The organism is Streptomyces sp. NPDC090045 (assembly GCF_044747975.1).
In the GTDB taxonomy this organism is placed as follows: domain Bacteria; phylum Actinomycetota; class Actinomycetes; order Streptomycetales; family Streptomycetaceae; genus Streptomyces.
The window spans coordinates 342,733-398,830 of sequence record NZ_JBIVFA010000007.1 but is presented as its reverse complement, the minus strand read 5'-3'; the positions used below and the strand labels follow the sequence as shown (position 1 = coordinate 398,830).

Annotated in this window: 51 protein-coding genes, 2 tRNA genes and 1 riboswitch (2 of these 54 running past the window's edge); of the genes, 33 read left to right on the top strand and 20 right to left on the bottom strand. The window is 71.9% G+C overall.

Annotated features, from left to right (window positions below):
- The 4 genes from ACIPYQ_RS21445 to nudC all read left to right on the top strand — a co-directional run.
- A protein-coding gene (locus ACIPYQ_RS21445) for a UvrD-helicase domain-containing protein (RefSeq protein WP_401253441.1) crosses the window boundary here: on the top strand, positions 1-28 show its final stretch. Its footprint begins 3,869 nt before the window's first position; 28 of the gene's 3,897 nt are visible here — the last part of the coding sequence; its start codon lies beyond the left edge, outside the window; its stop codon occupies positions 26-28.
- A gap of 80 nt (positions 29-108) precedes the next feature.
- Positions 109-3,687 (top strand): UvrD-helicase domain-containing protein, encoded by a 3,579-nt coding sequence (locus tag ACIPYQ_RS21440; protein WP_401253326.1) that lies wholly within the window; start codon positions 109-111, stop codon positions 3,685-3,687.
- Positions 3,688-3,697: 10 nt separating this feature from the next.
- Entirely contained in the window at positions 3,698-5,104 is a 1,407-nt protein-coding gene (locus tag ACIPYQ_RS21435; protein WP_401253323.1) for a dipeptidase, read from the top strand.
- Positions 5,105-5,147: 43 nt separating this feature from the next.
- Complete coding sequence (gene nudC, locus ACIPYQ_RS21430) at positions 5,148-6,104, top strand: NAD(+) diphosphatase (RefSeq protein WP_319732469.1); 957 nt, start codon at positions 5,148-5,150, stop codon at positions 6,102-6,104.
- A gap of 86 nt (positions 6,105-6,190) precedes the next feature.
- On the opposite strand, the gene ACIPYQ_RS21425 is transcribed toward nudC, so the two are convergent.
- Positions 6,191-6,451 (bottom strand): mycoredoxin, encoded by a 261-nt coding sequence (locus ACIPYQ_RS21425; protein ID WP_031151539.1) that lies wholly within the window; start codon positions 6,449-6,451, stop codon positions 6,191-6,193.
- A gap of 169 nt (positions 6,452-6,620) precedes the next feature.
- Between ACIPYQ_RS21425 and ACIPYQ_RS21420 the strand changes: the two genes are divergently transcribed.
- The 5 genes from ACIPYQ_RS21420 to ACIPYQ_RS21400 all read left to right on the top strand — a co-directional run bounded on the left by ACIPYQ_RS21420 (position 6,621) and on the right by ACIPYQ_RS21400 (position 10,478).
- Positions 6,621-8,795, top strand: a complete 2,175-nt coding sequence (locus ACIPYQ_RS21420; protein WP_401253318.1) for an ATP-dependent DNA helicase UvrD2 — start codon at positions 6,621-6,623, stop codon at positions 8,793-8,795.
- Positions 8,796-8,974: 179 nt separating this feature from the next.
- Positions 8,975-9,286: a hypothetical protein gene (locus tag ACIPYQ_RS21415; RefSeq protein WP_319732482.1), complete on the top strand. Its 312-nt coding sequence runs from the start codon at positions 8,975-8,977 to the stop codon at positions 9,284-9,286.
- Between the two features lie 187 nt (positions 9,287-9,473).
- On the top strand, positions 9,474-9,845 hold the full coding sequence (locus tag ACIPYQ_RS21410; protein WP_361752963.1) for a WhiB family transcriptional regulator: 372 nt from the start codon (positions 9,474-9,476) through the stop codon (positions 9,843-9,845).
- On the top strand, positions 9,842-10,171 hold the full coding sequence (locus ACIPYQ_RS21405) for a hypothetical protein (RefSeq protein ID WP_361752965.1): 330 nt from the start codon (positions 9,842-9,844) through the stop codon (positions 10,169-10,171). The genes ACIPYQ_RS21410 and ACIPYQ_RS21405 overlap by 4 nt, the downstream gene beginning before the upstream one ends.
- A gap of 100 nt (positions 10,172-10,271) precedes the next feature.
- Entirely contained in the window at positions 10,272-10,478 is a 207-nt protein-coding gene (locus ACIPYQ_RS21400; RefSeq protein ID WP_361752967.1) for a hypothetical protein, read from the top strand.
- Between the two features lie 19 nt (positions 10,479-10,497).
- On the opposite strand, the gene ACIPYQ_RS21395 is transcribed toward ACIPYQ_RS21400, so the two are convergent.
- The gene (locus ACIPYQ_RS21395) at positions 10,498-11,826 is read right to left on the bottom strand and encodes an AarF/ABC1/UbiB kinase family protein (RefSeq protein WP_362232782.1); all 1,329 of its coding nucleotides are present in this window, start codon (positions 11,824-11,826) and stop codon (positions 10,498-10,500) included.
- A 188-nt stretch (positions 11,827-12,014) separates the two neighbouring features.
- Between ACIPYQ_RS21395 and ACIPYQ_RS21390 the strand changes: the two genes are divergently transcribed.
- On the top strand, positions 12,015-14,918 hold the full coding sequence (locus ACIPYQ_RS21390; RefSeq protein ID WP_401253313.1) for a tetratricopeptide repeat protein: 2,904 nt from the start codon (positions 12,015-12,017) through the stop codon (positions 14,916-14,918).
- On the opposite strand, the gene ACIPYQ_RS21385 is transcribed toward ACIPYQ_RS21390, so the two are convergent.
- Positions 14,912-16,042, bottom strand: a complete 1,131-nt coding sequence (locus ACIPYQ_RS21385) for a TOMM precursor leader peptide-binding protein (RefSeq protein ID WP_361752973.1) — start codon at positions 16,040-16,042, stop codon at positions 14,912-14,914. The two genes, ACIPYQ_RS21390 and ACIPYQ_RS21385, sit on opposite strands and share 7 nt — an antisense overlap.
- 126 nt (positions 16,043-16,168) lie before the next feature.
- Here ACIPYQ_RS21385 and ACIPYQ_RS21380 point away from each other — a divergent pair, with 126 nt between their 5' ends.
- The 4 genes from ACIPYQ_RS21380 (at position 16,169) to ACIPYQ_RS21365 (ending at position 20,053) form a co-directional block, all read left to right on the top strand.
- Positions 16,169-16,807: a M48 family metallopeptidase gene (locus ACIPYQ_RS21380; protein ID WP_401253309.1), complete on the top strand. Its 639-nt coding sequence runs from the start codon at positions 16,169-16,171 to the stop codon at positions 16,805-16,807.
- A 140-nt stretch (positions 16,808-16,947) separates the two neighbouring features.
- The gene (locus ACIPYQ_RS21375; RefSeq protein ID WP_401253306.1) at positions 16,948-18,579 is read left to right on the top strand and encodes a TerD family protein; all 1,632 of its coding nucleotides are present in this window, start codon (positions 16,948-16,950) and stop codon (positions 18,577-18,579) included.
- A 20-nt stretch (positions 18,580-18,599) separates the two neighbouring features.
- Positions 18,600-19,280, top strand: a complete 681-nt coding sequence (locus ACIPYQ_RS21370) for an AIM24 family protein (RefSeq protein WP_401253438.1) — start codon at positions 18,600-18,602, stop codon at positions 19,278-19,280.
- Positions 19,281-19,297: 17 nt separating this feature from the next.
- Positions 19,298-20,053: an AIM24 family protein gene (locus ACIPYQ_RS21365; protein ID WP_361752977.1), complete on the top strand. Its 756-nt coding sequence runs from the start codon at positions 19,298-19,300 to the stop codon at positions 20,051-20,053.
- A 73-nt stretch (positions 20,054-20,126) separates the two neighbouring features.
- Here the strand turns inward: ACIPYQ_RS21365 and ACIPYQ_RS21360 are convergent, their stop codons facing one another.
- Both ACIPYQ_RS21360 and ACIPYQ_RS21355 read right to left on the bottom strand, forming a co-directional pair.
- The gene (locus tag ACIPYQ_RS21360) at positions 20,127-20,657 is read right to left on the bottom strand and encodes an NUDIX hydrolase (RefSeq protein ID WP_401253303.1); all 531 of its coding nucleotides are present in this window, start codon (positions 20,655-20,657) and stop codon (positions 20,127-20,129) included.
- Positions 20,654-22,078: a zinc-dependent metalloprotease gene (locus ACIPYQ_RS21355; RefSeq protein WP_361752981.1), complete on the bottom strand. Its 1,425-nt coding sequence runs from the start codon at positions 22,076-22,078 to the stop codon at positions 20,654-20,656. The genes ACIPYQ_RS21360 and ACIPYQ_RS21355 overlap by 4 nt, the downstream gene beginning before the upstream one ends.
- A 192-nt stretch (positions 22,079-22,270) precedes the next feature.
- Between ACIPYQ_RS21355 and ACIPYQ_RS21350 the strand changes: the two genes are divergently transcribed.
- The 4 genes from ACIPYQ_RS21350 to ACIPYQ_RS21335 all read left to right on the top strand — a co-directional run bounded on the left by ACIPYQ_RS21350 (position 22,271) and on the right by ACIPYQ_RS21335 (position 25,939).
- Positions 22,271-23,428, top strand: coding sequence for an SDR family oxidoreductase (locus ACIPYQ_RS21350; RefSeq protein WP_361752983.1), 1,158 nt, complete (start codon positions 22,271-22,273; stop codon positions 23,426-23,428).
- A gap of 368 nt (positions 23,429-23,796) precedes the next feature.
- A complete protein-coding gene (locus ACIPYQ_RS21345) occupies positions 23,797-24,258 on the top strand; it encodes a molybdenum cofactor biosynthesis protein MoaE (RefSeq protein ID WP_361752985.1) in 462 nt (153 codons plus the stop codon).
- A 292-nt stretch (positions 24,259-24,550) separates the two neighbouring features.
- The gene (locus ACIPYQ_RS21340) at positions 24,551-24,748 is read left to right on the top strand and encodes a hypothetical protein (RefSeq protein ID WP_319723032.1); all 198 of its coding nucleotides are present in this window, start codon (positions 24,551-24,553) and stop codon (positions 24,746-24,748) included.
- A gap of 99 nt (positions 24,749-24,847) precedes the next feature.
- The gene (locus ACIPYQ_RS21335) at positions 24,848-25,939 is read left to right on the top strand and encodes a PDZ domain-containing protein (RefSeq protein ID WP_361752987.1); all 1,092 of its coding nucleotides are present in this window, start codon (positions 24,848-24,850) and stop codon (positions 25,937-25,939) included.
- A gap of 21 nt (positions 25,940-25,960) precedes the next feature.
- Here ACIPYQ_RS21335 and ACIPYQ_RS21330 read toward each other — a convergent pair whose 3' ends face one another.
- Entirely contained in the window at positions 25,961-26,530 is a 570-nt protein-coding gene (locus ACIPYQ_RS21330) for a PPA1309 family protein (RefSeq protein ID WP_361752989.1), read from the bottom strand.
- 131 nt (positions 26,531-26,661) lie between these two features.
- Here ACIPYQ_RS21330 and ACIPYQ_RS21325 point away from each other — a divergent pair, with 131 nt between their 5' ends.
- The 4 genes from ACIPYQ_RS21325 to ACIPYQ_RS21310 all read left to right on the top strand — a co-directional run bounded on the left by ACIPYQ_RS21325 (position 26,662) and on the right by ACIPYQ_RS21310 (position 31,956).
- Entirely contained in the window at positions 26,662-29,565 is a 2,904-nt protein-coding gene (locus tag ACIPYQ_RS21325) for a UPF0182 family protein (protein WP_361753238.1), read from the top strand.
- A 52-nt stretch (positions 29,566-29,617) separates the two neighbouring features.
- Positions 29,618-29,691, top strand: a tRNA-Met gene (locus ACIPYQ_RS21320).
- A 192-nt stretch (positions 29,692-29,883) separates the two neighbouring features.
- Positions 29,884-31,740 carry a tetratricopeptide repeat protein gene (locus ACIPYQ_RS21315; RefSeq protein ID WP_362232793.1) on the top strand — a complete coding sequence of 619 codons (1,857 nt, stop codon included), beginning with the start codon at positions 29,884-29,886 and terminating at the stop codon, positions 31,738-31,740.
- A gap of 142 nt (positions 31,741-31,882) precedes the next feature.
- Positions 31,883-31,956, top strand: a tRNA-Met gene (locus tag ACIPYQ_RS21310).
- A 132-nt stretch (positions 31,957-32,088) separates the two neighbouring features.
- Here the strand turns inward: ACIPYQ_RS21310 and ACIPYQ_RS21305 are convergent.
- Positions 32,089-32,505, bottom strand: a complete 417-nt coding sequence (locus ACIPYQ_RS21305) for a Fur family transcriptional regulator (RefSeq protein WP_031144892.1) — start codon at positions 32,503-32,505, stop codon at positions 32,089-32,091.
- Positions 32,506-32,635: 130 nt separating this feature from the next.
- Between ACIPYQ_RS21305 and ACIPYQ_RS21300 the strand changes: the two genes are divergently transcribed.
- Complete coding sequence (locus ACIPYQ_RS21300) at positions 32,636-34,105, top strand: catalase (RefSeq protein ID WP_361752993.1); 1,470 nt, start codon at positions 32,636-32,638, stop codon at positions 34,103-34,105.
- Between the two features lie 98 nt (positions 34,106-34,203).
- On the opposite strand, the gene ACIPYQ_RS21295 is transcribed toward ACIPYQ_RS21300, so the two are convergent.
- Together ACIPYQ_RS21295 and hisN are read right to left on the bottom strand one after the other, a co-directional pair.
- Positions 34,204-34,596 carry a CBS domain-containing protein gene (locus ACIPYQ_RS21295; RefSeq protein ID WP_362238381.1) on the bottom strand — a complete coding sequence of 131 codons (393 nt, stop codon included), beginning with the start codon at positions 34,594-34,596 and terminating at the stop codon, positions 34,204-34,206.
- 182 nt (positions 34,597-34,778) lie between these two features.
- A complete protein-coding gene (gene hisN, locus ACIPYQ_RS21290) occupies positions 34,779-35,582 on the bottom strand; it encodes a histidinol-phosphatase (protein ID WP_401253295.1) in 804 nt (267 codons plus the stop codon).
- A 124-nt stretch (positions 35,583-35,706) separates the two neighbouring features.
- Here hisN and ACIPYQ_RS21285 point away from each other — a divergent pair, with 124 nt between their 5' ends.
- The gene (locus ACIPYQ_RS21285; protein WP_361752999.1) at positions 35,707-36,258 is read left to right on the top strand and encodes a TetR/AcrR family transcriptional regulator; all 552 of its coding nucleotides are present in this window, start codon (positions 35,707-35,709) and stop codon (positions 36,256-36,258) included.
- On the opposite strand, the gene ACIPYQ_RS21280 is transcribed toward ACIPYQ_RS21285, so the two are convergent.
- From ACIPYQ_RS21280 to ACIPYQ_RS21265, 4 genes are all read right to left on the bottom strand, one after another.
- On the bottom strand, positions 36,224-36,547 hold the full coding sequence (locus ACIPYQ_RS21280) for a multidrug efflux SMR transporter (protein ID WP_030658800.1): 324 nt from the start codon (positions 36,545-36,547) through the stop codon (positions 36,224-36,226). The two genes, ACIPYQ_RS21285 and ACIPYQ_RS21280, sit on opposite strands and share 35 nt — an antisense overlap.
- Positions 36,548-36,648: 101 nt before the next feature.
- Positions 36,649-37,659 (bottom strand): ribosome small subunit-dependent GTPase A, encoded by a 1,011-nt coding sequence (rsgA, locus tag ACIPYQ_RS21275; RefSeq protein ID WP_401253290.1) that lies wholly within the window; start codon positions 37,657-37,659, stop codon positions 36,649-36,651.
- An 8-nt stretch (positions 37,660-37,667) separates the two neighbouring features.
- A complete protein-coding gene (aroA, locus tag ACIPYQ_RS21270) occupies positions 37,668-39,050 on the bottom strand; it encodes a 3-phosphoshikimate 1-carboxyvinyltransferase (RefSeq protein WP_401253287.1) in 1,383 nt (460 codons plus the stop codon).
- Positions 39,051-39,114: 64 nt separating this feature from the next.
- Entirely contained in the window at positions 39,115-39,828 is a 714-nt protein-coding gene (locus ACIPYQ_RS21265) for a M50 family metallopeptidase (RefSeq protein WP_361753005.1), read from the bottom strand.
- Between the two features lie 53 nt (positions 39,829-39,881).
- On the opposite strand from ACIPYQ_RS21265, the gene ACIPYQ_RS21260 reads away from it, so the two are divergent.
- The 8 genes from ACIPYQ_RS21260 to def all read left to right on the top strand — a co-directional run bounded on the left by ACIPYQ_RS21260 (position 39,882) and on the right by def (position 47,526).
- On the top strand, positions 39,882-40,700 hold the full coding sequence (locus tag ACIPYQ_RS21260) for an SOS response-associated peptidase (protein ID WP_401253284.1): 819 nt from the start codon (positions 39,882-39,884) through the stop codon (positions 40,698-40,700).
- Between the two features lie 26 nt (positions 40,701-40,726).
- Complete coding sequence (locus tag ACIPYQ_RS21255; protein WP_401253281.1) at positions 40,727-41,371, top strand: alpha/beta family hydrolase; 645 nt, start codon at positions 40,727-40,729, stop codon at positions 41,369-41,371.
- 286 nt (positions 41,372-41,657) lie between these two features.
- A complete protein-coding gene (locus tag ACIPYQ_RS21250; RefSeq protein ID WP_361753240.1) occupies positions 41,658-42,302 on the top strand; it encodes a sigma-70 family RNA polymerase sigma factor in 645 nt (214 codons plus the stop codon).
- Complete coding sequence (gene rsrA / locus ACIPYQ_RS21245; protein WP_361753011.1) at positions 42,299-42,616, top strand: mycothiol system anti-sigma-R factor; 318 nt, start codon at positions 42,299-42,301, stop codon at positions 42,614-42,616. The genes ACIPYQ_RS21250 and rsrA overlap by 4 nt, the downstream gene beginning before the upstream one ends.
- 191 nt (positions 42,617-42,807) lie before the next feature.
- Complete coding sequence (locus ACIPYQ_RS21240; protein ID WP_401253277.1) at positions 42,808-44,418, top strand: HD-GYP domain-containing protein; 1,611 nt, start codon at positions 42,808-42,810, stop codon at positions 44,416-44,418.
- On the top strand, positions 44,415-45,686 hold the full coding sequence (locus ACIPYQ_RS21235; protein WP_401253274.1) for an HD-GYP domain-containing protein: 1,272 nt from the start codon (positions 44,415-44,417) through the stop codon (positions 45,684-45,686). Before ACIPYQ_RS21240 ends, ACIPYQ_RS21235 begins: the two co-directional genes overlap by 4 nt.
- A 120-nt stretch (positions 45,687-45,806) precedes the next feature.
- On the top strand, positions 45,807-46,808 hold the full coding sequence (locus ACIPYQ_RS21230) for a tetratricopeptide repeat protein (protein ID WP_401253271.1): 1,002 nt from the start codon (positions 45,807-45,809) through the stop codon (positions 46,806-46,808).
- 82 nt (positions 46,809-46,890) lie between these two features.
- The gene (gene def, locus ACIPYQ_RS21225) at positions 46,891-47,526 is read left to right on the top strand and encodes a peptide deformylase (protein ID WP_401253268.1); all 636 of its coding nucleotides are present in this window, start codon (positions 46,891-46,893) and stop codon (positions 47,524-47,526) included.
- A 12-nt stretch (positions 47,527-47,538) separates the two neighbouring features.
- Here def and ACIPYQ_RS21220 read toward each other — a convergent pair whose 3' ends face one another.
- Positions 47,539-48,504, bottom strand: a complete 966-nt coding sequence (locus tag ACIPYQ_RS21220; RefSeq protein ID WP_401253265.1) for a helix-turn-helix domain-containing protein — start codon at positions 48,502-48,504, stop codon at positions 47,539-47,541.
- Between the two features lie 81 nt (positions 48,505-48,585).
- On the opposite strand from ACIPYQ_RS21220, the gene ACIPYQ_RS21215 reads away from it, so the two are divergent.
- On the top strand, positions 48,586-48,810 hold the full coding sequence (locus tag ACIPYQ_RS21215) for a hypothetical protein (RefSeq protein ID WP_361753021.1): 225 nt from the start codon (positions 48,586-48,588) through the stop codon (positions 48,808-48,810).
- Positions 48,811-48,950: 140 nt separating this feature from the next.
- Here the strand turns inward: ACIPYQ_RS21215 and ACIPYQ_RS21210 are convergent, their stop codons facing one another.
- From ACIPYQ_RS21210 to ACIPYQ_RS21185, 6 genes are all read right to left on the bottom strand, one after another.
- On the bottom strand, positions 48,951-49,967 hold the full coding sequence (locus ACIPYQ_RS21210; RefSeq protein WP_361753023.1) for a ribonucleotide-diphosphate reductase subunit beta: 1,017 nt from the start codon (positions 49,965-49,967) through the stop codon (positions 48,951-48,953).
- Complete coding sequence (locus ACIPYQ_RS21205) at positions 49,967-52,354, bottom strand: ribonucleoside-diphosphate reductase subunit alpha (RefSeq protein WP_401253261.1); 2,388 nt, start codon at positions 52,352-52,354, stop codon at positions 49,967-49,969. The genes ACIPYQ_RS21210 and ACIPYQ_RS21205 overlap by 1 nt, the downstream gene beginning before the upstream one ends.
- A gap of 144 nt (positions 52,355-52,498) precedes the next feature.
- A riboswitch (cobalamin riboswitch) is annotated at positions 52,499-52,631 on the bottom strand.
- 41 nt (positions 52,632-52,672) lie between these two features.
- Positions 52,673-53,170: a GNAT family N-acetyltransferase gene (locus tag ACIPYQ_RS21200; RefSeq protein ID WP_401253258.1), complete on the bottom strand. Its 498-nt coding sequence runs from the start codon at positions 53,168-53,170 to the stop codon at positions 52,673-52,675.
- A gap of 133 nt (positions 53,171-53,303) precedes the next feature.
- Entirely contained in the window at positions 53,304-53,501 is a 198-nt protein-coding gene (locus ACIPYQ_RS21195; RefSeq protein WP_030016682.1) for a YbdD/YjiX family protein, read from the bottom strand.
- Complete coding sequence (locus ACIPYQ_RS21190; RefSeq protein ID WP_401253254.1) at positions 53,498-55,720, bottom strand: carbon starvation CstA family protein; 2,223 nt, start codon at positions 55,718-55,720, stop codon at positions 53,498-53,500. The genes ACIPYQ_RS21195 and ACIPYQ_RS21190 overlap by 4 nt, the downstream gene beginning before the upstream one ends.
- Positions 55,721-55,884: 164 nt before the next feature.
- Positions 55,885-56,098 carry the 3' end of a GntR family transcriptional regulator gene (locus ACIPYQ_RS21185; protein WP_030709888.1) on the bottom strand. Its footprint extends 551 nt past the window's final position, so the window shows 214 of its 765 coding nt (coding positions 552-765); its start codon lies off the right edge, out of view — the gene reads right to left on this strand; it ends in the stop codon at positions 55,885-55,887.

Genomic DNA, 56,098 nt, shown 5'->3' with positions numbered 1-56,098 from the left:
TCCCGAGGGCCGCCAGACGGTCGAGTGAGCGGCCTCCCTCCCGGCCAGGGCCGGCTCGGCCGGCCCGGGACGGTCGGGGCTGTCGGTGCGGGCGGCTAGCCTTTTTACGTGTCCGCGCGTGCGTCCGTCCTCTCCGATCCCGAGCAGCTCAAAGAGCTCCTCGGGATCCCCTTCACGCCCGAACAGATGGCCTGCGTCACCGCCCCGCCCGCCCCGCAGGTCGTCGTCGCCGGCGCCGGTTCCGGCAAGACCACCGTCATGGCGGCCCGCGTGGTCTGGCTCGTGGGCACCGGCACGGTCGCCCCCGAGCAGGTCCTCGGCCTCACCTTCACCAACAAGGCCGCCGGCGAACTGTCCGAGCGCGTACGGAAGGCCCTCGCGCGGGCAGGCATCACCGACCCGGACCCCTCCCCGGCCGACGTGGACACGGCCGGCGGCGAGCCCCGCATCTCCACCTACCACGCCTTCGCCGGCCAGCTGCTGAAGGACCACGGCCTGCGCATCGGCCTGGAGCCCAGCTCCCGCCTCCTCGCCGACGCCACCCGCTTCCAGCTCGCCGCGAAGGTGCTGCGCGAGGCCCCCGGCCCGTACCCCTCGCTCACCAAGTCCGTCCCCGACCTGGTCGGGGACCTCCTCGCGCTCGACGGCGAGCTCTCCGAGCACCTGGTCGAGCCGGCGGAGCTGCGCCTGCACGACACCGCGCTCCTGGACGTGCTCGCGGGCACCCGGCTCACCAACGAGGACCTGCGCAAGGTCCCCGAGGCCGTGCGCGGCCGCCTCGAACTGCTCGAGCTCGTCGTCCGCTACCGCGCCGCCAAACGCACCCGCGACCTCTTCGACTTCAGCGACCAGATAGCCCTCTCCGCGCAGCTCGCCACCACCCGCCCCGAGGTCGGCGCACTGCTGCGCGAGGAATTCAAGGTCGTGCTCCTGGACGAGTACCAGGACACCTCGGTCGCCCAGCGCCTCCTGCTCTCCGGGCTCTTCGGCGCGGGCTCCGGCCACGCCGTGACCGCCGTCGGAGATCCCTGCCAGGCCATCTACGGCTGGCGCGGCGCCTCCGTGGCCAACCTCGACGACTTCCCCGAGCACTTCCCGCACGCCGACGGGAGCCCCGCTGCCCGGCTCTCCCTCAGCGAGAACCGGCGCAGCGGCGGCCGGCTCCTGGACCTGGCCAACGGGCTCGCCGCCCCGCTGCGCGCCATGCACGAGGGCGTGGAGGCACTGCGCCCCGCGCCGGGGGCCGAGCACGCGGGCCAGGTCCGCTGCGCCCTGCTGGAGACCCACGCCCAGGAGCTCGACTGGCTCGCCGACTCCGTCGCCCACCTGGTCCGCACGGGCACGGAGCCGCGCGAGATCGCGGTCCTGTGCCGCTCGGCCGGGGACTTCGCGCGGATCCAGGCCGTGCTGGTGGACCGGGACGTGCCGGTGGAGGTCGTCGGCCTCTCCGGGCTGCTGCACCTCCCCGAGGTCGCGGACCTCGTCGCCGTCTGCGAGGTCCTCCAGGACCCGGGCGCCAACGCCTCCCTCGTCCGGCTCCTCATCGGCCCGCGCTGGCGGATCGGCGCGCGCGACCTGGCCCTGCTGGGCCGGCGGGCCCGCCTCATGGTGGGCCGGTCGCCGGCCGGGGCGGACCCGGACGAACGGCTTGCGGCGGCCGTGGAAGGCGTGGACCCGGCGGAGATCGTGTCCCTGGCCGACGCGCTGGAGACCTTCCTCGACGGCGCCGGACAGGCCCCGGACGACCTCCCCTTCTCGGCGGAGGCCCGGGTCCGCTTCGCGCACATCGCCCAGGAACTGCGCGACCTGCGCCGCTCCCTGGCCGATCCCCTCATGGACGTCCTGCACCGCGTGCTGTCCGCGACCGGCCTGGAGGTGGAGCTGTCCGCCTCCCCGCACGCACTGGCGGCCCGCCGCCGCGAGACGCTCTCGAACTTCATGGACGTCGCGGCCGGGTTCGCCGCGCTCGACGGCGAGGCCTCGCTGCTGGCCTTCCTGGCGTTCCTGCGCACCGCCGCCCAGTACGAGAAGGGCCTGGACCACGCCCTGCCGGGCGGGGAGAACACGGTCAAGGTCCTGACGGCCCACAAGTCGAAGGGCCTGGAGTGGGACGTGGTCGTCGTCCCGGACCTGTGCGCGGGGTCCTTCCCGAAGGAGAAGGCGCCGGAGGCCTGGACCTCGTACGCGAAGGTGCTCCCGTACGCGCTGCGCGGCGACGCCCCCACCCTGCCGGCGGACCCGGACTGGACCTCGGCCGGCCTGAAGGCGTTCAAGACGGCCCTGAAGGACCACAAGGCGACCGAAGAGCTCCGCCTGGGCTACGTGACCTTCACCCGCCCCCGCTCCCTCCTCCTGGCCTCGGGCCACTGGTGGGGCCCGACCCAGAAGAAGCGCCGCGGCCCTTCGGCCTTCCTCCGGTCCCTCCACGACCACTGCGCGGCGGGCTTCGGCGAGATCGAGGCCTGGGCGGACGAGCCGGAGCCGGCCGCCGAGAACCCGTCCCTCGCCGACGACTCCACCCCGGACCACTCCTGGCCCCTCCCGCTCGACCCGCACTCCCTCACCCTGCGCCGGGCGGCGGCCGCCCTGGTGGAGTCCTACCTCGCCGCCCCGCCCCCGCCGGAGGACGAGGCCTACCTCTGGCCCCCGGACTGCGAGGAGCCGTGGCCGTCCGAAGACCCCTGGGAACCACCCCCCGCCGAAGACCCCTGGGCAGCCGAGCCCCTACCCGCGCCCGGCGGCGGCGCAGCCGTGCCCGCGGGCACGAACCCCACCGCGCACCAGGACCGGCCCACCGGCCCGCCTGACGACGAGCTGTGGCCGGAGGCGGCCCACTGGGACGTCGCCGAGAGCCCGGGCGGAGCCCGCCGCACCGGCACCGGCGCCCCGGAGGGTGATGGCCCCTGGGCCGGCGAGGCCTGGGCCGCGGCGGCCCGCCCGGGCGGCGGTGCAGCCGGACTCGCGCCCGAGGAGGCGCGCGCCATCGCCTCCTGGGACCGGGACCTCGACGCCCTGGAGGGCGAGCTCCGCCGCGCCCGCGCAGCCGTCCGCGACGTCGAGCTGCCCGCCGCCCTCTCCGCGAGCCAGCTGCTCCGGCTCGCCGCCGACGAGCAGGGCTTCGTACGCGACCTCGCCCGCCCCATGCCCAAGCCCCCACAGCCCGCCGCCCGCCAGGGCACCCGGTTCCACGCCTGGGTCGAGTCCCGCTTCGACGAGCTCCCGCTGCCCTTCCTCGACGTCCTCGACCCCGTCACCGACCTCCCCGGCGCCGGCTCCGACCAGGAGATCGCCGACGAGGCCGACCTCGACTCCCTCAAGGCCGCCTTCGAGCGCAGCCCGTACGCCGACCGGCCGCCCCACCGCATGGAGGCCCCGGTCCAGCTCACCCTCGCCGGCCGCGTCATCCGCGGCCGGATCGACGCCGTCTACCGCAACGACGACGGCTCGTACGAGATCGTCGACTGGAAGACCGGCCGCACCACCGAGGCCGACCCCCTCCAGCTCGCCGTCTACCGCCTGGCCTGGGCCGAGGCCACGAACACCCCGCTCGACCGGGTCACCGCCGCCTTCCTCCACGTCCGCAGCGGCCGCGTGATCCGGCCCCGCAACCTCCCCGACCGGGCCCGCCTTGAGCGGATCCTCCAAGGCAAAACGGACACCGGCGGCGCCCATCAGACGGACGGCTAGGCTCGTGGGCATGAGCGACACCCCGCCGGACAACGTCGTCCGCACGTACATCGACACCCACCGCGCCGCCTTCCTCGACGACCTCGCCGAGTGGCTCCGCATCCCCTCCGTCTCGGCCCAGCCCGAGCACGCGGACGACGTACGCCGCAGCGCCGAATGGCTCGCGGCGAAGCTCAAGGAGACCGGCTTCCCGGTGTCCGAGGTCTGGGAGACCCCCGGCGCCCCCGCCGTCTTCGCGCACTGGCCGAGCGAGGACCCGCAGGCCCCCACCGTCCTGGTGTACGGGCACCACGACGTGCAGCCCGCCGCCCTCGCCGACGGCTGGCACACGGACCCCTTCGAGCCGGTGGTCCGCGACGGCCGCATGTACGGGCGCGGCGCCGCCGACGACAAGGGGCAGGTGTTCTTCCACACCCTCGGGGTGCGCGCGCACCTGGCCGCCACCGGCGCGGCCGCCCCCGCCGTGAACCTCAAGCTGCTCATCGAGGGCGAGGAGGAGTCCGGCTCCGCGAACTTCCGCGCGCTCGTCGAGGCCCGCGCCGCCGAGCTCGCCGCCGACGTCGTGATCGTCTCGGACACCGGCATGTGGTCCGAGACCACCCCCACCGTCTGCACCGGCATGCGCGGCGTCGCCGACTGCGAGATCGACTTCCACGGCCCGGACCAGGACATCCACTCCGGCGCCTTCGGCGGGGCCGTGCCCAATCCGGCCGCCGTCGCCGCCCGCCTGGTCGCCGCCCTGCACGACGACGACGGACGGGTGACGATCCCCGGTTTCTACGACGGGATCGCCGAGCTCACCGAGGCGGAGCGCGCGCTCATCGCCGAGCTGCCCTTCGACGAGTCCGAGTGGCTCCGTACGGCCCGCTCCCACGCGGCCTCCGGGGAGGCCGGCTACTCCACCCTGGAGCGCGTCTGGGCCCGCCCGACGGCCGAGGTCAACGGCATCGGCGGCGGCTACCAGGGCCCCGGCGGCAAGACCATCGTGCCCGCCTCCGCCCACCTGAAGCTGTCGTTCCGCCTGGTGTCCGGCCAGGACCCGTACGAGGTCGAGGCCGCCGTCAGGGACTGGGTCGCGGCCCGGATCCCGGACGGGATCCGCCACTCCATCACCTTCGGCGCCCCGACCCGGCCGTGCCTGACCCCGCTGGACCACCCGGCCCTGCAGTCCGTCGTACGGGCCATGGGCCGCGCCTTCGGCCAGAAGATCCGCTTCACCCGCGAGGGCGGCTCCGGACCCGCGGCGGACCTCCAGGACGTCCTGGACGCGCCCGTCCTCTTCCTCGGCATTTCGGTACCGTCCGACGGCTGGCACTCGCCGAACGAGAAGGTCGAGCTGGACCTGCTCCTCAAGGGCGTCGAGACGACCGCCTACCTCTGGGGAGACCTGGCCGCCACCCACCGCCCCACCGCCTGACACCCGACGCACGCACGCCTGCCTTGTCCCACCACCGGGGGAGTTGGAAGTACCTGTGAGCACCCATACCGAGCGCCCTCTCACCGAGCGCCCTCTCTCGCTCGCCGCGCCCAGCGGAATCGACCGCGCCGCGCACCACCGCCTCGACGAGGCGTGGCTCGCCGCCGCCTGGAGCCACCCCACGACCCGCGTCTTCGTCGTCTCCGGCGGCCAGGTCCTGATCGACGACACCCCCGACGGGGGCACCGGCATCGTGATGACCCCGGCCTTCGAGGCCCCGGTCACCGAGACCCACCGCTACTTCCTGGGCACGGACGAGGACGGCGTACGGTACTTCGCGCTGCAGAAGGACGCCCTGCCGGGCCGCATGGACCAGTCGGCCCGCCCGGCCGGCCTGCGCGAGGCCGGACTGCTGCTCTCCCCGCGCGACGCCGGGCTGATGGTGCACGCGGTGGCCCTGGAGAACTGGCAGCGGATGCACCGCTTCTGCTCCCGCTGCGGCGAGCGCACGGTGGTCGCCGCCGCCGGACACATCCGCCGCTGCCCGGGCTGCGGCGCCGAGCACTACCCGCGCACCGACCCGGCCGTGATCATGCTGGTCACGGACGAGCACGACCGCGCGCTGCTGGGCCGCCAGGTGCACTGGCCGGAGGGCCGCTTCTCGACCCTCGCCGGGTTCGTGGAGCCGGGCGAGTCGATCGAGCAGTCCGTCGTCCGCGAGGTGTGGGAGGAGGCGGGCGTCCGGGTCGGCGAGGTCGAGTACGTGGCCAGCCAGCCGTGGCCCTTCCCGTACAGCCTGATGCTGGGCTTCACGGCCCGCGCCACCACCTCCGAGATCACGGTGGACGGCGAGGAGATCCAGGAGGCCCGCTGGTTCTCCCGTGAGGAGCTGCGCGCCGCGTTCGAGACGGGCGAGGTGCTGCCCCCGTCGGGCATCTCCATCGCCGCCCGGCTGGTCGAGCTCTGGTACGGCGAGCCGCTGCCGAAGATGGCGGCGTAACGTTCGTCACAGCAGAAGGCCCCCGCCTCGGCGGGGGCCTTTCTGGTGCTCGCGGGGACCTGCGGGTGCCCGCGGGTGCGGCTGCCTCAGACGGCGAGGGCCTGCTTGACCTGGGCCAGGCTCGGGTTCGTCATGACGGACTCGTTGCCGGCGGAGGACTTCACGAGCACGGTGGGAACCGTCTGGTTGCCGCCGTTGGCCTTCTCGACGAACGCGGCGGACTCCGGGTCGAGCTCGATGTTGATCTCGTTGTACGCGATGCCTTCCCGGTCCAGCTGGGTCTTCAGCCGACGGCAGTAGCCGCACCAGGTCGTGCTGTACATCGTGACGGTGCCCGTGTCCTGCATGCTGCGCTCTCCTTCGTGAGGGCTCGGTGGTCCGAGTACTCGAACGTACGGGACCCCGCGGCCATTCCCGTACGGCGTCCCCGTGCGGCCGGTGTGACTGATACGACGGATACGTGCCGCCTGTGGACGGTTTTCCCGCCCGCCCCACGAGACCTGGCAGCATGGCGGGGTGACAGCAGCAACGCACTTCCCCTCGTTCCCGGGTGGCCCCGCCTCCGCCGACTCGGCCGACGCGGTGCTCCTGGGCCTGGACCCGGAGCAGCGCGAGGTCGCGACGACCCTGCGCGGGCCGGTGTGCGTGCTGGCGGGCGCCGGTACCGGCAAGACCCGCGCGATCACCCACCGCATCGCCTACGGCGTCCGCTCGGGCCAGCTCATGCCGGCCAGTGTGCTGGCCGTCACCTTCACCAACCGCGCCGCCGGAGAGATGCGCGGCCGCCTGCGCACCCTCGGCGCGGGCGGGGTCCAGGCCCGGACCTTCCACTCCGCCGCCCTGCGCCAGCTCCAGTACTTCTGGCCCAAGGCGGTCGGCGGGGACGTGCCCCGGCTCCTGGAGCGCAAGATCCAGCTCGTCGCGGAGGCCGGCGCGCGCTGCCGCATCCGGCTCGACCGGGGCGAGCTGCGCGACGTCACCGGCGAGATCGAGTGGGCCAAGGTCACGCAGACGGTCCCCGCCGACTACCCGGCCGCCGCCCTCAAGTCGGGCCGCGAGGCGCCCCGGGACATGGCCGAGATCGCCCAGATCTACGGGGCGTACGAGCAGCTCAAGCGCGACCGCGGCATGATCGACTTCGAGGACGTGCTGCTCCTGACCGTCGGCATCCTCCAGGACCGCCACGACATCGCCGAGCAGATCCGCACCCAGTACCAGCACTTCGTCGTCGACGAGTACCAGGACGTCAGCCCCCTCCAGCAGCGGCTGCTGGACCTCTGGCTCGGCGAGCGCGACAGCCTCTGCGTCGTCGGCGACGCCAGCCAGACGATCTACTCCTTCACCGGCGCCACCCCCGACCACCTGCTGAACTTCCGCACCAAGTACCCGCAGGCCACCGTGGTCAAGCTGGTCCGCGACTACCGCTCCACCCCCCAGGTGGTCCACCTCGCCAACGGGCTCCTGAACCAGGCCAAGGGCCGCGCCGCCGAGCACCGGCTGGAGCTGGTCTCCCAGCGCGAGACCGGCCCCGACCCCGTCTACGCCGAGTACGCGGACGAGCCGGCCGAGGCCGAGGGCGTCGCCCACCGGATCCGGGACCTGATCGCCGCGGGCGTCCCGGCCGGCGAGATCGCCGTCCTCTACCGCATCAACGCCCAGTCCGAGGTCTACGAACAGGCCCTGGCCGACGCCGGGGTCCCCTACCAGCTGCGCGGGGCCGAGCGGTTCTTCGAGCGGGCCGAGGTCCAGAAGGCGATCCTCGCGCTGCGCGGAGCCGCCCGTTCCGGCGGGAACGACCCGCTGCTCGACGACGTCGTGGAACTGGGCTCCCAGGTCCGGGCGGTGCTCAGCTCCACCGGCTGGACCCCCGAGCCGCCCGCCGGCTCCGGCGCCGTGCGCGACCAGTGGGAATCCCTGGCCGCGCTGGTCCGGCTCGCCGAGGACTTCGCCCGGACCCGGCCGGGCGTCACCCTGGCCGACCTCACGGTCGAGCTGGACGAGCGCAAGGCCGCCCAGCACGCCCCGACCGTCCAGGGCGTCACCCTGGCCTCGCTGCACGCGGCGAAGGGCCTGGAGTGGGACGCCGTGTTCCTCGTCGGCCTCACCGACGGCATGCTGCCGATCACGTACGCGAAGACCGACGAGCAGGTCGAGGAGGAGCGCCGGCTGCTCTATGTCGGCGTCACCCGGGCGCGGATGCACCTGACCCTCTCCTGGGGCCTCTCCCGGGCTCCGGGCGGCCGGGCCTCCCGGCGGCCCAGCCGCTTCCTGAACGGCCTGCGGCCGGGCTCCGCGGCCCCGGGGAGCCGGCCGGGCTCCCCGGCCGACCGGTTGGCCCGGAGGCGCGACAGGCGGGGCCCCACGCTGTGCCGGGTGTGCCGCAAGACCCTGACCGAGGCCGGCGAGCTCAAGCTGATGCGCTGTGAGGACTGCCCGTCCGACATGGACGAAGGGCTCTACGAGCGGCTGCGGGAGTGGCGCGCGGGCCAGTCGAAGGAGCAGGGCCTGCCCGCCTACTGCGTCTTCACGGACAAGACCCTGATGGCCATCGCGGAGGCCGCGCCCACCGAGCCGGGCGAGCTCTCTATGATCTCCGGAGTGGGCGGCCGCAAGCTCGAGCGGTACGGCGCCGAGGTCCTGGCCATATGTGCAGGTCAGGAGCACGGGTCCGCGGATCCTGCCGACGCGTAGAAACTCGTCGGAAAAATAGTTTGCACATGCCCAGCGAAGACCCATAGGTTCTTAGCAACGGAAACGGTGGCTTCTCCGAAGCCCTGGATCCGTGCTGTACTTATCCGAATACGCATGGGACAGGCCCTCGGGCCGAGTCCCCGAGACGCCGAGAGGAGGCGAGACCAGTGACCAGCTTCATGACCTTCACCAAAATGACCGATCGCTCGGTCGACGCTTCCTGCCTGCTCGGTTCCGTCTCCCTTCTGGGTACCGGTGTGTCCGCGATTTCCGCCGACCGCCCCGCCCTGCTGGCGACCCTTCCGGTCAGTGAGCGCAATGAGCGACCGACCCAGGCACCGGTGGCAGTACTGGCAGCAGAAGCTCAGGCGCATGGCGCCTATGGCTTCGCGGCCGCAGCCGGTGCCGGAGCCAAGACGAAGCAGACGAAGCAGCAGCACCACCTGATGTGGGCCTTCCGTGGGCTCGAACCCTGGAGTGATCCAGTCTGATCGCATGATCAGGCCGGCGCCTTCAGGGCCGCGGAACCCCACCCGGGATCCGCGGCCCTTCTGTTTGTCCCCGAACGGGGGGCGAACGCAGCAAAGGGGCCTCGGGACTGGCAGAAGCAGGTGACAGCCGAACCCGGCCCACCGGCCGGAACGACTAGCCGACCAAGACGACGAGGAAGAAACCACCGTGCAACTCGAAGCGCACGCCCCGTCCGTAACGCAGACCCACACGATCTCCCCGCCCGCAGTCCCGGAGGACCACGCCTTGACCCCGCTCACCGCGCTCACCGCGCTCGACGACGCCATCGAGAACCTCGGCGTACCCGTTCCCTGCCGCACCTTCGACCCCGAGGTCTTCTTCGCCGAGTCCCCGGCCGACGTCGAGTACGCCAAGTCGCTCTGCCGCACCTGCCCGCTGGTCGAGGCCTGCCTCGCCGGAGCGGTCGAGCGCCGCGAGCCCTGGGGCGTCTGGGGTGGCGAGCTCTTCGTCCAGGGCGTCGTCGTCGCCCGCAAGCGGCCCCGTGGCCGTCCGCGCAAGAACCCGGTTGTCGCGGCATGACCGCCATCGGAACCATCGACCGCCCCCTGACGCACGACCCCCTGAAGCAGGCCCTCATGACCGCCTACACCACGAGCGAGCAGCCGCACGGCGCCGCCCACGCAGACTTCATCACCACCGGCGCGATCACCTCGCGTCAGAACAGGACCCGCGAAATGCAACTCATCCCAGAAGCCCTGGCTCGTGCCCATATGGACGAGCTCATGCGTGAGGTGGACGTCGAACGTCACGCCGTACGCCTGGTCACCGCCCGCCGCATGCAGCGGCGTGCCGAGCGCGTCTCGATGCGCGCCCGCCGTGCGCTGGCCATGGCCGTCATGCACTAAGAGCTGAAAACAGCGTCCCCGGGGGGACCGGTCCGAACGGACCGGTCCCCCCGGTGCGTTGCGGACGGCAGTCCACCCCCTGCGGGGATATCGTCTGGAGGTGGACCAGCCGACTCCCCACCCCGCCCCGTCGGGATCCGAGGCCCAGCCCGTCGTCTGCGCGCGCTGTGGCACGGAGTCCCCCAACGGCGCCCCGCCCACCTGGACCTGCTCGGTGGAGAACGGGACCAGACAGTACTTCTGCGTCGACTGCGCGCGGGCCAACCTCCGGGCGATCGAAGGCAGGCTCGACTCCTCCTGGTGGTGACGGAGCGGACCCTACGGAGTCACTCGGCGGAAGCGAACCCGGGCAGCCAGGCGTCCAGTTCGTCCCGCAGCCGCACCGTCGCGCCCAGCTGGCACAGCACCCCGATCGTGCTCAGCGTGACCCGGTGGATCAGCAGGTACGAAGGCGGCAGGTTGATCTGCCGGCCCAACTGGTGCGCGGGGGAGCGGGGATCGGCGATCCGCGCCGCCTGGCCGCGCAGCCACGGCCGGGTGAAGGTGAACTCCTCCGCCTCGGCCGGCTCGATGATCGGCTTGAGGTAGTCCAGCACCGCGTCGGGGTCCAGCTCGATGGACTCCTTCACGAACCCCTCGGCGCGCAGGTGCCCGTAGACCCCCTCGGCGTCACCGTCCAGGGTCATCCGCAGCGACCTGCCGATGGGCTTGGGCCAGCCGCCGGGCAGCCGGTCGACCGTGCCGAAGTCCAGGACGCCCAGCCGCATCCGGCCGTCCGCCCCCGGTATCAGCCGGAAGTTGCCCGGGTGCGGATCCGCGTGCAGCAGACCGGTGCGCGCGGGACCGGAGAAGAGGAACCGGGCCAGCAGCTGCCCGGCGCGGTCGCGCTCCTCCTCGGTGCCGTCGGCTATCACCTCCGACAGCGGGGTCCCCTCCATCCACTCGGTCACCAGCACCTGGTCGCCCTGGTGCACGACGTCCGGCACGACCACGTCCGGATCGTCCTCGAACGCGTCGGCGTGCGTCCGCTGGGCCTCGGCCTCCAGCTCGTAGTCGAGCTCCTCGGAGACCCGGTTGCGCAACTCCTTGATGAGCGGCTTGATCTCCATGCCGGGGATCAGCGGCCCCAGCAGCCCCGCGAACCGGCCCAGCTGCTTCAGGTCCGACAGCAGCGCCTCACCGGCCCCCGGGTACTGGACCTTGACCGCGACCTGCCGGCCGTCGTGCCACACCGCCCGGTGCACCTGCCCGATCGAGGCCGCCGCGGCCGGCTTGTCCTCGAACTCCTCGAACAGCTCCCGCCAGTCCTCGCCGAGACGGTCCGCCAGCACCTGGTGCACCGTCGCCGCGGGCAGGGGCGGAGCCGCCTCCTGAAGCTTGGTCAGCGCCGCCCGATAGGGCCCCGCGACCTCCTCGGGCAGCGCCGACTCGAAGACCGACAGGGCCTGCCCGAACTTCATGGCACCGCCCTTCAGCTCCCCGAGCGTGCGGAACAGCTGCTCGGCTGTGCGCTTCTGGAGCTCGCTCGCCACGATCTCGGCCGACTTGCCCCCGATCCGCTTGCCCAGCCCCCAGGTGGCCCGTCCCGCGATGCCGAGCGGCAGCGCGGCCAGCTTGACGGTGCGGGTGACCGCCTTCCGGGGAAGATCAGACATGCGCCCCTCCATTTCCCAGACAGCTGGGCCGCGAACAGCGGTTCTCCGCATCCTGTCATGGCCTCCTCGCGGCTCGGAGGAGGGCACCTGCCCCAGCCCGTGCGGGATCTCGCCAAAGCCGGACGGCGCCCGGCCCGATGGGCCAGCATGACGGGGCAGGGGGACGGGATGATCGTGAGGAGCAGGGGATGGCGGGGCGGGGTCCCACGAGGCAGGAGCTCATCCGGCGACGGCGTTCCGGCGGCTTCATCGGACGGGAAGGCGAGGTGTCGGCCTTCCGGGACGCGCTCAAGCAGCCCCCGGACGAGGCGGCGCAGTTCCTCTTCCATGTGCGCGGCCCGGCCGGAGTCGGGAAGTCCACCCTCGTACGCCAGTTGGAGACCATCGCCCGCGACGGCCAGGCCGTCACCGCCTACGTGGACGAGTCGGTGGCCGACACCGTGGAGACGATGGAGGTCATCAGCGCCCAGTTCGCCCAGCAGGGGGCGGCCCTGAAGGGCTTCGACAAACTCCTCGCCACCTACCGCCAGCGCCGGCACGAGGCGGACGCCGGGATGGGCGTCGCCGTGACGGGTGGGGACCTGCCCGCAGGCGAGGTCCCGCCCCCGTCGCCGTCCACTGTGATCGCCTCGCAACTGGGCCTGGCCGGACTGGGCATGATCCCCGGAGTCGGCGCCTTCACCGGCGCGGTCGACCCGCACCAGGTCGCAGCCGGCGCGGACCGGATGAAAGCGCTGATCAGCACGCGATTGCGCAACCACGGGGACGTGGAACTCGTCCTGTCCCCGCTGGACGCGCTGACCCCCGTGTTCCTCGAGGAACTCTCCGAGGTCGCTCGTCGTCGGCCATGGATCGTGCTCTTCTTCGACACCTACGAACGCACCGGTCGGCTGCTGGACACCTGGCTGCGCGACGTGCTGGTCAGCGATCGATACGGAGGGCTCCCCTCGAACGTCCTGGTCACCCTGGCAGGCCAGTCCCGGCTGACGGCCGCGTGCTGGCAGGACTGGATGGACCTGGTCACGGACTGGCCCCTGGAGGCCTTCACGGAGACGGAGGCACGACAGCTCCTCACCGGCAAGGGGGTGACGGACGAGCGGGTCGTCGAGGTCATCCTCCAGCTGTCGAAGTGCCTCCCCGTGCTCGTCTCCATCCTCGCCGAGACACAGCCCGGCAGTGTGGAAGAGATCGGGGACCCGAGCGGCACCGCCGTGGAGAGGTTCCTCAAGTGGGAGACCGATCCGGCCCGCCGGGCCGCCGCCCTGGCGTGCGCGTTCCCCCAGGAGCTGGACGAGGACGTGTACCGGGCGGCCGTGGAGGAAGACGCGACCGAACTGTTCGGCTGGCTGCGGTCGATGCCCTTCGTCACCGACCGGTCGGGTCACTGCCGCTACCACGAACTCGTCCGCGGCACCATGCTCCGCCTGCAGCGCAGGCAGTCGCCGGCGCGGTGGGAACAGCTGCACACCCGGCTCGCCGACGCCTTCGGTCAGCGCCGGGCCCGCCTGGAGGAGGCCGCCGCTCCTTCCCGCGGTTGGTGGGCGGACGAGACATGGCGCGCACACCGGCTCCAGGAGACGTATCACCGTCTTTGCGCCGACCCCCGTACCGCCCTCCCCGCAGCCCTGAGCGAGCTCCTCGACGCCTATTGCCACGGCGTCACCAGCCTCCGTCGCTGGATCCAGACCTTGGCCAGGAGCGGTCGTGACGCCGACTCGGAAGCGGTCGCCCAGTGGGGAGAGGACCTCCAGGCGGCGATGGACGGTCCCGGGGGGAGCGGAGCGGTGTTCACCCTCCTCGTCAGCCGTGCCGGTCTCGATGCCGTCGGCCGGGCCCTGGCCTTCGCGTGCCGTGGCCTCGACCACCGCAGCGCCGAGAGGTATCCGCAGGCCCTTGCCGACTACAGCCGTGCCACGGAACTGGACCCCCAGCTCGTCCGCGCGTACTTCGGGCGCGGCCGGACGCACGCGTTGACGGGCAGCCACGACGAGGCGATCGCGGACTTCGAGCGGGCCATCGAGCTCGATCCCGGCCATTTCCGGTCGGTCGTGAGTCGCGGGGCCTCCTACCGGCTCACCGGACGGTACGAAGAGGCTCTCGCCGCCTTCGGCCACGCCATCGAACTGGCGCCGGACTACGACTGGGCCTTCACCAACCGCGGTGTCGTCCACCGCATGCAAGGGCGCTTCGAGGAGGCCCTGGCGGACTTCGACCGCGCCGTCGAACTGCGGGAGGACCCGTGGGCGCTCGTGAACCGAGGCGTCACCTTCAACGCCATGGAGCGCTTCGAAGAGGCGCTGCCGGACTTCGCACGGGCTCTCGCCGCCTCGCCGGACTACGGCTGGGCCTTCATCAACCGTGGCGTCACCTACTGGGAACTCGGGCGCCACGGAGAGGCGATCGCCCAGCTCGACCGAGGAGTCGAGCTCAGCCCCGACCACGTGTGGGGCATTCTTCAGCGTGGCCGGATGCGTGAGTGTCTCGACCGGCTGGTGGAGGCGCATGACGACTTCAGCCGTGTGATCGAGCTGAAGCCCGACAGCATCGTGGCCCTGTGCGGCCGGGGACGGGTGCGCCACCTCATGGGGCTCTATGCGGCGGCCGTGGAGGACTTCTCCCGGGTCATGGAGCTGCGGCGGCCGGATGAATGGACGCTGACCGCCCGGGGGATGGCATACAGGCTCATGGGGCGGTACGAGGAGGCACTGGCCGATCTCACCCGCGCCGTCGCCGCCGGGCCTTCCAGCGCTCATGCCCACTACGAGACCGCCGTGGTCCTGCACGCGCTCGGTCGTCCCGAGCGTGACCACCATCTGTCGCGGGCTGTGGAGCTCCTGGCACCCGAGGGCGCCGGGCTCACCTCCGATCCGGCGGCCAACACCGGCAACCTCGTCCTGGCCCATGTCCTGTCGCTGCGATGGGAGGAGGCCGGCTCCCTGGTCTCGGCCTTCCTGGACGGCGATCCGCAGCCCGGACGGGCGCAGGAGCTGATCCTCGCCCTGCGCAGCCTGATTGTGATCATTCCGTCGGCAGAACCGAGGATCCTCGCTCTCTGCCGCACCGTCGAGGAGCGGTTCGCGGGACATCAGTGACCCCCTGACAACGTGAGTGCGGCCGGTGCCTCCGGGGCCGTCCGCTCCGCGGCCGCGCCGCACGGGCAGTCCGGGTGCGGGTGGACCGGGGCGGGCTGCCAGTGGAGGGTGGGGAGGGCGGCCTCCCAGCGGGTGGCGGTGGACGCGGGCAGTTCACCGTCGAGGAAGGAGAGCGCGTGGGCCGCGGCCAGGCCGGCCACCGCCGTGGACAGCCCCAGGTCGCAGGCTGCGCCCGCGCGCCGGCGGTGGGCCGAACGCCACTGGACCAGCATCCGGGGCCAGGCCGCGTCCCGGTCCACGCGGTCGCGCTCCATGCACCCCGCGCAGGCCGTCACCCCCGGCAGGACCAGCGGACCCACCAGCCCCGTCCCCTCCAACACCCCCGCGTACAGGTGCGGGATGCCCGTAGCGACCCAGTCGGCCGCGGTGCCCGGATCGGGGGCCCAGGCGTGCAGCCCGTCCCGGGGCGCGACCACCACCAACGCCAGCCGGGGCTCCGCGCCCTCCTCCTCCCCGGCCCGCGGGGTGCGTCCCGGGGCCGATGTGCGCACCAGCCTCCCCGCGGCCTCCGCCCGCAGCCGGCCCACGCTCCCGGGATCCAGACCGCCCGGCGCCACGTCGGCCGGCTCCACCCGGCCCCCGTCGAGCACCTCGACCCGGCCCACACCGGCGCCCGCCAGGACCGCCGCGATGACGGCGCCCACCCGGCCGCTCCCGCGCACCCGGACCCGTACCGCCCGGCGCGCGGCGACACCCCGTAAGTCCCCGCCCGGCTCCCGGTGCACCAGGGAGAGAGAGCCCAGATCGGGCCCCAGCCGCTCCAGGGACTCCGGATGCCTGCGCACGGCCTGGGCCCGCGGACCTCCCGCGGTGGCGTCGTCGAGCAGACCGGCTCCCGCCAACTGCCTGACGAGTGCGTCGGCCCGGCCGTCCGGGAGTCCCATCCCCCTGGCCTCGGCCCGCAGCAGATCCATCCCCCGCGTGCCGTCGATCCGGTCGATGAGCGTGCCGGTGGCCGTGTCCACCGGCCCGAGCACCACCGCGTGGGCGGGGGTCACCCCGAACTGCACCGTCTCCCGGTCCCGCCAGGCCCGCGCCAGCGCGGGCTTCACCTTCGGATACATGTCCGGTCCCCCTCGATTTCCGGTGCGGACTCGCGCCGCCCCTTTTCCCGTTCTTCCGCAACAGTGCCCGTCCGCCGGAATCCGTGCGGGAATTTGTCCACAGGCGAGGGGTATTAGGCATATGAGATGAAGGGAAATGCCGTTCCTGATATCGGCTGCGCATCGCTCGCGTTCGAACCGCGGACGGGCGGGACTTCGGCCACCGCTACCGGGTACCGTCGTGGCGTGTCCGCCGACCCATCGCCGCGCGCCGTCGAAGTCCGCCGGAGTGCGCGCCGCCGCAGGACCGTATCCGCCTATCGCGAGGGTGACCGTACGGTCGTCCTCATCCCTGCCCGGATGTCCGAGGCGGAAGAACAGCGCTGGGTGGGCGTCATGCTCGACAAGCTGGCCGCCCAGGAGAGCAAACGCACCCTCGGGGACGCGGAACTCACCGAGCGCGCAGAGCGTCTGTCCGAGCAGTACTTCGGCGGCCGCGCACGCCCCCGCTCGGTCCGCTGGGTCACCAACCAGAACACCCGCTGGGGCTCCTGCACGCCGGCCGAAGGCAGCATCCGGCTCTCGCACCGCATCCAGGGCATGCCGGAGTACGTCGTCGACTACGTGCTCCTGCACGAGCTGGCCCACCTCCTCGTGCCCGGCCACGGGCCCCGCTTCTGGGAGCTGCTGGAGGCGTACCCGCGCACCGAGCGGGCCCGCGGGTACCTGGAGGGAGTGGTGGCGGCCGAGCGCCTCCCGAAGGTCCCGGCCGCCCGCGAGGAATGAGCAGGAAGGCCTTGTACCCACCCGTCATGTCACACAGCGTGATATGTACCGGGTCGGTACCGACTTGGCCGGATGTCGGCAGTTGCCGTTAGCCTGAGCGGCACGCATTTCACAGTCGGGATGGGGGACGGTCGTTACGTATGGCCAGGGAATTCCAACGCGGCCACAAGGCCAAGATCAGTGATCTCACGGCGGGCACCGATCTGTACGTAGGCGTCCAGATCGCCGGGCCCGGACTCACCTTCGACATCAGCTGTTTCGGGCTCGACGCCAATGAGCAGCTCTCGGACGACCGCTACTTCGTCTTCTTCAACCAGCCGAAGTCGCCGGAAGAGTCCATTCAGCAACTCGGCGCACAGTCCGGTGACACCGAATCCTTCCGGGTGACCCTGGATCGCATTCCGGCGTCCATCCACAAGCTCTCCTTCACCGCCACCATCGACGGCGCCGGCCAGATGTCGCAGGTCGGCCCGGGCTACATCCGGATCGTGGCCGGCGGCGAAGAGGTCGTCCGGTACGCCTTCACCGGCTCGGAGTTCACCACCGAGCGGGCCGTGATGCTCGGCGACTTCTACCTCAAGGACGTGTGGCGTTTCGCCGCCGTCGGCCAGGGCTTCGACGGCGGGCTCGACGCGCTGCTGAGGAACTTCGGCGGCGAGGTCGCCGAGGAGGCACCGCCGCAGCAGCAGGCGCCGGCCGCCGCCGCGCCCGGCTTCGCCCCGCCGCCGCAGGGAGCCGCGCCGGCCCCGGCCTTCGGCGCCCCGGCGCCCGCCCAGGCCGCTGCTCCCGCGCCCGCGCCGTCCTTCGGTGCGCCCGCGCCCGCCGCGGCCCCGCAGCCGCAGTACCAGCAGCCCGCCGCGCCGGCCCCGGTGCACACCGCGCCCACCATGGCCGCGCCGCTCGCCCCGCAGGCCCCCGCTCCGTACGGGCAGCCGCAGCAGCCCTCGTACGGCCAGGTCCCCGGGCAGGTCCCGGGCCAGTACCCCGGCCAGGTCCCGCCGCCCGCCCCGGCCCCCGCGCCCTACGGGCAGCAGCCGGGCTACGGCCAGGTCCCCGGCCAGGTCCCGGGCCAGCAGCCCGGCTACGCGCCCCAGGCCGCGGCCCCCGTCGCGGCCGGGCTCGCCGCGGCGCTCCAGCCGTACAAGGAAGCCCCCACGGGCACCCGCTGGACCCCGCAGAACGCGCAGCTCATGCGCGTCGACCTGGCGATGGGCGGCCAGGCCGTCCTCGCCCGCCAGGGCAGCATGGTCCTGTACCAGGGCAAGGTCGACTTCAGCTACAAGGGCGCGGGCTTCGCCGGCCGCATCGTCGGCAACGCCACCGGCCAGGAGATGCAGCTCATGCGCTGCACCGGCCGCGGCCAGGTCTTCCTCGCCGAGAACGGCGCCCACCTGCACGCCATCGAGCTCCAGGGCGACGGGATCTGCGTCTCCGCCGAGGCCGTCCTCGCCTTCGACGAGTCGCTCCAGCACGAGGTCCGCCGCATCGAGGGCCACGGCATCCCGGGCGGCGCCCTGTTCACCATGCAGTTCCAGGGCACCGGCACGGTGATCGTCAAGACGCACGGCGTCCCGGTGGTCCTGCCCGTCACGCCGACCACCTTCGCGGACAGCAACGCCATCGTCGCGTGGTCCTCCGCCTCGCAGGTGATCCTGTCCAGCCAGGTCCGGCTGCGGCGCAACGCCTACCCCGGCCACAGCGGGGAGACCGTGAACCTCCAGTTCCGCGGCGCTCCCGGCAACTTCATCGTCGTCCAGCCGTACGAGGTCTGAGGGAGCCCGACATGAACGCAATGAACCAGCAGCTCGCGGGCTTCGCCCCGACCCCCGTCACGGCCCGCATGGAGAACCACGGCCGGGCCATGCTCAAGGTCGCCATGCAGAGCGGCCAGGACCTCTTCGCCCGCACCGGCTCGATGGTCGCCTACGAGGGCTTCGTGCAGTACGAGCCCAACCCGCCGGCCGTCCGCCAGATGGCCTCGCAGTGGGTCACCGGCGAGGGCGCACCGCTGATGAAGTGCACCGGCGACGGCCTGCTCTACCTCGCCGACTACGGCGCGGAAGTCGTCGTCATCAACCTCAACAACGACTCGCTCTCGGTCAACGGCACCAACCTGCTCGCCTTCGACGCGCACCTCCAGTGGGGCGTCGAGCGGGTCAAGGGTCTCGCCAAGTTCGCCGGCCAGGGCCTGTTCAACGTGCAGATCGCGGGCACCGGGTGGGTCGCCCTGACCTCCCGCGGCACCCCGATCGTCGTCGACTGCGGACGCGGCGAGGACGAGACCTACGTCGACCCGGACGCGCTCGTCGCCTGGTCGCCGAATCTCAAGGTCAAGGGCAAGCGCAGCTTCAAGGCCTCGTCGATGATCGGCCGGGGCAGCGGGGAGGCCTACCAGATGGCCTTCTCCGGCCAGGGCATCGTCGTCGTACAGCCCAGCGAGGACAGCACCGACCGGCTCCGGGTCCGGGGCTGAGGGGGAGCGGACACATCATGCAGAGCGCACTTTTCGCCCACGCCGAGGCCCAGTCCCAGGACCGGTACGCCATCCAGAACCCGCAGCTGCTGCGGGTCTCGCTGACCGGCTCCGACGACGTACTCGCCCGCAAGGGCGCGATGGTCGCCTACCAGGGCCTCATCGACTTCGACGGCGAGTACCAGAGCACCGGACAGCGCAACGCCCGCCGCCGCACCGGCGAGGGCCTCGACCTCATGCGCTGCTCCGGGCAGGGCACGGTCTACCTGGCCAATCTGGCCCAGTACGTGCACGTCGTGGACGTGGACCAGGAAGGCCTCACGGTCGACAGCAGCTACGTCCTGGCCCTGGACTCCACCCTGCACACCGAGGTCATCGCGGTGGACAGCCAGTACGGAATCTCCGGATCCGGCAAGTACCAGCTCAACATCACCGGCCGCGGCAAGGTCGCGCTGATGACCTCCGGGCAGCCGCTGATGATGCACGTCACGCCCGACAAGTACGTCAACGTCGACGCGGACGCGATCGTCGCCTGGTCGACCTCGCTCCGGGTGCAGATGCAGGCCCAGACGCACTCCAGCGGAGTCTGGCGGCGGCGCGGCAACACCGGCGAGGGCTGGGAGCTCAGCTTCCTCGGCACCGGCTTCGCGCTGGTGCAGCCCAGCGAGGTGCTGCCGCCGCAGAACGCCCAGCTCGGCCAGGGCGTCGCCGCGCAGTTCGGCGTGGGCCAGCACGGCTCCCACGCGCAGAACCAGAACAACGCCTGGAACTGATCCCGGGCACTGATCGCAGGCAGGCGAAAGGGGCGGCCCCGCGAGGGACCGCCCCTTTCCGCCGTACCCGGGCTCAGCCCCCGAGGCGAGCCAAGGTCGCCTCCAGCAGCCGTACCACCGAGGTGTCGGCCACCGCCGCCACCTCCTCGTACGGGAACCAGCGCAGGTCCAGCGATTCCTCGCTGATCTCCGCCACCGCACCGGCCGGAGCCAGCGCCGCGTACTGCACGTCCAGGTGCCAGTGGCACGGCGCCGGGATCGGATGCCGGTCCAGGCGGACCGGGCCGCCGGGCAGCAGGCTCAGCCCGGACGCGATGCCCGACTCCTCCCGGGCCTCGCGCAGCGCCGCCTCCTCCAGGGTGGCGTCGCCGGGCTCGCAGTGGCCGCCCATCTGCAGCCACAGGCCCAGCTTCTTGTGCAGGGTCAGCAGGACGCGCTCCCCGACCGGGTCGATCACCAGGGCGCTGCCGGTGATGTGCCCGGCCGTGCACGGCTTGTACACCCCGTCCGGATGGGCGGCGAGGTGCTCCAGATAGACGTCACGCAGCTCGGGCTGGTCCTCGTAGCCCTTCAGGACGAGGACCGCGTCTTCGTGCAGGCTCACTTCTTCTCGTCGCCGTCCTCGTCGCTCTTGTCACGCCGGTCGCGCTGCTCGGCGGCCTCGCCGAGCATCTTGTCGATCTCGGAGAAGTCCAGCTGCTCGCGGTGCACGAAGCCGTCCGGGTCGTCCAGGTCGGAGGCCGTCGGCAGCATGTCCGGGTGCTCCCACAGCCCGTCGCGGCCGTCCACACCGCGCGCGTCCGTGAGCGAGGCCCACAGCCGGGAGGCGTCGCGCAGCCGGCGCGGACGCAGCTCCAGGCCGATCAGCGTCGCGAAGGTCTGCTCCGCCGGGCCGCCCGAGGCGCGCCGCCGGCGCATGGTCTCGCGCATCGCGTCCGCCGAGGTCAGCCGCGGCTTGGCGGCCTCGTGCACCACCGCGTCGACCCAGCCCTCGACCAGCGCGAGCGCCGTCTCCAGGCGGGCCAGGGCGGCCTTCTGCTCGGGGGTGTCCTGCGGCTGGAACATGCCGCCCTGCAGCGCTTCCTGCAGCTGCTCCGGGTTGGACGGGTCCAGCTGGCCGACCACGTCCTCCAGCTTCGAGGTGTCGACCTTGATGCCGCGGGCGTAGCCCTCGACCGCGCCGAACAGGTGCGAGCGCAGCCACGGCACGTGCGCGAAGAGCCGGGCGTGCGCCGCCTCGCGCAGCGCCAGATACAGCCGCACCTCGTCCGGGGCGACGCTCAGGTCCTTGCCGAAGGCCTCGATGTTCAGCGGCAGCAGCGCGGCCTTGCCGGCCGGGCCCAGCGGCAGGCCGATGTCGGTCGAGCCGACGACCTCGCCCGCGAGCGTGCCCACGGCCTGGCCGATCTGCTGGCCGAACATGGCCCCGCCCATGGAGCGCATCATCCCGAGCAGCGGGCCCGCCATGGCCTGCATCTCCTCGGGCAGGACGCTGCCCATGGCCGCGCCGACGCGCTCGGCGACCGGGTCCACGAGCTCCTTCCACACCGGAAGGGTCGCCTCGACCCACTCGGCCCGGCTCCAGGCCACGGAGGTGGTGGCACCCGAGGGCAGCGAGGTCACCCCGTCCAGCCAGTGGTCGGCGAGGCGCACGGCCTCCTCGACGGCCGACTTCTCGGCGATGCCGACGCTCGTGTCCTTCACGCCGTCCGCGGTGCCCTGCGCGACGGTCTGGCGGGCGATGTCCTTGGCCATGTCCCAGTTCACGGGACCGCCCTCGTAGCTCAGCATCTGGCCGAGCTGCTGGAAGGCCGCACCCAGGTCGTTCGGGTTCATCGAACCGAACATCGCGGCGAACGGATTGTCCGCGCCACCGGGACCGCCGGCGCCGCCCGGCAGGCCCATGCCCGGGAACCCGAACGGATTCGGGCCGCCCTGACCGCCCTGACTGCCCTTCTTCTTGCCCTCGTCGCCGTTCTCCGGCTCCTCCGGCGGAAGGCCGAATCCGAATGGGGTGTCGCTCACGGGTTTCCTCGGCTCGTAGGGCCGCCGGCGGGTGCCGACGGGCAATGGTCCGACAACACCACCCAGCGTAGACACCCGGCCCGCATGCGGGCTCGGTGCTCCGCCGACTCCTGGGCTGCGGCAGGATGGACATCACCTGGTGGGTACGCGTCACGGCGCGTCCCTACTGAAGACAACCGCTGGAGACGCCCGGTGAGTTCCCCAGATCCGCAGTTTCGCGCGATGAACGACGACGAAGACCGCCCTGAGCACGGCGACAGCGCCCAGGGCGTTCGCCAGCCGCGAAACCCGGCCGTGCGAGGTCCCGTGATCGCCGTGACCGGCGCCGCGTCGGGGGTCGGCGCGGCCCTGGTGAGCCGGCTGGCCGCCTCAGACGAGGTCAAGCAGGTCGTCGCCATCGACGAGCGGCGGGGCGACTGCGCGGCCGCGCAGTGGCACATCCTGGACGTACGCGACCCCGCGATCGCCGAGAAGCTGCGCGGCGCGGACGTCGTCGTCCACCTCGCCCTCGACCTCGACCTGGAGACGGACCCCGCGGCCCGTACGGCGTACAACGTGCGCGGGACCCAGACCGTCCTCACCGCGGCCGCCGCGGCCGGCGTGCACCGGGTCGTGCTCTGCACCTCGGCGATGGTCTACGGGGCCCTGCCGGACAACGACATCCCGCTGTCGGAGGACTCCGAGCTGCGGGCGACCGCGGAGGCCACCGGCGTCGGCGACCTGCTGGAGATCGAGCGCCTCGGCCGCCGGGCCCCCCGCGCGCACCCGGGCCTGAACGTCACCGTGATCCGCCCGGCGGTCCTGGTCGGCGGCACCGACACCGCCCTGACCCGCTACTTCGAGTCCCCGCGGCTGCTCGTGGTGGCGGGATCCCGCCCGACGTGGCAGTTCTGCCACGTGGAGGACCTGGTCAGCGCCCTGGAGTACGCGGCCCTGGAAAAGGTCGAGGGCGAGCTGGCCGTGGGCTGCGAGGGGTGGCTGGAGCAGGAGGAGGTCGAGGAGCTGAGCGGCATCCGCCGCATGGAGCTCCCCTCGGCGGTCGCGCTCGGCGCGGCGGCCCGGCTGCACCGGATCGGCCTCACCCCGTCCCCGGCCGGCGACCTCGCGTACACGATGCACCCGTGGGTGGTCAGCGTCAGCGGGCTGCACGCGGCGGGGTGGCGGCCGCGCTGGACCAACGAGGAGGTGCTCGCCGAGCTCCTCCAGGAGGTCTCGGGGCGCCACACGGTCGCGGGCCGCCGGCTGGGCCGCAGGGACGCCGCCACGGCCGCGGGTGCGGCGGGTGCGACGGTGGCGCTGCTGGGTGCGGCCGCCGCGGTCCGCTTGGCGCGGAAGCGGCGCGGGATCTGACCCTGCGGGCCGGGCCGCCTGCCCGACCCGCCGGGGCGCTGCCCCGCGCCCCGGGCCCCCGCGCCTCAAAGATTCGGGGCTCCGCCCCGGACCCCGCGCCTCAAACGCCGGCGAGGCTGAAACAGCGCCTCAAACGCCGGCGGGGCTGAAAGAGCGCCTCAAACGCCGGCGGGGCTGAAAGAGCGCCTCAAACGCCGGCGGGGCTGAAAGAGCGCCTCAAACGCCGGCGGGGCTGGGTTTGGCGGGGCTGGAGTGGGCGGGCCTGGATGGTGCCCGGGGCTGGATTGGTAGGAGGCTCCCAAGGGGGGCGGGCCGGGACGGGCGAAAGTGCTATTTCGCCTCGTCAGCCACTAGGGCACGATGAAGGCATGGCACCGCACTTCGACCACCCCGGCGAGCAGGCCGCTCAGGACCCGATCCGGCTGCTCGAGATCCGTGAAACCCCGCTCTCGATCGACGAGGTCTTCCAGGCCGTCGGCGACGACGCGACGGGAGGGACGACGCTCTTCGTCGGCACGGTGCGCAACCACGACAGCGGGGCGGACGTCGATTCGCTCGGCTACTCCTGCCACCCGACGGCCGAGGCCGAGATGCGCCGGGTCGCCGAGCGCGTCGTGGCCAAGTTCCCCGTCCGCGCGCTGGCCGCCGTGCACCGCGTCGGCGACCTCGCCGTAGGCGACCTGGCCGTCGTCGTGGCCGTCTCCTGCCCGCACCGCGGCGAGGCCTTCGAGGCCTGCCGGATGCTCATAGACGACCTCAAGCACGAGGTCCCGATCTGGAAGCACCAAACCTTCGCCGACGGCAGCGAGGAGTGGGTCGGCGCCTGCTAGAAGGGAGTGCGCCGGGACGGTACGACGGACGGAGTCCGGCGCAGGCGTCCGAAGCCTGTGAGGCGCTCCGGCGCCGAGGAGTGCGAGGGCGGCAGTGAAGGAGGGGCCCTTCGCCGACGGCAGCGAGGAGTGGGTCGGCGCCTGCTGAACCCCGGTCGCGGAGCGGCCCCCGCGAGGGGGTAGCCTCGCACCCGTTCGGCCGCGCAACACGCCCTCGATTTGCGTAACCCCCCCACGGGCACGAGCGTTGAAGCCACCAACGAAACGTAGTTCGGGGTAGGGAGGCACGCCCATGGCGTCTTTGGCGTGGTTGCTGATTCCGCTGTTCGCCGCGATAGGTGCGGCGATATGGGGCAGCTGGGCGGCACGCGACCGCACGCAAGGTGACATATCCGAGCTCGCCGGCTACGCGCGGTTCCGCGAGGCCATGGGGAACGCCGATCAGGCCAGGGCGAAGGCAGAGGCCCATTCCGGTTCCGACGCCGTCTGACGGGACTCCGCTGAGAATCCCCTGAGAGTTTCGCGTACGGACCCCGTACGGACCGGCCCCGAGGGCCGCCCGCCGGGGCCGTCCCGTACTGTCGGATCCATGCCACGCCGCACTGCGACGATGCTCGCTTCCACCCTCGTGCTGTTCGCGCTGCTCTGCGCAGGGGTGTTCATCAAGGTCCCGTATTCCGAGATGAGCCCCGGCCCGACCGTGAACACGCTCGGCGACTCGCACGGTGCGCCCGTACTCAACATCTCGGGGCGCAAGACGTACCCGACCAGCGGGCACCTGAACATGACGACGGTCCGCGTCACCGGCGCGGACTACGACATGAACCTGGTGGAAGCGGTGTACGGGTGGCTGTCCGGCGACAACATCGTCGTGCCGCACGAGAACCTCTACCCGGACGGCAAGACGGACGCGGAATCCACTCAGGAGAACGCCGAGGAGTTCAGCCAGTCCCAGCAGAGCGCCAAGGTGGCGGCCCTGAAGGAGCTCGGCATCCCGGTCACCGCCCGCGTGATCGTCGCCTCCGTCGTCAAGGGCAGCCCCTCCGAGGGCAAGCTGCACGCCGGTGACGTGATCAAGGCCGTCGACGGCGCCCCCGTCACCGCCCCCGAGGACGTGGCCAAGCTCGTCACCAAGCACAAGCCCGGCGAGCCGGTCGAGTTCACGATCGTGCCCGCCGCGGAGGCGGCCGAGGCGGCGAAGGCGAACCACGAGCCCGCCGGTTCCTCGAAGCTGACGATCAACGCGGGCAAGGCGGAGGGCGACGGTCACGCCATCGTCGGCATCCGGGCCGGATCCGACCACACCTTCCCGTTCACGATCGACATCAAGCTCGCGGACGTCGGCGGCCCGAGCGCCGGCCTGATGTTCGCCCTCGGCATCGTCGACAAGCTGACCCCGGAGGACCTGACCGGCGGCAAGTTCGTCGCGGGCACCGGCACCATCGACGACGCGGGCAAGGTCGGCCCGATCGGCGGCATCCAGATGAAGACCATCGGCGCCCGCCAGGCCGGCGCCGAGTACTTCCTGACGCCCGCCGACAACTGCGCCTCCGCGGCCACGAACGTGCCCGACGGCCTGACCCTGGTGAAGGTCTCCACGATCGGCGACGCCACCAAGGCACTGGAGAAGATCAGCAAGGGGGACACGGCCGGGCTGACGCAGTGCAGCGCCAAGCCCTGACCGGTCCTCCCCCCTGCGGTCCTACGAGAAGGTCGCGGCCAGCGCCTCCGCCAGCCCGGGCACCAGGCCCCCGCCGGTGAGCACCTCGGTCGAGGAGTCCTTCTCGCGCAGGCGCACGGCCGACTCGCGCGAGCCGTCGCGCAGCACGGCCACCGTGAGGCGGACCTCCTGCCGCTCCGGGTGACCGGCGACCCACTTCGCCAGCTGCTTGTCGCTCAGCCCCTCCGGTACGGAGGCCTCCGCGGACGGCGGCAGCATCAGCCGCTCCACCGTCAGCGCGCAGCCGACGACGGCATCGGGCCAGGCGATGGTGCCCAGGAACTTGTCGAGGGGGGTCCCGGCCGGGACCTCGTCCTGCTCGATCGGGGTGAGGGAGGCCTTGCCGGCGTCGTCCTGGTCGAGGCCGAGCTGGCTCGCGAGCCGGGGCTCCTGCTTCTTCAGCCGGGCGGTGTCGACCAGGGCGAACAGCCGCGCGGGCTTGTCCCAGCCGAGGCCGGCCGCGTACTCGTCGATCTCGAGACAGGCGCGGGTGAGCGGGCCGGCCGCCATGGGGGTGCCGGGGGAAGGCGAAACGTTGGACATGGACAACATCCTGCCTCCTTTCCGCTCCATACCGGGAACTGACCGGGGCCTCAGTAAGTTGCATGAATGGGCTCTACGATCGGGGGTCCGTTCAATACCAGTACTCAGCGACTTTCGAGGTGCGCACCTTGGCTTTCCAGATGCCGGACCGCGGCGGAGGCCCGTCCGGGCCACGGATGAGAGTCGGCCGACCTTCCCGGCGGGCCCGCACTCTCCTCATGACCTTGGGCGTGCTGGCCGTCCTCGCCATGCTCTTCATCATGTTCGCGGGGTTCTGGACGGACTGGCTCTGGTTCCGCTCCGTGAAGTACTCCACCGTCTTCACCACCACCCTGTGGACGAAGATCGGCCTCTTCGCCGTGTTCGGGCTGCTGATGGCAGGCGCCGTCGGATTCAACATCTGGCTGGCCCACCGGCTGCGGCCGCCGCTCAGCGCCATGTCGATGGAACAGCAGAGCCTCGACCGCTACCGGATGAGCATCGCCCCTTACAAGAAGTGGCTGCTCCTCGGCATCGCCGTGCTCGTCGGGCTGATCGCGGGCGCCTCGGCGGCCGGTCAGTGGAAGACCTGGCTCATGTACGTGAACGGGGTGACCTTCGGAACGAAGGACCCCCAGTTCCACATGGACGTGTCCTTCTACACCTTCGACCTGCCCTGGTACCGCTTCCTGCTCGGCTTCGGCTTCGCCGCGGTCGTGCTGTCGGTGATCGCCGCGGCCGTCGTGCACTACCTCTACGGCGGACTGCGCGTGACCAGCCCGGGCGCCCGGGCCACGGCCGCCGCCACCGGGCACCTGTCGGTGCTGCTCGGCCTCTTCGTCACGCTCAAGGCGATCGCGTACTGGCTCGACCGGTACGGGCTCGCCGTGAAGTCCAGCGACTTCAAGGCCGCGGACAACTGGACGGGCCTGCGGTACGTCGACGCCAACGCCTACCTGCCGGCGAAGACGATCCTCGTCGCCATCGCCGCGATCTGCGCCGTGCTGTTCTTCGCGACGCTGTGGCGCCGCACCTGGCAGCTGCCGGTGATCGGCTTCGGCCTGATGGTGCTCTCGGCGATCCTGATCGGCGGGCTGTACCCGGCGATCGTGCAGAAGTTCCAGGTCCAGCCCAATGAGCAGGCCAAGGAATCGCCGTACGTCCAGAAGAACATCAAGGCCACGCGCGACGCCTACGGGATCGCCGGCTCCGAGGTCACGGACTACCCGGGATCCCCGCAGACGGCCGACCGGACCAAGCTGCGGACGCAGGCCGACACCACGGCCAGCATCCGGCTCCTGGACCCGAACATCGTCTCGCCCGCCTTCCAGCAGCTCCAGCAGGTCAAGGGCTACTACGCCTTCCCGTCCACGCTCGCCGTGGACCGGTACACCGGCCAGGACACGGTCATCGGGCTGCGCGAGCTGAACATCGGCGGCATCCCGAAGAACAACTGGATCAACGACCACTTCAAGTACACGCACGGCTACGGCGTGGTCGCGGCCAAGGGCACCACGGTCGGCGCCGAGGGGGCCCCGGACTTCACCCAGTCCGACCTGCCCTCCAAGGGGATGTTCGGCACGGACTTCGAGCAGCGCATCTACTACGGCGAGCAGACGAAGCAGTACTCGATCGTCGGCGGGCCGCAGAAGGAGCTCGACTACTCGGACGACAAGGGCGAGAAGGAGACGAGCTACAAGGGCGACTCCGGCGTCAGCCTCGACAACCCGGTCAACCGGGCCGCCTACGCGCTCTCCTTCAGCGAGCCGCAGATCCTCTACTCGGGCGCCATCGGCGACGGCTCGCGGATCCTCTACAACCGCACGCCCAAGCAGCGCGTCGAGGCGGTCGCCCCGTGGCTGACCATCGACGGCGCCCCGTACCCGGCCGTGATCGGCAAGCGGGTCGTGTGGATCGTCGACGCCTACACGACGACCAACGGGTACCCGTACGCCTCGCGCACCACGCTGGGCCAGAGCACCGCCGACTCGCTGACCAACAGCCAGCGCGCGGTGGTGGCCCAGGAGAACCAGGTCAACTACATCCGCAACTCGGTGAAGGCCACCGTCGACGCGTACGACGGCTCGGTCAACCTGTACCAGTGGGACACCGAGGACCCGGTCCTGAAGACCTGGATGAAGGCGTTCCCCGGCACGGTGAAGCCCAAGGCCGACATCGCCAAGCCGCTCATGGACCACCTCCGCTACCCGCAGGACCTCTTCAAGGTCCAGCGCGAGCTGCTGACCCGGTACCACGTCACGGACCCGCAGACCTTCCTCAGCGGCAGTGAGGCCTGGGCGGTCCCGGACGACCCGACGACCAAGGCCGGCACGGCGGTTCCGCCGTACTACCTGTCGATGAAGATGCCGGGCCAGAAGGAGAAGGACCAGGTCTTCTCGCTCACCACGACGTTCACGCCGAACGAGCGGCCGAACCTGAGCGCCTTCATGGCGGTCAACGCCGATCCCGGAACCCCGGACTACGGCAAGATCAGAATCCTGAAGATGCCGACCAGCAAGCCGCCGGACGGCCCGGGTCAGGTGCAGAGCAAGTTCCAGTCCGAGCCGAAGATCGCCGAGTCGATCCGCCTGCTGCGCGGTGGTGACTCGGAGATCGAGTACGGCAACCTGCTCGCGGTGCCGCTCGACGGCGGAATGCTCTACGTGGAGCCGGTCTACGTCCGCAGCTCCGGGCTGAAGTACCCGCTGCTGCGCAAGGTGCTGGTGACCTACGGCGGCCAGACGGCCTTCGAGGACACGCTGGAGAAGGCGCTGAACGTGGTCTTCGGGGCCGAGGCCCCGACCACACCGGTGCCCCCGGTCCAGCCTCCGGGCGAGGGCACAGTCAATCCCCCGGTCAGCCAGGACCCGACGGTCAAGGCGGCCCTCGCCGACGCGCAGAAGGCCATCGAGGACGCCGAGAAGGCCAGGCAGTCCGGCGACTGGGCGGCCTTCGGCAAGGCCCAGGACGAGATCAAGGCGGCGCTGAAGCGGGCGATCGACGCGGAGGCGAAGGCGACGCCGCCTCCGTCGGGCGCGGCGACTCCGCCCCCGTCGGGCGGCTGATCATCCGTGGGTAATGGCTCCGTCCCGTGTCGTGATACTGTGGTTTCACCGACGCGGGGTGGAGCAGCTCGGTAGCTCGCTGGGCTCATAACCCAGAGGTCGCAGGTTCAAATCCTGTCCCCGCTACTGAAGATGAAGGCCCGGATCCATGGGATCCGGGCCTTCGTCATGTCCGGGGCGGACACGCGTTAGCTGGGGCGGGTGAGTTGGGGTGGGAGCGTGTTTGACTTACCTCACTGTGGGCATGTCGACAAAACGCTGTAGTGACCTCACTGGCTGCGACATACCAGGTGTACGCGGGTAGCAGGTGATGCGACGATGGGATTTATGGGGGACAGGTCAACTCTGCTGGAGACAGGGCGGTTTGTGAGGGCGGAGACCGAATCGGGCGCAGAGGCCCAGGGGGCGGTTCCGGTAGCCGACGCGCAGACCGCGCTGACCGATGCGGATTTCGCGCAGGAACTGTTCGCCGAGACCGACGCGGCGAGCGACGCCGAGCTGGAGGCCCGGCACCGGGTGGCCGCTGACAAGGGCGACCCCGGCGCCATGAGCGTGCTCGGTGCGCTGCTGCTGCGCCGCGGTGACCTCGACGGGGCCGAGCCGTACCTGCGCGGGGCCACCGGCGAAGGGGACCGGGCCGCCGCGAACAACCTCGGCGTGCTCCTGCACCAGCGCGGCTACCCCGAAGAGGCCGCCGGCTGGTGGCGGGTCGCCGCCGTGGCCGGATCCGCGCCGGCCGCGCACGCCCTCGGCCGCCACTTCCGCGAGCGCGGGGACGAGCCCGCGGCCGAGTACTGGATGCGGCAGGCGGCGGAATCCGGCCATGCGCTGGGCGCGTACGGGCTGGCCGACCTGCTGGAGCACCGCGGGGACAAGGGCGTCGAGCGGTGGTTCCGCGCCGCCGCCGAACAGGGGCACCGCGAAGCCGCGTACCGGCTGGCGAGGCACCTGCGCAAGGGCGACCCCGCCGAGGCCGAGCAGTGGTACCGGCAGGCCGCCGCGCGCGGGCACCGGCGCGCCGCCCTGCACCTGGGCGCGCTGCTGGAGGCGCGCGGGGAGCTCAAGGAGGCCGGGCGCTGGTACCTGACCTCCGCCAAGCAGGGGGAGGCCCGCGCCGCGTGCGCGCTCGGCTTCCTGCTGCGCGACGCCGGGGACGAGGAGAGTGCGGCGACCTGGTGGCACCGTGCCGCCCAGGACGGCGACGGCAACGCCGCGAACGCGCTGGGCGCCCTGCACGCCGCGCGCGGGGAGACCCAGACCGCGGAGCGCTGGTACCGGACCGCCATGGACGCGGGCGACCAGAACGGGGCGTACAACCTTGCTCTGCTGTGCGCCGCACAGGACCGGACCGCGCAGGCCGAGCAGTGGTACCGGCGGGCGGCCTACGCGGGACACCGCGAGGCGGCCAACGCGCTGGCCATCATGCTGCTGCAGGTCGGGGACGCGGCGGGCGCGGAGCCGTGGTTCTCCAAGGCGGCCGAGGCGGGCAGCGTCGACGCGGCCTTCAACCTCGGGATCCTCTTCGCCAGCCGGGACGAGGACCGCACGGCGCTGAAGTGGTACGAGCGGGCCGCGTCGGCCGGACACACGGACGCGGCGCTGCAGGTCGGCATCGCGCTGGTCCGCGACGGCGAGGAGCGAGCGGCCGAGCGGCACCTGCGGTGCGCGGCGGGCGGCGGCAGCGCGGAGGCCGCCTTCCGGCTGGCCGCGCTGCTGGAGTCGCTGGCCCCGCCGCCGGAGCCGGTCGCGCTGGGCGAGCCGGTGGGCGGCGCCCCGCGCACCGAGAGCGAGGAGTGGTACGAGCGGGCCGCCGAGCTGGGGCACCGCCGGGCGCAGGTGCGGGTCGGCATGCTGGCCGCCGCCCGCGGTGACCTGGCGGTGGCGGCGCGGTGGTACCGGGAGGCGGCCGAGGCCGGGTCCCGCAACGGGGCCTTCAACCTGGGTCTGCTGCTCGCCCGCGAGGGGAGCGAGCCGGAGGCCGCACTGTGGTGGACGCGGGCGGCGGTGGCGGGCCATGGCCGTGCGGCGCTGCGGCTGGGGTTGCTGGCGGCCCGGCACGGGGACCTCGCGGAGGGGCAGAAGTGGTGCGTGCGGGCCATGGAGCTGGGGCCGGCGGAGGTTTCGGAGCGGGCGGCTCGGCTGCGGGACGCGCTCGCGGAGGAGCTCTCGGCCTGACCCTGGCCGGGGGCTCGGCTGTGTCTGTGGCTGAGGCGCCGCCTCCTGGGCTCCGCCCCGGACCCCGCCCCTCAAACGCAAACGGGGCCGGTTAACCGATTTGCATCTGCCGGGGGGCCTCACGTAACGTTGGGTTTACCGACGCGGGGTGGAGCAGCTCGGTAGCTCGCTGGGCTCATAACCCAGAGGTCGCAGGTTCAAATCCTGTCCCCGCTACTGAAGGCCCAGGGCCCGGATCCAATGGATCCGGGCCCTGAGTCGTTTCCGGGCGTGAAGCGGAAACGCGAAGCGGTACGCAGAAGGGCCCGGACCCCCGTGGGGTCCGGGCCCTTCCGGCGTTCTCCGGGGTCAGGCGGCCGCGCAGTTCGGGCAGACCCCGCGGTAGGTCACCTCGACCGCGGACACGACGAAGCCGAAGCGCTCCGTGTCCGGCAGGTCGGCCAGCGGGTTGCCCGCCGGATGGACGTCGCGGATCGCGCCGCACTGGGCGCAGACCAGGTGCTGGTGGGGCCGGTGGGCGTTCGGGTCGTACCGCTTGGCGCGTCGGTCCGTGGAGACCTCGAGGACCTCGCCGAGGGTGACGAGCTCGCCCAGCGTGTTGTAGACGGTCGCGCGCGAGATCTCGGGCAGTTTGGCCACGGCGCGCGCGTGCACCTCGTCGGCCGTCAGGTGCACGTGGTCACCGTCGAGCACCTCGGCCACGACACGCCGCTGCGCCGTCATGCGCCAGCCGCGTCCGCGGAGTCGTTCCAGCAGGTCACTCATGGGCACCAGCCTAACAGCGAGGGGACTCGGTGTAACTCCCGAACCAGTGCGGACTTGGATGCTTACTTGACTTAGACAAAGTCCATCGTAGGATCGGGTACGGCGAACGCCAAGGACAGGACATCCAGGAATGACGCAGGAGGCGCACGTGACGCAGGGACCGCTCACCACGGAGGCCGGGGCTCCGGTCGCCGACAACCAGAACAGCGAGACCGCCGGCGTCGGAGGCCCCGTTCTGGTCCAGGACCAGCTGCTGCTGGAGAAGCTCGCGCACTTCAACCGCGAGCGCATCCCGGAGCGCGTGGTGCACGCCCGCGGCGCCGGCGCCTACGGCACCTTCACGCTGACCCGCGACGTCTCGCAGTGGACCCGTGCCAAGTTCCTGTCCGAGGTCGGCAAGGAGACCGAGACCTTCCTGCGCTTCTCCACCGTCGCGGGCAACCTCGGCTCGGCCGACGCGGTGCGCGACCCCCGCGGCTGGGCGCTGAAGTTCTACACCGAAGAGGGCAACTACGACCTCGTCGGCAACAACACCCCGGTGTTCTTCATCAAGGACGCCATCAAGTTCCCCGACTTCATCCACACCCAGAAGCGCGACCCGTACACCGGCTCGCAGGAGGCGGACAACGTCTGGGACTTCTGGGGTCTGTCGCCCGAGTCGACCCACCAGGTGACCTGGCTGTTCGGCGACCGCGGCATCCCGGCGTCCTACCGCCACATGAACGGCTACGGCTCGCACACGTTCCAGTGGAACAACGAGGCCGGCGAGGTCTTCTGGGTCAAGTACCACTTCAAGACCGACCAGGGCATCAAGAACCTCACCCAGGCCGAGGCCAACCAGCTCGCCGGCGAGGACCCCGACTCCCACCAGCGCGACCTGCGCGAGTCCATCGAGCGCGGCGACTTCCCGACCTGGACCGTGCAGGTCCAGATCATGCCCGCGGCCGATGCGGCGGCCTACCGCTTCAACCCGTTCGACCTCACCAAGGTGTGGCCGCACGAGGACTACCCGCCGATCGAGATCGGCAAGCTGGAGCTCAACCGCAACCCGGAGAACGTCTTCGCCGAGGTCGAGCAGTCGATCTTCTCCCCGGCGCACTTCGTCCCCGGCATCGGTCCCTCCCCGGACAAGATGCTCCAGGGCCGCCTCTTCGGCTACGGCGACGCCCACCGCTACCGCGTCGGCATCAACGCCGACCACCTGCCGGTGAACCGCCCGCACGCCACCGAGGCGCGCACCAACTCCCGCGACGGCTACCTGTACGACGGCCGCCACAAGGGTGCGAAGAACTACGAGCCCAACAGCTTCGGCGGCCCGCACCAGACCGACCGCCCGCTGTGGCAGCCCATCGACGTGACCGGTGGCACCGGCAACCACGCCGCCGCCGTGCACAGCGAGGACAACGACTTCGTCCAGGCCGGCAACCTCTACCGCCTCTACTCGGAGGACGAGAAGGCCCGTCTGGTCGAGAACCTGTCCGGCTTCATCGCCAAGGTCTCGCGCGACGACATCGTCGAGCGCGCGATCAACAACTTCCGCCAGGCGGACGGCGACTTCGGCAAGCGGCTGGAGGCCGCGGTCCAGGCCCTTCGCGGCTGAAACGGATCGCTTGCCGTTGCGTGACGCCGGGCCGGAACCCTCCTCGGAGGGTTCCGGCCCGGCGCCGTTCGTGACGAGGTGCCCGCGCGCCCGATTGCCTACGCGGAGACCGTGCGCCGTGCCGGTACCCAGCAGCGGATGACGTCGCGCACGGACACGATGCCCACCGGGCCGCCGTTCTCCAGCACGATCAGGTGCCGGAAACCGCCGTGCGCCATCGCCTCGGCAGCCTCCTGCACGGTGGCGTCCGGAGTGCAGAAGACGACGTTGTTGGTGGTGTGCGCACCCACGGACTCCCGGTCGGGATCGTGGCCCGCGCCGATCGAGTTGAGGATGTCGCGCTCGGTCAGGATGCCGATTCCGCTGTGGTCGGGGTCGAGGACGACGGCCGCGCCGACGCGCCGGCCGGACATCAGGCAGGCCGCCTGCCGGAGGGTGTGTGCGGGTCCGAGGGTGAGGATCACGGTGCTCATTGCGTCACGGACGAGCATGAAGAGAGCCACCTCCTGGGGTGAGCCCCCCGCTTGGGCGGGTGTGCCGGTGAAGCCTTTAGAGAAAGGCTTCACAAGCGCACAAGCGTGGGGAGTCTCAGATTCCCACGGACACGGAGGGCCAGCAAGAAGGCGCGCAAAGGAGCGTGCCGGCGCACAAATGCCCTCAGGAGCGCGGAGTTTCAGGCGCGCGGGCGCAGCAGGCCGAGCATCTCCTCGTGGAGCAGCCCGTTCGAGGCCGCCGCGTTCCCGCCGTCCACACCGTCCACCCCGTCGAGGCTGGTGAACCGGCCGCCCGCCTCCTGGACGACGACCGCGATGGCGGCCATGTCCCAGAGGTTCAGCTCGGGCTCGGCGCACAGGTCCAGCGAGCCCTCCGCGACCATCATGTAGGGCCAGAAGTCCCCGTACCCACGGGTACGCCAGCACGCGCGGGTCAGGTCCAGGAACCCGGCGAGCCGGCCCTGCTCCTCCCAGCCGCTCAGCGAGGAGTACGCGAACGAGGCGTCGCCCAGTCCCGCCACCTTCGAGACGCCGATCGCGGTGGTCTCGCCGAGCGCGCCGCCCGCGTACGCCCCCTGCCCCTCGGCCGCCCACCAGCGGCGGCCCAGCGCCGGCGCGGACACCACGCCGACCACCGGCCGGAAGACGCCGTCGGCGCCCTCGGCCATCAGGGAGATCAGCGTCGCCCAGACGGGCACCCCGCGCACGTAGTTCTTCGTGCCGTCGATCGGGTCCACGACCCAGCGGCGCGGGCCGCCGCCCTGCAGGCCGTACTCCTCGCCCAGGATGGCGTCGCCGGGCCGCGCGGCCGCGATGCCCGCCCGGATGATCTCCTCGGCGGCCTGGTCCGCCTCGCTCACCGGGGTCATGTCCGGCTTCGTCTCGACCTTCAGGTCGAGGGCGCGGAACCGCTCCATCGTGGCGGCGTCCGCCGCGTCGGCGAGTTCGAGGGCAAGGCGCAGGTCATCGTCATACTCGGGCATGCCCGAACAGTATCGAGACTCCCGGACCCGGGCGAACGTCGTCCACAGTGCGGCCCCGACGCGCCCTTGACAGGATCTGTCGACCCGTCAACTCTGGCCGGAGAGCCGATCGGGGAGGCGAGGGATGCCGGCAGCCCGGGAGTCCTTACTGGAGGCGGCGGGAGCGGCGCTCTCCGCGCGCCCCTGGCCGTCCGTGCGCATGGTCGACGTGGCCGCGGCCGCCGGGGTGTCCCGGCAGACCCTCTACAACGAGTTCGGCGGCAAGGCGGGCCTGGGCAGCGCCTTGGTCCGGCGCGAGGCCGACCGGTACCTCGACGGTGTGGACCGGGCCCTGTCCGCCCCGGTGCAGGCCGCCGAACGGCTCGCCGCCGTCGCGGAGTGGACCGTACGCGCGGCCCGCGCACATCCCCTCGTACGGGCCCTGCTCACCGGCAGCTGGGACGCTGGCCTGCCCGCCGCGGGACGCCGGGCGCCCGGGCCCGGTGAGCTGGCCCGGGCCGTACGCGACCGGGCGGCCGCCGCGCTCACGCCGGGGGAGGGCCCGCAGCGGTGCGAGCTCGCCGTGCGCCTCGCCCTGTCCTACGTGGTCGCCCCGGGGGAGGAGCCGGGGGCGGCCGAACTGCTCGGGCTGCTCCGGCAGCTCAGTGCGCCGACCCGGACAGCTGGAGCCCGATGACCCCCAGGATGACCAGCGTGATCGAGACGAGCTTGAGGGTGGAGACCAGGTCGCCGAGGAAGACCATGCCGTAGATCGCGGTCCCGGCCGCGCCGATGCCCGTCCAGACCGCGTACGCCGGTCCCACGTCCAGCTTCTTGAGGGCCAGCGTCAGCAGACCGAAGCTGCCGAGCGCGAAGCACGCGAAGGCGACGGTCGGCCACAGCCGGGTGAATCCGTGGGAGAGCTTGAGGCAGACCGCGAAACCGGTCTCCAGGAGTCCCGCGACCACGACCAGCAGCCACGCCATGTCGAATGCCTCCCCGCGTCACATGACATCACGTCACTTGGTGGGATTATGCATTTATCCAGACCCGCCCCTCGACAAACACAGCAAACCCCGCCGGGCGGTCAGTCGCCTTCGCGACGCTCCCGCGTCTGCAGCAGCCGCCGCAGCGAATACAGCCGCGCCGGGTCCGCGTGTCCGTCCTCCACCCACGTGTCGAGCGCGCAGTCCGGCTCGTCGTGGCTGCACGCGCGCGGGCACCCCTCCGTCCCCGGCACCAGCTCCGGGAAGGCCAGGATCACCCGTGACGGGTCCACGTGGTGCAGGCCGAAGGAGCGCACGCCCGGGGTGTCGATGACCCAGCCGTCGCCGCCCGGCAGCGGCAGCGCGAGCGCCGAGGTGGTGGTGTGCCGGCCGCGGCCGGTCACCGAGTTGACCACTCCGGTGGCGCGCTGGCGGCCCTCGGCGACCAGCGAGTTCACCAGCGTGGTCTTGCCGACGCCCGAGTGGCCGACGAAGGCGGTGATCCGGCCGTTGAGGTGCTCGCGCACCCGGTCGGCCGCGTCGCCCGCCGCCAGCTCCTCTCGGTTGGTCACGACGTACTTCAGCCCGAAGGTCGAGTAGATCTCCAGGATCTTGTCCGCGGAGGTCAGATCGGACTTGGTGAGCACCAGCAGCGGCTCCAGCCCGGCGTCGTACGCCGCCACCAGGCAGCGGTCGATCATCCGGGGCCGCGGCTCCGGGTCGGCCAGCGCCGTGACGATGGCCAGCTGGTCGGCGTTGGCGACGACCACCCGCTCGTAGGGGTCGTCGTCGTCGGCCGTGCGCCGCAGGACGGACTTGCGCTCCTCGATCCGCACGATGCGGGCCAGGGTGTCCTTCTTGCCGGACAGGTCACCGACGATCCAGACCCTGTCGCCGACCACCGCCGCCTTGCGGCCGAGCTCGCGGGCCTTCATCGCGTGCACGGAACGGCCCTCGACCAGGCAGGTCAGCCGGCCGCGGTCGACGGTCAGGACGAAGCCCTCGGCCGCGTCCTCGTGCTTGGGCCGGATGCTCGTACGCGGCCGGTTGCCCTTGGGGTTCGGGCGCTGCCGGATGTCGTCCTCGTCGGTGTGCTTGCCGTACCTGCGCATGACGGGCCCTACGCTCCCGCACCCGCTCCGGGCGTACCGGAACCCCCTGCGTCCCCGGCGAGCATGTCCGTCCACATCTGCGGGAAGTCCGGCAGGGTCTTCGCGGTCGTCGCCACGTTCTCGATCTGTACGCCCTCCACCGCCAGGCCGATCACCGCGCCCGCGGTGGCCATCCGGTGGTCGTCGTACGTGTGGAACACGCCGCCGTGCATCCGGCGCGGCCGGATGCGCAGGCCGTCCTCGGTCTCGGTGACGTCGCCGCCGAGCGCGTTGATCTCCTTGGTCAGCGCGGCCAGCCGGTCCGTCTCGTGCAGCCGCAGGTGCGCGACCCCGCGCAGCACCGACTCGGAGTCGGCCAGGGCCGCCACCGCCGCGATGCCCGGGGTGAGCTCGCCGACCTCGCTCAGGTCCACGTCGATGCCGTGGATCTTGCCCGAGCCGGTGAACACCAGGCCCGCGTCGGTCAGCTCACAGGAGCCGCCCATCTCCGTGAAGATCCGGCGCAGCGCGTCACCGGGCTGGGTGGTGCGGCGCGGCCAGTCCGGGACGGTGACCGTGCCGCCGGTGATCAGGGCCGCGGCCAGGAAGGGCTGGGCGTTGGACAGGTCCGGCTCCACGACCATGTCGCGGCCGAGCAGGGCGCCGGGGGAGACCCGCCACACGTTCTTCTCGCCGCCGGCCTCGGGAGTGTCGACCTGGGCGCCCGCGGCGCGCAGCATCTCCACGGTCATCCGGATGTGCGGCATCGACGGCAGGGTGGCACCCACGTGCCGGACCTCGACGCCCTGGTTGAAGCGCGGGGCGGAGAGCAGCAGCGCGGAGACGAACTGCGAGGAGTTGCTGGCGTCGATCTCGACCGTGCCGCCCTCCAGGGCCCCGCCGCCCTGGACGGTCATGGGCAGCGCACCCCGGCCGTCGTCGTCGATCCGGGCGCCGAGCGTGCGCAGGGCGCTGATGACCTGGCCGAGCGGGCGTTCGTAGGAGCGCGGGTCGCCGTCGAAGCGGACGTCCCCGTCGGCGAGGGTGGCGACGGGCGGCAGGAAGCGCATGACGGTGCCGGCGTTGCCGACGTCCACGGTCGTCGGGCCGTGCAGGGCCGCCGGGATGATCCGCCAGGCCTCGCCGCCCACTGCGCCGTCGGTGGAACCGGCGGAGCTGGAGGAGACGGTCTCCTCGATGCCGACGCCCAGCGCGCGCAGCGCGTCGGACATCAGCTGGGAGTCGCGCGAGCGCAGCGGGCGGCGCACCCAGCCCGGCTCGGCGGCGAGCGCGGCGAGCACGAGGGCGCGGTTGGTGACCGATTTGGACCCCGGCACCGTGACGGTGGCGTGGACGGTCCCATCGGCGAGCGGAGCGGGCCAGAGGGCAGGGAGCGCGGGGGTCTCGGTCATGGCCCCCACTTTAGTGGCTTCCCCAGGCCCCAGATCTTGATCCGCGTCCGGTCTCACGGGGTGGTCACAGGGCGAGCAGCCAGCGGCCGCCGCCGACCAGCGAGCACAGCGCGACGACGTGGAAGAACATCAGCCACACCACCGGGTGCAGGTGGGTGAGGCGGCCCAGCTGGTCGGCGTCGGAATCCGGGGCTCCGCCATGCCTGCGCTTGGCCCCCAGCTCGAAGACCGGCCGGACCCCGCCGAGCAGCAGGAACCACACCACCAGGTAGGCGAAGGCGGCCTGCACCTCGGCCGGAGCCAGCCAGGACACCAGCAGGAAGGCCCCGCCCGTCAGCACCACGGTCAGCGCCCCGTACGCGTTCCGGATCATCACCAGCATCGCCACCAGCAGGACGGTGGCCGCCCACAGCAGCAGCGTGATCCGGTGCGCGGACAGCAGGGCCGCCCCGCCGAGCCCGAGCAGCGAGGGCGCCGTGTACCCGCCGGCGGCGGTCAGGATCATGCCGAGCCCGGTCGGCTTGCCCCGGCTGACGGTGACCCCGCTCGTGTCCGAGTGCAGCCGTATCCCGCTCAGGCGCCGCCCGGTCAGCAGCGCCAGCAGGCCGTGCCCGCCCTCGTGCGCGATGGTGATGGCGTTGCGCGAGAGCCGCCACAGCGGCCGGGGCCCCACGGCGGCCAGCGCGACCAGGCCGGTCACGATCACCAGCCACCGGTCGGGCGCGGCCTGTATGCCCGTGAGCCGGTCCCACAGACCGGCCGTCGTGCTGCTGTCCATAAGGTGGCGGACTCCTTGCGGTGGTGTACGGGTGGCATGGCAGTGTGACAGCCATGTGCGGACGGTATGCGGCGAGTCGTAAGCCCGAGGATCTCGTGGAGGCCTTCGGCATCGAGAAGTGGGAGCCCGAGGAGGCCCTGGCCCCCGATTTCAACGTGGCGCCGACGAAGGAGGTCCACGTGGTCCTCGACCGTCCCCTCAAAGACGCCTCGCACCCGCGTCCGGTTCGCCAGCTGCGCACCCTGAAATGGGGTCTGGTCCCCTCCTGGGCGCAGAACCCCGACGGCGCCGCCCGGATGATCAACGCCCGGTCCGAGACCCTGCACGAGAAGCCGTCCTTCCGCCGCCCCTTCGCGCAGCGCCGCTGCATCGTCCCCGCCGACGGCTACTACGAGTGGGTCACCGCCCACGACGAGCGGCAGCTGGAGGTGGAGGGGAAGAAGAAGAGGGCCCGCAAGCAGCCCTACTTCGTGCTCCCCTCCGACGGCTCCGTCTTCGCCATGGCCGGGATATACGAGTTCTGGCGCGACCGGACCCTGCCCGACGAGCACCCGCTGGCCTGGTGGGTCACCTGCTCGGTGATCACCACCGAGGCCGAGACGACGCCCCTGGGCGTGCCCCCGGCCGAAGGACCGCGCTCGCTGTCCGAGATCCACCCGCGCATGCCGCTGATGCTGACCCCGGACCGCTGGGACGCCTGGCTGGACCCCGCGAACACCGACACCGAGGGCTCCCTGAGGGAGCTGCTGACGCCGCCGCCGGGCGGGCTGATGCGGGCCTACCCGGTGTCCACCGCCGTGAGCAACGTGCGCAACAACGGGCCGGAGCTGCTGGAAGAGCTGGCCGCGCCGGAGGAGGCGACCCTCTTCTAGCCCCCGCCCCGGGCAGGATGGGGCGCATGACCACGCGTACCGAGAGCGTAGACACCCCGGCGGGCGAGGCCCGCATCACCTGGCACACCGCCCGCGCGGCGAAGCTCGTGCTCGCCGTCAGCCACGGCGCCGGCGGCGGCATCGAGGCCCGCGACCTCCAGGCGCTGGCCGTCGCCCTGCCCGCCCGCGGCATCACGGTCGCGCTGGTCGAACAGCCCTGGCGGGTCGCCGGGAAGAAGGTCGCCGCCGCGCCCAAGGTGCTGGACGAGGGATGGCGCGCGCTGTGGCCGGCGCTCGCGAAGCCCGGACTGCCGGTGGTCGCGGGCGGCCGCAGCGCCGGGGCCCGGGTGGCCTGCCGGACCGCCGCCGAGCTCGGCGCCGCCGGCGTGCTGGCGCTGGCCTTCCCGCTGCACCCGCCGGGCCGGCCCGAGAAGTCCCGGGCCGCGGAGCTCACCGGGGCCGGCCGGCCCACGCTCGTGGTCCAGGGCGCCAGGGACCCCTTCGGGCGCCCCGGGGAGTTCCCCGAGGGAGAGCACGCGCTGGTGGAGATCCCGTACGGCGATCACGGTTTCGCCGTCCCGAAGAAGGCGGACCTCACCCAGGACGAGGCCCTCGGGAAGATCACCGCGGCGGTCGCCGCATGGCTCCTGGAGCTCCCGGCCGGGACGTAGCGGGAGCGGGGAGGAAGCGGAAGGCCCGAAAACCCGGCCGGTACGCGGGAATGCGCCGCCCGGCCCTTCTGTTGTCTCGGATGTCGGTACGTACGGGAACTTGTCGGAGGAGAGGGAGCGCATGACCCAGGTCATCAGTCAGAACCGTCGGCAGGCCGCTGACCTGGACTGGACTGTTCTTCCTGCCCCCAAGCGCAGCACGCTTCGGGCGGCGGAGGGCCGGGAAGGTCGACTATTCTCCGATTCGAGCGGGTCCGCTTTCGGAGCCGCCACGCAGTCGGAGGAGGTGGGTCCTGTCGCTGGGACCGACGAAGGCCACGCGGAGGAGACGACCCCGGAGCGCAATGCGCGCTTCGAGCGGGACGCCCTCGGCTACCTCGACCAGATGTACTCGGCCGCGCTGCGCATGACGCGCAACCCGGCCGACGCCGAGGACCTGGTCCAGGAGACGTACGCGAAGGCATACGCGTCCTTCCACCAGTTCCGCGAGGGCACCAACCTGAAGGCGTGGCTGTACCGCATCCTGACCAACACGTTCATCAACTCCTACCGCAAGAAGCAGCGCGAGCCCCAGCGCAGCGCCGCGGAGGAGATCGAGGACTGGCAGCTGGCGCGCGCCGAGTCGCACATGTCGACGGGACTGCGCTCCGCCGAGTCGCAGGCGCTCGACCACCTGCCCGATTCGGACGTGAAGGAAGCGCTCCAGGCCATCCCCGAGGAGTTCCGCATCGCGGTCTACCTTGCCGACGTAGAGGGCTTTGCGTACAAGGAGATCGCGGACATCATGGGTACACCCATCGGTACGGTCATGTCGCGACTGCACCGTGGCCGCCGTCAACTCCGCGGAATGCTGGAGGACTATGCCCGCGAGCGCGGGCTGGTTCCCGCGGGCGCGGGAGATGCGAACGACCGGAAAGGCTCGGGCTCATGAGTTGCGGAGAGCCGCACGAGACAGAGTGCTCTGAGGTCCTGGACCACCTGTACGAGTTCCTCGACCATGAGATGCCCGACAGCGACTGCACGAAGTTCGAGACCCACTTCGGCGAGTGCAATCCCTGTCTGGAGAAGTACGGCCTGGAGCAGGCCGTGAAGAAGCTGGTCAAGCGCTGCTGCGGGTCGGACGACGTGCCGACCGACCTGCGGTCGAAGGTGATGGGCCGGATCGAGCTGATCCGGTCGGGGCAGGCCGTGCCCGATCACGACGTCACCGCCGACGTCACCGCCGAGAACCCGGCCCCCGGCTGACCTGATCGGCGCAGCACGGAACAACCGCCCCCGGAAGAGCATTTCGTTCACCCGAATGTGCTAATCCGGGGGCGTCCACATGGCGCAATACGAAAATGTGGCCCACCCCGCGCGGGGCCCCACCTATTCTCCCCATTCGGTACCGGTGCGACGCGGTACCCGGCTTGAACGGCCCAGGGGAGGAGGGTGTCATGCGGGCACTTCCGCCGATGGCGCGCGGATACGTCCTGGGCGCCGTCCTCGCGGCCGCGGCGTGCGTCGCCCCCGCCCTCACGGATTCCGGTACGCCCTGGGCGGCCGTCGTCCTGCTCGCCCTGCTCTACCTCGCCTGTGAACTCGTGAAGGTCTGCCGGCTGCTGGGCAGCCGGGTGCCCGAGGGCATCGGCTCCTTCTTCCCCGTGGTGCTCGCCGCCGTCTTCCTCCTGCCGCCCGCCGCCGCCGCGCTCGTGGCGCTGCCCGGCGGATTCGCGGGGGCCGTCGCCGAGCGGCCCGCCCGGGTGCGCCGGGTGTGGCACGGCGCGCAGCAGGCCATCGCCGCCTGGGCCGCCGGCCGGGCGTACGGGCTGCTGCGCGGTCCGGACGCCCTCGGCGGAGGCCCTTCCGCGGGGTCCGGTCCCCCCGGGTGGGTGGCGGACTTCCCCTACGTGATGTTTCCCGCAGCGGCCGCGGCCGCCGTCTTCTGCCTGGTGCTCACCGCCCTCGACGGCGGCATCCTGGCCACCGCCGAACGCCGCCCCGCCGCCACCGCCTGGAGCGGACTGCTCACCCTCTCCCTCGCCCCGCACTGCGTCCACGGCCTCGCCGGACTGATGATGGCCGTCATGTGGCGCAGCCCGTACGGGCTCCCGGCCGCGCTGCTCGTCCTGCTGCCGATGTACATCTCCTGCTGGGTCTTCGCCCAGTACCACCGCGAGCGCGCCGCCCACCGAGCCACCATCCGCGCCCTCGTCCAGGCCGTCGACATCAAGGACCGCTACACCCGCGGCCACAGCGAACGGGTCGGCCAGGCCTCCGCGATGATCGCCCGCGAGCTGGGCATGGCCGACGACCGGATGGAAGTCGTCCGGATCGCCGGGATCCTCCACGACGTGGGCAAACTGGGCGTCCCCACCCGGCTGCTGCGCAAGGACGGGCCGCTCACCCCGGAGGAACGCCGGATCATCGAGCTGCACCCCGAGTACGGGCACGAGATGGTGCGCGGCATCGGCTTCCTCGGCGAGGCCCGGTCCGCGATCCTGCACCACCACGAACGGGTCGACGGCTCCGGCTACCCGTACGGGCTGACCGGCGAGCAGATCCCGGTACTGGCCCGGGTGGTGGCGGTGGCCGACGCCTTCGACGCGATGACCTCGACCCGCTCCTACAGCCGGGCCCGGCCGGTGCCGGTGGCCCTGGCCGAGCTGGACCGGTGTGCCGGGGCCCAGTTCGACCCGGCGATGGTGCGGGCCCTGACCGGGGCCATCGGCCGGCACGGCTGGCACCCGGTGGTCACCTCGGACGAGGACCTCCAGGTGATCAGAGCCGGCGCTCCCACCGGGGCCGCGGGTACCGGGGCGCCGCCTCCGCCGGCCCTGCCGGGTCTGCCGGCGCAGGGCTCCGGTCCTGCCGACGAGACGGCCGGGCCCCCCGGGAGCGCCCGCACGGCCGGGTCCCCCGCGAGGGCGGCCCTGGGCGTCCTTCCCGCGCAGGAGGCGACGCCCGCCGGCGCGGACGGCCCCGGGAAGGCGGCTCCGCCCGCCGCCGGGACGCCCCCGGCCGCGCGGCCCGGCCGCGACGCGGACGGTGCCGGGGCGGGCGGATGAGGGCCGCGGCCGTGTGGACGGTGCGGGGGGCCGCGGCCGTGCTCACCGTCGTCGCCCTCGGGCACACCCTGTGGAACGGAGTCGTCGAGCCCGGTGCGGCCCTGGCCTTCGGCGCGCTGATCGCCGTCGGCGAGCTCGCCCGCCGGGACCGGCAGGACGGCTCCGTCGACCGGCTGCCCGCACCCCTCGGCTCCGCCGGCGCCCTCGCCTACGCCCTGCTCGGCCAGAACGCCGGCCAGCCCACCCGGCACGGGGTCCTCCAGATCGTCGCGGTCGTCGTCGCGGCGGCCCTCGCCGGGATCGTCCCGCACATCGCCCGGGGCCGCGGCCCGGCCCTCGACCACCTGTCCCGCCGGGTGCTCACCGCCGGATTCGCCGCCGTCTGTTTCCAGCCGCTCTACAACTCCGGCCGGCTGGAGGAGCGGGTGGGCCAGGGCCCGTACCTCGTCGTCTTCCTGCTCGGCCTCCTCGGCCTCACCGCCCTGTGCGACGCCGTCCTCGCCGCCGCGCTGGCCGGGGCCCGCACCGGCTGGCCGTACGGACCGCTGCTGCGCGACGAGCTGCGCGCCCAGCTCGGGATCGGCGCGGCGATCTGCGCCACCGGGGTCGTGATGGCGCTCGGCGCGGCCGTGGCGGGCCTGTGGGCCATACCGGTCTTCAGCGTGCCACTGCTGCTGACCCAGCTGTCCTTCCACCGGATCACCGCGATCCGCACCACCTACCGCCAGACCATCACCTCCCTGGCCCGCGCCACCGAGATCGCCGGCTGCACCCGGCCGGGCCACGCCCGCCGGGTCGCCGCCCTGAGCTGCGCCGTCGGCCGGGAGCTGGGCCTGTCGGAGCGGGAGCTCACGGTGCTGGAATACGCCGCTCTGATGCACGACATCGGCCAGCTCTCCCTCGTCGACCCGGTCCCGGACGGGGCCACGGCCGGGCTGCCCGCCGCCGAGGCCCGCCGGATCGCCGGGCTCGGCGGGGAGGTGGCCCGGCAGACCGGGGTGCCCGCCGAGGTCGCCGTGGTGGTGGAGCGGCAGGCGGAGCCGTACCGGCAGCAGCCCGTCTTGGCCCGCATCGTGCGCACCGTGAACGCGTACGAGGACCTCACCGGCGCCGCCGGCGGGAGCCGTCACCCGGGCGGCTCACTGGCCGCCCTGGAACAGCTCCGCCTGGGCACCGGGCACGATTACCAGCCGGAGGTCGTGGAGTGTCTTGCGAGGGTTCTGGCCAGGGGTGGACGTGACAGAGTTGTTCCTGTCCGACCGGGGTAACCCATGGGTAATGAGCGGCCGTCCGAGTGGGCATGGTTGGATGCCAGTAAGAGTGTCCGCAAGGCTGCACCGTTGTCCCCCAGCCACCGCTGGGAGGGTGCCCCCAGGCAGGCGGGAATCGTGAGGATCTTCGGGAAGGTACGGCATCGGCCCTCCGCCTCGTGGCGGCAGGCCACCGACCGCGCGTTCACGCTGATCGGCGACGGGCGGTACGAGGACGCGGGCGCGCTCCTGACGAGAGCGGCGGACCTGGAGCCCTGGCTGTCCGAGTCCTGGTTCAATCTGGCCCTGCTGCACAAGTTCCGGCACGACTGGGAGCAGGCACGGGCCGCCGGACTGCGCGCCGTGGCCCTGCTGGACCGGGAGACCGGCGCCCCGGACTGGTGGAACGTCGGCATCGCCGCGACCGCGCTGCAGGACTGGCCGCTGGCCCGGCGGGCCTGGCAGGCGTACGGGCTGAAGGTGCCCGGCGACGCGCACGGCGCGGGCGGCAAGGGCAGCGGCGAACCGGTCGGCATGGAGCTCGGCAGCGCCGCCGTGCGGCTCTCGCCGGAGGGCGAGGCCGAGGTGGTCTGGGGGCGCCGGCTGGACCCGGCCCGGCTGGAGGTCCTGTCGATCCCGCTGCCGTCCTCCGGGCGGCGCTGGGGCGAGGTCGTGCTCCACGACGGGGTCCCGCACGGCGAGCGGGTCACCGCGGCCGGCCCCTCGTACCCCGTCTTCGACGAGATCGAGCTGTGGGCGCCGTCGCCGGTGCCGACCTGGGTGGTGCTGCTGGAGGCGGCCACCGAGGCGGACCGTGACGCGCTGGAGCAGCTGGCCTCGGACGCGGGCTTCGCCGCCGAGGACTGGTCCTCGTCGGTGCGGCTGCTGTGCCGGACCTGCTCGGAGAGCGAGATGCCGAGCGACGAGGGCGACGGCGAGCACCTGGATCCGCACGACCACAGCGAGCCGGGGCACCCCGGACCGCTGGGGCACCGTACGGCCGGCTCCGGCTCCCTGTGGGTGCCCGAGCGCGAATGCGGCATCGCGGCGCCGGCCGGGCTGGTGCGCGGACTGCTCGACGGCTGGGTCGCGGACAGCCCGGAGACCCGTGAGTGGCGGGATCTCGAAGAAGTCTGCTGAGCCGGGCCGTAGGCTGTACGGGCACATCGGTGGCCATTGGCGACCACCGGTGACTTGGACTTACGGAAGGCGTACGGCGGACATGTCGCAGCAGGAGAACGAGGTTGTCGAGGTCGTGAACGACGGGTACGTCGTGGACACGGAGGACTGTGCGGAGCGCGAGCTCGCCCACCGTGAGCGCGGCACCGCCCGCCCGATCACCGTCGTCGGCAACCCGGTCCTGCACAGCGAGTGCAAGGACGTCACCGAGTTCGGCGGCGAGCTGGCGCAGCTGATCGACGACATGTTCGCCAGCCAGAAGGCCGCCGAGGGCGTGGGCCTCGCCGCGAACCAGATCGGCGTGGACGCGAAGGTCTTCGTCTACGACTGCCCGGACGACGACGGGGTGCGCCACACCGGCGTCGTCGTCAACCCGAAGCTCGTCGAGCTGCCCGCGGGCACCCGGGTGCTGGACGACTCGAACGAGGGCTGCCTGTCGGTCCCGACGGCGTACGCCTCGCTGGCCCGCCCGGACTACGCCGAGGTCGAGGGCCAGGACGCCCAGGGCAACCCGATCAAGGTGCGCGGCACCGGCTACTTCGCCCGCTGCCTCCAGCACGAGACGGACCACCTGTACGGCTACCTCTACATCGACCGCCTCTCGAAGCGGGACCGCAAGGACGCCCTGCGGCAGATGGAAGAGGGCACCCCGCGCTACGAGACCGTCCCCAACGCGTAGCCCCTCGGCCGGCTAGGCGGCCTGCGGGCCCCGGAAGGCGCGCCGGAAGGAATTCGGCGTGGTGCCCAGGGTCCGCAGGAAGTGGTGGCGCAGGGCGGCCGCGTTGCCGAAGCCGGAACGGCCGGCGATGGCGTCCACCGTCTCGTCGGTCGACTCCAGCAGTTCCTGGGCCAGCAGGACCCGCTGCCGCAGCACCCACTTGTACGGGGTGGTGCCGGTCTCCTGGAGGAAGCGGCGGGCGAAGGTGCGCGGTGACATGTGCGCGCGCTCCGCGAGCTGCTCGACGGTGATCTCCTCCTCCAGGTGGCGGGCCATCCACTCGATCACCTCGCCCACGGTGTCGCAGGAGGTGCGCGGCAGCGGCCGCTCGATGTACTGGGCCTGCCCGCCGTCCCGGTGGGGCGGTACGACCATCCGCCGCGCGATGGTGTTGGCCACCTCGGCCCCGTGCTCCTGGCGGACGAGGTGCAGGCAGGCGTCGATGCCGGAGGCGGTGCCGGCGGACGTGATCACCGGGCCCGCGTCCACGTAGAGCACGTCCGGGTCGACCAGCGCCCGCGGGAAGCGCCCGGCCAGCGTCGCGGCGTGCATCCAGTGCGTGGTGCAGTGCCGGCCGTCCAGCAGCCCCGCCGCCCCGAGCACGTAGGCGCCGCTGCACACGCTGAGCACCCGCGCTCCCCGGTCCACCCCGCGGCGCAGCGCCTCCAGCAGCGGTTCCGGGAACGTACGGTTGCCCGCGTCGCGGAAGGCGGGCACGCAGATCAGGTCGGCGCTCTCCAGCCGCTCCAGCCCGTGTTCGGGCGAGACCGTGAAGCCGGTGCCGGACATGGCCAGCGGACCTTCCTGCGCCGCGCACACGGCGAAGTCGTACACGGGCAGTCCGTGATCGCTGCGGTCGATTCCGAAGACTTCGCAGAAGATCCCGAACTCGAAGGGGGCGATCTCGTCGAGGAGGGCCACGGCCACGTTGGTCAGCATGACTCCAGTGTGGCAGTAATTCGCTCTTTCATGACAGTCCTGCCACTGTGCGAGTTTTCCCGGCGGGAGGACAGTAGAGACATGAACACGTTCCTGAGCTACCTCACCGTCCTTGCCTTCGCCACGCTGCTGCTCGCCCCCAGCCTGTACGGGATCCTGCGCGACCGCCGGATCGACCGGCAGCTGCGGGCCGTCGAGACCCGGCTCGTGTGGCTGCCGCGCCAGAAGGCGGGCGGCATGCCGCCCACCGTCCGCCGGCCCCGCGCCCGGCACGCCGGGATGCACTGGGGCCCGGTCGCCCACTGAGCCGGGGCGACCGTGCACACGGGCAGCAGCCGGACGATCGGGCGCCGGAAACGCGAGAAGCCGGGACGCGGTGGTGATACCGCATCCCGGCTTCGCGGCGTTACCGCGTCCAGGCCGGGGACCCCGGAGGACCGGGGACCCTAGAAGTCCTCGTCCAGGTCGACCGTGCCCTCGACCGCGACCTGGTAGGCCGACGGACGGCGCTCGAAGAAGTTGGTCAGCTCCTGGACGCCCTGCAGCTCCATGAAGGAGAACGGGTTCTGCGAGCCGTACACGGGGGCGAAGCCGAGGCGGACCAGACGCTGGTCCGCGACGCACTCCAGGTACTCGCGCATCGACTCGGTGTTCATGCCCGGCAGACCGTCGCCGCACAGGTCGCGGCCGAACTGCAGCTCCGCCTCCACGGCCTCCTTGAGCATGTCGGTGACCTGCTGCTGGAGGGCGTCGTCGAAGAGCTCCGGCTCCTCCTTGCGGACCGTGTCCACGACCTCGAAGGCGAAGTTCATGTGCATGGTCTCGTCACGGAACACCCAGTTGGTGCCGGTGGCCAGGCCGTGCAGCAGGCCGCGCGAGCGGAACCAGTACACGTACGCGAAGGCGCCGTAGAAGAACAGGCCCTCGATGCACGCGGCGAAGCAGATCAGGTTCAGCAGGAAGCGGCGGCGGTCGGCCTTCGACTCCAGCCGGTCGATCTTCTCGACCGAGTCCATCCACTTGAAGCAGAACTGCGCCTTCTCGCGGATGGACGGGATCTCCTCGACCGCGTCGAACGCGGCCGCCCGGTCGTCCGGATCGGGCAGGTAGGTGTCGAGCAGCGTCAGGTAGAACTGGACGTGCACGGCCTCCTCGAACAGCTGGCGCGACAGGTACAGGCGCGCCTCCGGGGAGTTGATGTGCTTGTAGAGCGTCAGCACCAGGTTGTTCGAGACGATCGAGTCACCCGTCGCGAAGAACGCGACCAGGCGGCCGATCATGTGCTGCTCGGCCGGCGTGAGCTTCGCGAGGTCCGCGACGTCCGAGTGGAGGTCGACCTCCTCCACCGTCCACGTGTTCTTGATCGCGTCCCGGTAGCGCTCGTAGAAGTCCGGGTAGCGCATCGGGCGCAGCGTGAGCTCGAAGCCCGGGTCCAGGAGGTTCTTGTTGTCGGTGGAGCTCATTACTGGCAGGCCTCGCAGGACTCGGGGTTCTCAAGGGAGCAGGCCAGGGCGTCGGCGTCGACGGCCTGCGGAAGCGGGGTGGCGGCGGCCGGAACGGCGGACGCGGACGCGGCGCGGGCGATCTTCGTCGCGGGGCGCGAGCGCAGGTAGTACGTGGTCTTCAGACCCTGCTTCCAGGCGTACGCGTACATCGAGCTGAGCTTGCCGATGGTGGGCGTCTCCAGGAACAGGTTCAGCGACTGCGACTGGTCCAGGAACGGCGTACGGGCCGCCGCCATGTCGATCAGACCGCGCTGCGGGATCTCCCACGCCGTGCGGTACAGCTCGCGGACCTCGGCCGGGATCCAGCCGAAGCCCTGGACGGAGCCGGAGGATTCGCGCAGCGCCTCGCGGGTCTGGGCGTCCCACACGCCGAGCGCCTTCAGCTCCTCCACCAGGTAGCCGTTCACCTGGAGGAACTCACCGCTGAGCGTCTCGCGCTTGAAGAGGTTGGAGACCTGCGGCTCGATGCACTCGTACACGCCGGCGATCGAGGCGATGGTGGCCGTCGGGGCGATGGCGAGGAGCAGGGAGTTGCGCATGCCGGACTTCGCGACCCGGGCGCGCAGCGCGTCCCAGCGCTCCGGCCAGTTCAGCTCCACGTCGTAGTGGTCCGGGTGCAGGACGCCGCGCGCGGTGCGGGTCTGCTCCCAGGCCGGCAGCGGGCCGCTGCGCTCGGCCAGGTCGCACGAGGCCTCGTACGCCGCGAGCATGATGCGCTCGGAGAGCTTGGTGGAGAGGGCCTTCGCCTCGGGGGAGTCGAAGGGCAGCTTCAGCTTGAAGAAGACGTCCTGGAGGCCCATCGCGCCCAGGCCCACCGGGCGCCAGCGGGCGTTGGAGCGGCCGGCCTGCTCGGTCGGGTAGAAGTTGATGTCCACCACGCGGTCGAGGAAGGTCACGGCGGTGCGGACGGTCTCGTCCATCCGCTCCCAGTCGATCTCGCCGTCGACGACGAAGGCGCCGAGGTTGACCGAGCCGAGGTTGCAGACGGCCGTCTCGCCGTCGTTGGTGACCTCGATGATCTCGGTGCACAGGTTCGAGGAGTGCACGACCGTGCCCGGCTCGGCGGTCTGGTTCGCCGTGCGGTTGGAGGCGTCCTTGAAGGTCATCCAGCCCTGACCGGTCTGCGCGAGGGTGCGCATCATCCGGCCGTACAGGTCGCGGGCGGGCATGGTCTTGCGGGCCAGGCCGTCCGCCTCGGCCTTGCGGTAGGCGGCGTCGAACTCGTCGCCCCACAGGTCGACGAGCTCGGGCACGTCGGCCGGGGAGAACAGCGACCACTCGGCGTCCGCGTTCACGCGGCGCATGAACTCGTCCGGGACCCAGTGGGCGAGGTTCAGGTTGTGCGTACGGCGCTGGTCCTCACCGGTGTTGTCGCGGAGCTCCAGGAACTCCTCGATGTCCGCGTGCCAGGTCTCCAGGTAGACGGCGGCGGCGCCCTTGCGGCGGCCGCCCTGGTTCACGGCGGCGACGGAGGCGTCGAGGGTCTTCAGGAACGGCACGATGCCGTTGGAGTGGCCGTTGGTGCCGCGGATCAGGGAACCCCGGGCGCGGATGCGGGAGTACGACAGGCCGATGCCGCCCGCGTGCTTCGACAGGCGCGCCACCTGGTGGTAGCGGTCGTAGATCGAGTCGAGCTCGTCCAGCGGGGAGTCCAGCAGGTAGCAGGAGGACATCTGCGGGTGCCGGGTGCCGGAGTTGAAGAGGGTGGGGGAGGAGGGCAGGTAGTCGAGGCGGCTCATCAGCCGGTACAGCGAGGCCACTTCCTCGAGGGCCTGGACGCTCTCGTCCGCGGCGAGGCCACAGGCCACGCGCAGCATGAAGTACTGCGGGGTCTCGATGACCTGACGGGTGATCGGGTGGCGCAGCAGGTAGCGGCTGTGCAGGGTGCGCAGGCCGAAGAAGCCGAAGCGGTCGTCGGCGCCCTCGGCGAGGGTCAGCTCGACGAGCGAGTCGAGCCGGCTCGCGTGCGTACGGACGAACTCGGCCGTGCGGTCGGCGATGAGGCCCTCGCGGTGGCCGACCTCGACGGAGGCCGAGAAGGAGGTGGAGCCCTGGCTCGCGGCCTCGTCGCGCACGGCCAGCGTCAGCAGCCGGGCGGCGAGCTTCGAGTACGCGGGGTCCTCGGAGATCAGACCGGCGGCGGCCTCGGTGGCCAGCCCGCGGAGTTCGGCCTCGTCGGCGGCGGAGCTGCGGCCGCGGAGCGCGGCGGCGGCGACGCGCCCGGGGTCGGTGTCGGGGAGGTCCGCCGTCAGTTCGGTGAGGGTACGCAGCAGCGTGGCCCCCGGGCCCTCGGTGTTGTCGCCAGAAACGGACTCGGCGCGCGGTGCGGAAGGCGCGATGGTCACGGCGGGAGCTCTCCCTCGCTCGGCCCGGTCATCGGCGGAGCGGGGCGCGAGCGGGCGCATGCGGGCGTGGCGGGAACGCGTTCACACCGCATGGCGTCCACCGGCCCAACCGCGAGGCCCGGACGTGTCGGCACCCGGATCGGTCGAGCCGGGCGCGCTGTCGGCAGGTCATCGGACTTGGTGTCCGGTAGCCGGACACTTCATACCGTTGCGGGACAGTTCCGGATTCACACCGGATTCCCCTGCGGCGACAGCAGCCTTGAGCATACATGTGGGGGCGGCCGTATGCGGCAACCCCCACATGTAGTGTCGGCGTGGCTACAGCTTGAGTCGATACGCGAGGAGTGTCAGCCCCGGGATGGGCGCCCAGTCCCGCTCGGGAACGCGTACGAAGCCCAGTCGCGCGTAGATCCGGTGGGCGCCGGCCATGCTGTGCTGGGTCGAGAGCACGAGGCCCGTGACCCCCTCGATGGCCCGCGCCCGCTCGATGCACGCCCGCACCAACGCCTCGCCGGCGCCCTGTCCGCGCCCCTCGTGGGCGACGGCGAGCATCCGGAACTCCGCCTCGTCCGGGGCGGCGATGTCGGCGAGCGGACTGCCGGGCGCGGCGAAGGTCACCCCGCCCAGCACCCGCCCGTCCCGCTCGGCGACGAGCACCTCGGCCAGGGCGGCCCGGCCGGCGACGTCGCGCAGCACGTTCAGGTACGCGTCGTCCTCGTTGAAGTCCAGGTGCCCGTCGGCGAGGTAGGCCCGGGCGGTGATCTCACCCAGCTCCGCGAACTCGGCGGGCAGCGCCGTTCTGATGACCATGTCCATGCGGTCGAGTGTGCAGGACGGTGCCGGTGCCCGGCGCCATCGCTGATCGACCGCGCCAGGTCCGAGGTCTCGGTCCGCGCTGAGGAACGACGAAGGGCCCCGCCGTTTTGCACGGCGGGGCCCTTCGTTCCCGTCAGCAGCAGCGGAAGCCCTCGCGGGGGTCCGCCTCGCGGGCGTCCGTACGGGCGCGTTCGAAGGCGCGGCGGGTGAGGACCTCCGCGTCCGGGTCGTGGGAGCGGGCGTGGGCCACGTACCGGTCGTACGCGGCCTCCCCCGAGAACTCCCGTACGTAGAACCGGGCCCTGGCCAGCACGCTCCGTACGGTGCTCACGCCACCGGCTCCTTGACCTGCCCGCCGCCGGAATCGCGGTCCGCCGCGGCGAGCTCCGCCCGCTCCTCGGCCGTCGCGATCAGTCCGGCCGGGGCGACGATCTTCGACTCGGTCCACGGGACCTCGGAGAGGGTCGCCGACCCCGGGTCGCGGACGGCCTTCAGGCAGGTCCGGGCGGCGTCCGCGAGGACCACGATGATCAGGACGGCGAAGAAGGCGCACAGCACGCCGTCGACCGTGGCGTTGGTGACCACGGTGTGCATGTCGTCCATGTTCTTCGCCGGCGCCAGGACCTTGTCGGCGTCGATCCCGGCCTGGTACTTGTCGCGCTGGGCGAAGAAGCCGACCTTCACGTCCTCGGAGAAGATCTTCTGGTAGCTCGCGGTGAGGGTCACCGTGGCGTCCCAGACCAGCGGGACACCCGTCACCCAGGCCCACTTGAGCCGCCCGGACTTGACCAGCAGCGTGGTGCAGACGGCCAGCGCGACCGCGGCGAGCAGCTGGTTCGCGATGCCGAAGAGCGGGAAGAGCTGGTTGATGCCGCCGAGCGGGTCCTTGATGCCGACCCACAGGAAGTAGCCCCAGCCGCCGACGACGATCGCGCTCGCGAACCACACGCCGGGCTTCCAGCTGACGTCCTTGAAGGACTTGTGCACGTTGCCGAGGGTGTCCTGGAGCATGAACCGGCCCACGCGGGTACCCGCGTCGAGCGTCGTCAGGATGAACAGCGCCTCGAACATGATCGCGAAGTGGTACCAGAACGCCTTCATGCCCGCGCCGCCGATCACGGCGGAGAAGATCTCCGACATTCCGAGTGCGAAGGTCGGCGCGCCGCCCGTACGGGAGAGCAGGCTGGCTTCCTCGACGTCCTTGGCCGCCTGGGTGAGCGCCTCGGGCGAGATGGCGAAGCCGAAGTTCGTCACCGCCTGGGAGGCGGACTCGACGGTGGTGCCGATGACGCCGCCGGGGGAGTTGACGGCGAAGAAGAGGCCGGGCTCGATGATGCAGGCCGCGATGATCGCCATGACGGCCACGAAGGACTCGGTCAGCATCGCGCCGTAGCCGATCATGCGGACCTGGGTCTCCTTCTGGATCATCTTCGGGGTGGTTCCCGAGGAGACCAGGGCGTGGAAGCCGGAGAGCGCGCCGCAGGCGATGGTGATGAAGACGAAGGGGAACATCGACCCGGCGAAGACCGGTCCGTCGCCGCTCGCCGCGAAGTCGGTGACCGAGGGCATCTTCAGGGTCGGCATCGCGATGACCACGCCGAGCGCGAGGAGCGCGATGGTGCCGACCTTCATGAAGGTGGAGAGGTAGTCGCGGGGCGCGAGCAGCATCCACACCGGCAGGACCGACGCCAGGAAGCCGTACACGACCATCCAGATGACCAGCGTCTCCTTCTCCAGGGTGAAGGTGCCGGCGAAGGAGGACTCGGCGACCCAGCCGCCCGCGACGATGGCGAGCAGGAGCAGCGCGACGCCGATGACGGAGACCTCGGTGACCCGGCCCGGCCGCAGCACGCGCAGGTAGAAGCCCATGAAGACGGCGATCGGGATGGTCATGCCGATGGAGAAGACGCCCCAGGGCGAGTGCGCCAGGGCGTTGACGATGACCAGGGCCAGCACCGCCAGCAGGATGATCATGATGGCGAACACGGCGACCAGGGCGGCGGCCCCGCCGACGGGGCCGATCTCGTCCCGGGCCATCTGGCCGAGCGAACGCCCGTCGCGGCGGGTGGAGAAGAAGAGGGTGACCATGTCCTGGACGGCCCCGGCGAAGATGACGCCCGCGACGATCCAGATCGTGCCCGGCAGGTAGCCCATCTGCGCGGCGAGCACGGGTCCGACGAGCGGGCCGGCGCCGGCGACGGCGGCGAAGTGGTGGCCGAAGAGGACCCGGCGGTCGGTGGGGTGGAAGTCGACACCGTTGTCGAGGCGTTCGGCGGGGGTGGCCCGGGTGGCGTCGACCTTCAGCACGCGGTCCGCGATGAAGCGCGCGTAGAAGCGGTAGGCGATGGCGTACGAGCCCAGTGCGGCGGCCAGCAGCCACGCCGCGGAGATCTCCTCGCCGCGGGAGAGCGCGAGCACGCCCCAGCCGATGGCGCCGACGAGTCCGACGAGCACCCACACGGCGATGGACTTGGGAGAGGGCGAGCCGGGCCCGGTGGTGCCCGGACTCGCCGCATCCCGTTCTGTCCCTGTTGCTTCCGGTTCAGGCATGACCTCGTCCCCTCGTCGATCATCTGCGTAAGGGCAGGGAATCTACGGGGGATTGCCCGGTGAGCGTAAGGGTCCGTCCGCATTCCGGTATGTGAAGGAATTCGGTAGGCCGGGGTCCGGCGGGCGGGGCCGGACGGGCTCGGGCGGGGGCCGAACGTACGAGGTCAGACGGCGGGGCGCTTGAGCCGGGCGACGAACTTGTACCGGTCGCCGCGGTACACCGACCGCACCCATTCCACCGGTTCCCCGTCGGCGTCCAGGGAGTGCCGCGACAGCATCAGCATCGGCAGGCCGACGTCCGTGCCGAGCAGCCCGGCCTCGCGCGGGGTGGCCAGCGAGGTCTCGATCGTCTCCTCGGCCTCGGCCAGGTGGACGTCG

Coding starts and splice junctions, on each gene's coding strand:
- ACIPYQ_RS21435 (WP_401253323.1), top strand. CDS start 3,698: ATGAGCGACACCCCGCCGGACAACGTCGTCCGCACGTACATCGACACC.
- ACIPYQ_RS21425 (WP_031151539.1), bottom strand. CDS start 6,451: ATGCAGGACACGGGCACCGTCACGATGTACAGCACGACCTGGTGCGGC.
- ACIPYQ_RS21415 (WP_319732482.1), top strand. CDS start 8,975: ATGACCTTCACCAAAATGACCGATCGCTCGGTCGACGCTTCCTGCCTG.
- ACIPYQ_RS21405 (WP_361752965.1), top strand. CDS start 9,842: ATGACCGCCATCGGAACCATCGACCGCCCCCTGACGCACGACCCCCTG.
- ACIPYQ_RS21395 (WP_362232782.1), bottom strand. CDS start 11,826: ATGTCTGATCTTCCCCGGAAGGCGGTCACCCGCACCGTCAAGCTGGCC.
- ACIPYQ_RS21390 (WP_401253313.1), top strand. CDS start 12,015: ATGGCGGGGCGGGGTCCCACGAGGCAGGAGCTCATCCGGCGACGGCGT.
- ACIPYQ_RS21385 (WP_361752973.1), bottom strand. CDS start 16,042: ATGTATCCGAAGGTGAAGCCCGCGCTGGCGCGGGCCTGGCGGGACCGG.
- ACIPYQ_RS21380 (WP_401253309.1), top strand. CDS start 16,169: ATGAAGGGAAATGCCGTTCCTGATATCGGCTGCGCATCGCTCGCGTTC.
- ACIPYQ_RS21375 (WP_401253306.1), top strand. CDS start 16,948: ATGGCCAGGGAATTCCAACGCGGCCACAAGGCCAAGATCAGTGATCTC.
- ACIPYQ_RS21370 (WP_401253438.1), top strand. CDS start 18,600: ATGAACCAGCAGCTCGCGGGCTTCGCCCCGACCCCCGTCACGGCCCGC.
- ACIPYQ_RS21365 (WP_361752977.1), top strand. CDS start 19,298: ATGCAGAGCGCACTTTTCGCCCACGCCGAGGCCCAGTCCCAGGACCGG.
- ACIPYQ_RS21345 (WP_361752985.1), top strand. CDS start 23,797: ATGGCACCGCACTTCGACCACCCCGGCGAGCAGGCCGCTCAGGACCCG.
- ACIPYQ_RS21340 (WP_319723032.1), top strand. CDS start 24,551: ATGGCGTCTTTGGCGTGGTTGCTGATTCCGCTGTTCGCCGCGATAGGT.
- ACIPYQ_RS21335 (WP_361752987.1), top strand. CDS start 24,848: ATGCCACGCCGCACTGCGACGATGCTCGCTTCCACCCTCGTGCTGTTC.
- ACIPYQ_RS21330 (WP_361752989.1), bottom strand. CDS start 26,530: ATGTTGTCCATGTCCAACGTTTCGCCTTCCCCCGGCACCCCCATGGCG.
- ACIPYQ_RS21325 (WP_361753238.1), top strand. CDS start 26,662: ATGCCGGACCGCGGCGGAGGCCCGTCCGGGCCACGGATGAGAGTCGGC.
- ACIPYQ_RS21315 (WP_362232793.1), top strand. CDS start 29,884: ATGGGATTTATGGGGGACAGGTCAACTCTGCTGGAGACAGGGCGGTTT.
- ACIPYQ_RS21305 (WP_031144892.1), bottom strand. CDS start 32,505: ATGAGTGACCTGCTGGAACGACTCCGCGGACGCGGCTGGCGCATGACG.
- ACIPYQ_RS21300 (WP_361752993.1), top strand. CDS start 32,636: ATGACGCAGGAGGCGCACGTGACGCAGGGACCGCTCACCACGGAGGCC.
- ACIPYQ_RS21295 (WP_362238381.1), bottom strand. CDS start 34,596: ATGCTCGTCCGTGACGCAATGAGCACCGTGATCCTCACCCTCGGACCC.
- hisN (WP_401253295.1), bottom strand. CDS start 35,582: ATGCCCGAGTATGACGATGACCTGCGCCTTGCCCTCGAACTCGCCGAC.
- ACIPYQ_RS21285 (WP_361752999.1), top strand. CDS start 35,707: ATGCCGGCAGCCCGGGAGTCCTTACTGGAGGCGGCGGGAGCGGCGCTC.
- ACIPYQ_RS21280 (WP_030658800.1), bottom strand. CDS start 36,547: ATGGCGTGGCTGCTGGTCGTGGTCGCGGGACTCCTGGAGACCGGTTTC.
- rsgA (WP_401253290.1), bottom strand. CDS start 37,659: ATGCGCAGGTACGGCAAGCACACCGACGAGGACGACATCCGGCAGCGC.
- aroA (WP_401253287.1), bottom strand. CDS start 39,050: ATGACCGAGACCCCCGCGCTCCCTGCCCTCTGGCCCGCTCCGCTCGCC.
- ACIPYQ_RS21265 (WP_361753005.1), bottom strand. CDS start 39,828: ATGGACAGCAGCACGACGGCCGGTCTGTGGGACCGGCTCACGGGCATA.
- ACIPYQ_RS21260 (WP_401253284.1), top strand. CDS start 39,882: ATGTGCGGACGGTATGCGGCGAGTCGTAAGCCCGAGGATCTCGTGGAG.
- ACIPYQ_RS21255 (WP_401253281.1), top strand. CDS start 40,727: ATGACCACGCGTACCGAGAGCGTAGACACCCCGGCGGGCGAGGCCCGC.
- rsrA (WP_361753011.1), top strand. CDS start 42,299: ATGAGTTGCGGAGAGCCGCACGAGACAGAGTGCTCTGAGGTCCTGGAC.
- ACIPYQ_RS21240 (WP_401253277.1), top strand. CDS start 42,808: ATGCGGGCACTTCCGCCGATGGCGCGCGGATACGTCCTGGGCGCCGTC.
- ACIPYQ_RS21235 (WP_401253274.1), top strand. CDS start 44,415: ATGAGGGCCGCGGCCGTGTGGACGGTGCGGGGGGCCGCGGCCGTGCTC.
- def (WP_401253268.1), top strand. CDS start 46,891: ATGTCGCAGCAGGAGAACGAGGTTGTCGAGGTCGTGAACGACGGGTAC.
- ACIPYQ_RS21220 (WP_401253265.1), bottom strand. CDS start 48,504: ATGCTGACCAACGTGGCCGTGGCCCTCCTCGACGAGATCGCCCCCTTC.
- ACIPYQ_RS21215 (WP_361753021.1), top strand. CDS start 48,586: ATGAACACGTTCCTGAGCTACCTCACCGTCCTTGCCTTCGCCACGCTG.
- ACIPYQ_RS21210 (WP_361753023.1), bottom strand. CDS start 49,967: ATGAGCTCCACCGACAACAAGAACCTCCTGGACCCGGGCTTCGAGCTC.
- ACIPYQ_RS21200 (WP_401253258.1), bottom strand. CDS start 53,170: ATGGACATGGTCATCAGAACGGCGCTGCCCGCCGAGTTCGCGGAGCTG.
- ACIPYQ_RS21190 (WP_401253254.1), bottom strand. CDS start 55,720: ATGCCTGAACCGGAAGCAACAGGGACAGAACGGGATGCGGCGAGTCCG.